Source organism: Pseudomonas sp. CF161 (assembly GCF_000416215.1).
GTDB lineage: Bacteria > Pseudomonadota > Gammaproteobacteria > Pseudomonadales > Pseudomonadaceae > Aquipseudomonas.
This window is the reverse complement of record NZ_ATLP01000097.1, coordinates 1-57,671: the sequence shown is the minus strand read 5'-3', so window position 1 is coordinate 57,671 and position 57,671 is coordinate 1. Positions and strand designations below refer to the sequence as shown.

At 64.4% G+C, this 57,671-nt stretch carries 38 protein-coding genes and 1 pseudogene (1 of these 39 running past the window's edge); 20 read left to right on the top strand and 19 right to left on the bottom strand.

All coding sequences use genetic code 11. From position 1 onward, the window contains the following. Positions 1 to 464, bottom strand: partial view of an MFS transporter gene (locus CF161_RS21905; RefSeq protein ID WP_020298799.1) — the start only. It extends 1,030 nt beyond the left edge of the window; the window shows 464 of its 1,494 coding nt (coding positions 1-464); the start codon lies at positions 462 to 464; its stop codon lies off the left edge, out of view. Positions 465 to 618: 154 nt separating this feature from the next. On the opposite strand from CF161_RS21905, the gene CF161_RS21900 reads away from it, so the two are divergent. From CF161_RS21900 to CF161_RS33720, 4 genes and pseudogenes are all read left to right on the top strand, one after another. Then, positions 619 to 1,251: a TetR/AcrR family transcriptional regulator gene (locus CF161_RS21900; protein ID WP_020298798.1), complete on the top strand. Its 633-nt coding sequence runs from the start codon at positions 619 to 621 to the stop codon at positions 1,249 to 1,251. A 36-nt stretch (positions 1,252 to 1,287) separates the two neighbouring features. Then, entirely contained in the window at positions 1,288 to 1,665 is a 378-nt protein-coding gene (locus CF161_RS21895; protein ID WP_020298797.1) for a hypothetical protein, read from the top strand. Continuing rightward, positions 1,662 to 2,279 carry a hypothetical protein gene (locus CF161_RS21890; protein WP_020298796.1) on the top strand — a complete coding sequence of 206 codons (618 nt, stop codon included), beginning with the start codon at positions 1,662 to 1,664 and terminating at the stop codon, positions 2,277 to 2,279. Before CF161_RS21895 ends, CF161_RS21890 begins: the two co-directional genes overlap by 4 nt. A 950-nt stretch (positions 2,280 to 3,229) precedes the next feature. After that, positions 3,230 to 3,292 (top strand): annotated as a pseudogene (locus CF161_RS33720) (hypothetical protein); the annotation flags it as partial. A gap of 336 nt (positions 3,293 to 3,628) precedes the next feature. On the opposite strand, the gene CF161_RS21880 reads toward CF161_RS33720, so the two are convergent. From CF161_RS21880 to CF161_RS21865, 4 genes are all read right to left on the bottom strand, one after another. Next, the gene (locus tag CF161_RS21880) at positions 3,629 to 5,452 is read right to left on the bottom strand and encodes a monovalent cation:proton antiporter-2 (CPA2) family protein (RefSeq protein ID WP_020298794.1); all 1,824 of its coding nucleotides are present in this window, start codon (positions 5,450 to 5,452) and stop codon (positions 3,629 to 3,631) included. A gap of 100 nt (positions 5,453 to 5,552) precedes the next feature. Continuing rightward, positions 5,553 to 6,083, bottom strand: coding sequence for a hypothetical protein (locus CF161_RS21875; protein ID WP_020298793.1), 531 nt, complete (start codon positions 6,081 to 6,083; stop codon positions 5,553 to 5,555). After that, positions 6,080 to 8,026, bottom strand: coding sequence for a M48 family metallopeptidase (locus CF161_RS21870; protein WP_020298792.1), 1,947 nt, complete (start codon positions 8,024 to 8,026; stop codon positions 6,080 to 6,082). The genes CF161_RS21875 and CF161_RS21870 overlap by 4 nt, the downstream gene beginning before the upstream one ends. 24 nt (positions 8,027 to 8,050) lie before the next feature. Beyond that, positions 8,051 to 8,647 (bottom strand): LemA family protein, encoded by a 597-nt coding sequence (locus tag CF161_RS21865; protein WP_020298791.1) that lies wholly within the window; start codon positions 8,645 to 8,647, stop codon positions 8,051 to 8,053. Between the two features lie 362 nt (positions 8,648 to 9,009). Between CF161_RS21865 and CF161_RS21860 the strand changes: the two genes are divergently transcribed. The 3 genes from CF161_RS21860 to dmeF all read left to right on the top strand — a co-directional run bounded on the left by CF161_RS21860 (position 9,010) and on the right by dmeF (position 10,781). Further along, positions 9,010 to 9,351 (top strand): FKBP-type peptidyl-prolyl cis-trans isomerase, encoded by a 342-nt coding sequence (locus CF161_RS21860; RefSeq protein ID WP_020298790.1) that lies wholly within the window; start codon positions 9,010 to 9,012, stop codon positions 9,349 to 9,351. A 183-nt stretch (positions 9,352 to 9,534) separates the two neighbouring features. Next, positions 9,535 to 9,807: a metal/formaldehyde-sensitive transcriptional repressor gene (locus CF161_RS21855; RefSeq protein ID WP_020298789.1), complete on the top strand. Its 273-nt coding sequence runs from the start codon at positions 9,535 to 9,537 to the stop codon at positions 9,805 to 9,807. A gap of 14 nt (positions 9,808 to 9,821) precedes the next feature. Next, positions 9,822 to 10,781 (top strand): CDF family Co(II)/Ni(II) efflux transporter DmeF, encoded by a 960-nt coding sequence (dmeF, locus tag CF161_RS21850; RefSeq protein WP_020298788.1) that lies wholly within the window; start codon positions 9,822 to 9,824, stop codon positions 10,779 to 10,781. A 15-nt stretch (positions 10,782 to 10,796) separates the two neighbouring features. Here the strand turns inward: dmeF and CF161_RS21845 are convergent, their stop codons facing one another. Next, on the bottom strand, positions 10,797 to 11,444 hold the full coding sequence (locus tag CF161_RS21845) for a LysE family translocator (RefSeq protein WP_020298787.1): 648 nt from the start codon (positions 11,442 to 11,444) through the stop codon (positions 10,797 to 10,799). 143 nt (positions 11,445 to 11,587) lie between these two features. Here CF161_RS21845 and CF161_RS21840 point away from each other — a divergent pair, with 143 nt between their 5' ends. Then, entirely contained in the window at positions 11,588 to 12,514 is a 927-nt protein-coding gene (locus CF161_RS21840; protein WP_020298786.1) for a LysR substrate-binding domain-containing protein, read from the top strand. Positions 12,515 to 12,538: 24 nt separating this feature from the next. Here the strand turns inward: CF161_RS21840 and CF161_RS21835 are convergent, their stop codons facing one another. Next, the gene (locus CF161_RS21835; RefSeq protein ID WP_020298785.1) at positions 12,539 to 13,057 is read right to left on the bottom strand and encodes a GNAT family N-acetyltransferase; all 519 of its coding nucleotides are present in this window, start codon (positions 13,055 to 13,057) and stop codon (positions 12,539 to 12,541) included. A 426-nt stretch (positions 13,058 to 13,483) separates the two neighbouring features. Between CF161_RS21835 and CF161_RS21830 the strand changes: the two genes are divergently transcribed. From CF161_RS21830 to CF161_RS21810, 6 genes are all read left to right on the top strand, one after another. Beyond that, complete coding sequence (locus CF161_RS21830) at positions 13,484 to 14,233, top strand: helix-turn-helix transcriptional regulator (RefSeq protein ID WP_020298784.1); 750 nt, start codon at positions 13,484 to 13,486, stop codon at positions 14,231 to 14,233. Positions 14,234 to 14,243: 10 nt separating this feature from the next. Further along, positions 14,244 to 14,744 carry an ATP-binding protein gene (locus tag CF161_RS21825; RefSeq protein WP_020298783.1) on the top strand — a complete coding sequence of 167 codons (501 nt, stop codon included), beginning with the start codon at positions 14,244 to 14,246 and terminating at the stop codon, positions 14,742 to 14,744. Between the two features lie 94 nt (positions 14,745 to 14,838). Then, on the top strand, positions 14,839 to 15,315 hold the full coding sequence (locus CF161_RS32895; protein ID WP_156882717.1) for a hypothetical protein: 477 nt from the start codon (positions 14,839 to 14,841) through the stop codon (positions 15,313 to 15,315). Positions 15,316 to 15,642: 327 nt separating this feature from the next. Beyond that, complete coding sequence (locus CF161_RS21820; protein WP_020298782.1) at positions 15,643 to 17,052, top strand: circularly permuted type 2 ATP-grasp protein; 1,410 nt, start codon at positions 15,643 to 15,645, stop codon at positions 17,050 to 17,052. Positions 17,053 to 17,055: 3 nt separating this feature from the next. Then, positions 17,056 to 18,006, top strand: a complete 951-nt coding sequence (locus CF161_RS21815) for an alpha-E domain-containing protein (protein ID WP_020298781.1) — start codon at positions 17,056 to 17,058, stop codon at positions 18,004 to 18,006. Next, positions 18,003 to 18,797, top strand: a complete 795-nt coding sequence (locus CF161_RS21810) for a transglutaminase family protein (RefSeq protein WP_020298780.1) — start codon at positions 18,003 to 18,005, stop codon at positions 18,795 to 18,797. The genes CF161_RS21815 and CF161_RS21810 overlap by 4 nt, the downstream gene beginning before the upstream one ends. 26 nt (positions 18,798 to 18,823) lie before the next feature. Here CF161_RS21810 and CF161_RS21805 read toward each other — a convergent pair whose 3' ends face one another. Both CF161_RS21805 and CF161_RS21800 read right to left on the bottom strand, forming a co-directional pair. Continuing rightward, complete coding sequence (locus tag CF161_RS21805; RefSeq protein ID WP_020298779.1) at positions 18,824 to 19,621, bottom strand: hypothetical protein; 798 nt, start codon at positions 19,619 to 19,621, stop codon at positions 18,824 to 18,826. Between the two features lie 59 nt (positions 19,622 to 19,680). Beyond that, positions 19,681 to 20,478: a helix-turn-helix transcriptional regulator gene (locus tag CF161_RS21800; protein ID WP_020298778.1), complete on the bottom strand. Its 798-nt coding sequence runs from the start codon at positions 20,476 to 20,478 to the stop codon at positions 19,681 to 19,683. A 109-nt stretch (positions 20,479 to 20,587) separates the two neighbouring features. On the opposite strand from CF161_RS21800, the gene CF161_RS21795 reads away from it, so the two are divergent. Next, positions 20,588 to 21,526 carry a DMT family transporter gene (locus CF161_RS21795; RefSeq protein ID WP_020298777.1) on the top strand — a complete coding sequence of 313 codons (939 nt, stop codon included), beginning with the start codon at positions 20,588 to 20,590 and terminating at the stop codon, positions 21,524 to 21,526. Between the two features lie 139 nt (positions 21,527 to 21,665). On the opposite strand, the gene CF161_RS21790 is transcribed toward CF161_RS21795, so the two are convergent. Then, on the bottom strand, positions 21,666 to 22,316 hold the full coding sequence (locus CF161_RS21790) for a sel1 repeat family protein (RefSeq protein ID WP_020298776.1): 651 nt from the start codon (positions 22,314 to 22,316) through the stop codon (positions 21,666 to 21,668). A 165-nt stretch (positions 22,317 to 22,481) separates the two neighbouring features. Between CF161_RS21790 and CF161_RS21785 the strand changes: the two genes are divergently transcribed. From CF161_RS21785 to CF161_RS21770, 4 genes are all read left to right on the top strand, one after another. Next, positions 22,482 to 23,702 carry a putative DNA modification/repair radical SAM protein gene (locus CF161_RS21785; protein WP_020298775.1) on the top strand — a complete coding sequence of 407 codons (1,221 nt, stop codon included), beginning with the start codon at positions 22,482 to 22,484 and terminating at the stop codon, positions 23,700 to 23,702. Then, positions 23,699 to 24,559, top strand: coding sequence for a TIGR03915 family putative DNA repair protein (locus tag CF161_RS21780; RefSeq protein WP_020298774.1), 861 nt, complete (start codon positions 23,699 to 23,701; stop codon positions 24,557 to 24,559). The genes CF161_RS21785 and CF161_RS21780 overlap by 4 nt, the downstream gene beginning before the upstream one ends. Before the next feature lie 24 nt (positions 24,560 to 24,583). Beyond that, complete coding sequence (locus CF161_RS21775) at positions 24,584 to 25,273, top strand: hypothetical protein (RefSeq protein ID WP_020298773.1); 690 nt, start codon at positions 24,584 to 24,586, stop codon at positions 25,271 to 25,273. A 418-nt stretch (positions 25,274 to 25,691) separates the two neighbouring features. Continuing rightward, positions 25,692 to 26,402 (top strand): response regulator transcription factor, encoded by a 711-nt coding sequence (locus CF161_RS21770; RefSeq protein WP_020298772.1) that lies wholly within the window; start codon positions 25,692 to 25,694, stop codon positions 26,400 to 26,402. 578 nt (positions 26,403 to 26,980) lie between these two features. On the opposite strand, the gene CF161_RS21765 is transcribed toward CF161_RS21770, so the two are convergent. Genes CF161_RS21765 through CF161_RS21755 form a run of 3 tightly spaced genes read right to left on the bottom strand, consistent with a single transcriptional unit; the run spans position 26,981 to position 31,614 of the window. Continuing rightward, on the bottom strand, positions 26,981 to 28,207 hold the full coding sequence (locus CF161_RS21765; RefSeq protein ID WP_020298771.1) for an HlyD family efflux transporter periplasmic adaptor subunit: 1,227 nt from the start codon (positions 28,205 to 28,207) through the stop codon (positions 26,981 to 26,983). Between the two features lie 48 nt (positions 28,208 to 28,255). Then, the gene (locus CF161_RS21760) at positions 28,256 to 30,367 is read right to left on the bottom strand and encodes a type I secretion system permease/ATPase (RefSeq protein ID WP_020298770.1); all 2,112 of its coding nucleotides are present in this window, start codon (positions 30,365 to 30,367) and stop codon (positions 28,256 to 28,258) included. Continuing rightward, on the bottom strand, positions 30,364 to 31,614 hold the full coding sequence (locus CF161_RS21755; protein ID WP_020298769.1) for a TolC family outer membrane protein: 1,251 nt from the start codon (positions 31,612 to 31,614) through the stop codon (positions 30,364 to 30,366). Before CF161_RS21755 ends, CF161_RS21760 begins: the two co-directional genes overlap by 4 nt. Before the next feature lie 742 nt (positions 31,615 to 32,356). On the opposite strand from CF161_RS21755, the gene CF161_RS32890 reads away from it, so the two are divergent. Continuing rightward, positions 32,357 to 49,801, top strand: a complete 17,445-nt coding sequence (locus tag CF161_RS32890; protein WP_020298768.1) for an Ig-like domain-containing protein — start codon at positions 32,357 to 32,359, stop codon at positions 49,799 to 49,801. Positions 49,802 to 49,898: 97 nt separating this feature from the next. On the opposite strand, the gene CF161_RS21745 is transcribed toward CF161_RS32890, so the two are convergent. The 6 genes from CF161_RS21745 to CF161_RS21720 all read right to left on the bottom strand — a co-directional run. Then, complete coding sequence (locus tag CF161_RS21745) at positions 49,899 to 52,331, bottom strand: TonB-dependent receptor (RefSeq protein WP_020298767.1); 2,433 nt, start codon at positions 52,329 to 52,331, stop codon at positions 49,899 to 49,901. 83 nt (positions 52,332 to 52,414) lie between these two features. Beyond that, positions 52,415 to 53,428 (bottom strand): FecR domain-containing protein, encoded by a 1,014-nt coding sequence (locus CF161_RS21740; protein WP_020298766.1) that lies wholly within the window; start codon positions 53,426 to 53,428, stop codon positions 52,415 to 52,417. Beyond that, positions 53,425 to 53,946: a sigma-70 family RNA polymerase sigma factor gene (locus CF161_RS21735; RefSeq protein ID WP_020298765.1), complete on the bottom strand. Its 522-nt coding sequence runs from the start codon at positions 53,944 to 53,946 to the stop codon at positions 53,425 to 53,427. Before CF161_RS21735 ends, CF161_RS21740 begins: the two co-directional genes overlap by 4 nt. Before the next feature lie 137 nt (positions 53,947 to 54,083). Beyond that, positions 54,084 to 55,103, bottom strand: coding sequence for a branched-chain amino acid aminotransferase (locus CF161_RS21730; RefSeq protein WP_020298764.1), 1,020 nt, complete (start codon positions 55,101 to 55,103; stop codon positions 54,084 to 54,086). Between the two features lie 288 nt (positions 55,104 to 55,391). Then, positions 55,392 to 56,783, bottom strand: a complete 1,392-nt coding sequence (lpdA, locus tag CF161_RS21725; protein ID WP_020298763.1) for a dihydrolipoyl dehydrogenase — start codon at positions 56,781 to 56,783, stop codon at positions 55,392 to 55,394. A gap of 3 nt (positions 56,784 to 56,786) precedes the next feature. Next, positions 56,787 to 57,671, bottom strand: an 885-nt coding sequence (locus CF161_RS21720; RefSeq protein ID WP_020298762.1) for a dihydrolipoamide acetyltransferase family protein, incomplete at its 5' end; no start/stop codon positions are given.

Sequence of the window (57,671 nt, the reverse complement as noted above, 5' to 3'; positions counted from 1 at the left end):
ACGCCACCCGCCAGCGGCCCCAGGATCAGGGCCATGGCAGTGAACGCCGACCAGCCGCCAATTACGTGGGCGCGCTGCTTCGGGTCGGGGAAGGCATGGCTGAGAATCGGCATCGCCCCGGGGATCAGTAGCGCCCCGGCCAGCCCTTGCACCGCGCGCCCGGCCAGCAATTGCGACAGGTCGCCGGCCCAGGCGCAGAGGGCCGAACCAATGCTGAACAACCCCACGCCGATCAGCCAGCAGCGCTTGTGACCGTAGCGATCGCCCAGGGGGCCGGCCGACAGCATGAAGGCCGACAGGCAAATGGCGTAGGCATTGACCACCCACTGCAACCCGGCAAGGTCGGTGTTCAGCGCGTGCTGCAAGGTCGGCAGGGCAACGTTGACGATGCTGATGTCCAGTGTCGCGAGGAAGGTGCCGAGGTAGGCGGCGGCCACCAGCGCCGGGCGGCGATAACGCTGCATGAGAAAACTCCCGGAGGGGGGAAAGGGAAGTGAGTGGCGGCATCATAAGTATTCGACTGACCGTCGGTCAATGGATTGTGAAGTGCGCTGCTGTCGCTAGCGCACGGCGATTCCCCTAAACTGTCGACCTTTGTCTGCCAGGCCGGACCCGCCGATGACCGTGAAACGCACCAGGGATGAACAGCAGGCGCCAGACCTGCCGCGCCCCCGAACCAAACCTGCCGAAGTGCGCCTGGACGAACTGATGGCAGCCGCCGAAAGCCTGTTCCTGAGCCAGGGTGTGGAAGCCACCACCATCAGTGAAATCGTCGAGCGGGCCCAGGTCGCCAAGGGCACCTTCTATCACTACTTCGCTTCGAAGAACGAGATGCTGGTGGCCCTTGGCGAACGCTACACCGCGCATTTTCTCCAGCGCCTGGAGCAGGCGGTCGAGGCCTGCGCCGCCGACGATTGGGTGGCACGCCTGTCGAGCTGGATCCGTGCCAGCGTCGACACGTACCTGGCGACCTACCGGATTCACGACATCGTCTACACCAACCATCACCACCACGACCGCGACAACCCGGACAAGGGCGCGATCCTCATCCAACTGCAGGGCATCCTTGAAGGTGGGCGGCAGGCCGGCACCTGGTCGCTGGCGCATCCCGGCATCGTCGCCTCGCTGATCTACGCCGGGGTGCATGGCGCCACTGACGATGTGATCGCCGCCCGTCAAGGTGACAGCCAGGCCCTGGCCGACGTCATCATCCAATCCTGCCTGCGCATGCTCGGTGTACCCAGGGCTTAGGCCCAGCCATTTTCTGTAAAAGGACTTACCTGCTCGATGAAAAAACGCACCCGCATTCTCTGCGCTGTGGTCGCGGTGTTCCTGGCGTTTCAGGGTTACTACGCCTTCTATTACGGCTACACCTATGAGAAGCCGTACTACAGCCCGAACCAGGCGTTCTACTACCAGAAGTACCGGCTGTTCAGCTGGAGCCGCTGGATTCCCAGCATCGGCATGCCCGGTGATGGCGCGCAGTCGTTGTACAACACCGGTGGCTATGTACGGGTGTTCAGGGCCGACGGGACCCTGGAGGGTCAGTTCTACAACAATTGCGTGGCGATGACCGAGGTGCACTGGACGGGCGACTCGATTGTCGGGTTTGGCTGCGATGAGAGTGGCGACAACCTGGTGGAACTCTCGGCGGATGGCGGATGAGTGGTGGTCCCGGCTTGCCCTATCGCCTTGAGATGGCGTTCGAATCGCTGTTCGCCGGCCTGCTTGAAGGTGCCTTCGACGCGGGCCCAGGGTTGCTGAAGCTTGCCGCGTTGAGCCCGGCACAGCTGCTTGCCCAGGGCTTTGATCGGGTGGGGGAGCCCCTGGCGTTTCATCTTTACGAAAAGCCGGCGGTGCTCGCCCACAAGGGCCGTGAGCTGGGTGTGCTGTTGAAGGTCTACTTTGATGCCGGGCGCCGCCTGGGCCCCGGCCTGGAACTGGGCAAGGGCCTGCGCCTGACTTCGCTGCTGGCGTGCTACCTACGGCTCAGGGGGCTGGAGCAACTGAGCCGGGGCGCCCTGGAGTTTTATTTTGCTGATGCTGAACGCAGGGAAGGCGCGGTGATTATCGAGGGGCACACCGTGGTCCGCTTCAGCCAGTGGGATCGCAGAGCCGGGTACCGGGTTGCAACCCTGGAGCGCAACTTTCCCGAGGCGGGGCCTTACCAGGACCTGGCGACCTCCATGGTCAAGCGCACCCTGCACCCGTTGGCGCTGGAGTCGGTGCCGTCGCGTCGCACCGGCAACCCCGCCTTTGACCGCCTGCGTCATCTGTAGCCGCTGTCGAGCCCGCGAGGCTGCGCTGGCCCTCTGGAGCGCCACAGAGTGTCAGGTGTTCGTAGGTTCTCGCACCGCTCAATCCGCCCCCAACAACTCGAATTGCGTGCTGCCCAGGCATTCGCCATTGACCAGGATGTGCACCCGGTGGCTGCCGGCGTAATGCCGGCGGGTGGTCAGTTCGCGGATGTGCTGGGCGCGGCTCAGGGTCTGGCGAGCGTGGGCGCCGAGGGTCAGCGCCTTGAGCTTGAACACCTTGGCCGACGTGGCGCCCGAGGCCTTGACGTAATCGATGGCGTAGTCGACCACCAGCTTCTGGCTGGCGCCAGCCGTCGAAGCCAGGGTGAACGACAGATTCACCCGCTCTCCCAGGCGAATGCTCGGCGGATCGATCCGCAGGTCCAGCAGCTCGACCTCGGCCCGGGCACCGGCGCCGATGATCGCCAGGGCCCGGCGCTCGCCCTGCTTGATCAGGCTGCGCAGGGCATGCCGGGCAATCCATGCGGTGTGGGGGTTGTCCAGGGGCCAGCCTTCGATCAGGTCCAGGACCCAGCTCGGGTGATCCTTGGTGATGTCATTGAAGTGGTTGGCCACCGATTTGCGCACGTACAGGCTGGGGTCGGCCTTGAGCGCGTCGAGGATCGGTGCGGCCAGGGTCGGGTCGGCCTGGATCTGTTCCAGGCGAAAAGACCAGGGCAGGCGCGGGCGGCTGCCTTCGCTGGCCAGGCGCCGCACATGCTCGTCCGGGTCCAGCGCCCACTGCTGCAGCAACGCCAGGGTGCGCTGCGGGTCGCTGCGCAGAAAAGGCCGTATGGCAAATTCCGAGGAACCGAACCCGGTGAAAAACTTCAGCGCCTGCATCGAGCGCTCGAAGGCATGGGCGCCATGGCTGGCCACGTAGTGCGGCAGGAACATGCACACAAACCGGCTGTCCAGGCGCGGCGCCAGGGCTTCCAGCAACCCCAGGCTGGTTTCGTAGTCCAGCGCCAGCACGCTGTGCAGGCTGTCACTGACCCGGGCCAGGCGCTGCATCACCGACAACTCGGCCAGGCCCTGGCTCGCGTGCTGGAGAAACCCCCGGCGATCGAACCCCGGGTACACCGCCAGCATTTCGTCGGCGATATGTTCCAGGCGTTGCTGGTTGAAGATTTCCTTCAGCGCGGGTGCGCTTTGCTCGGCGGTGGTCATCGGCAGATCCGTTCAGTGGCAAGGCCCTGGCACTGTACAGCAGGGCCCTGACAGTTTGTGTCAGGAGCCGCTGGCCGGAGAGGGGTGGGGAGGGAGCATGCTCCCGTTCGAGGGCGCAGCCCTCGCAAAACCCTGCGGCCCCTGATTCAGCGCCAGGGCGCTTAACGCGGTGGCGGCAACGGGCTTTCGACCTGCTCGTCCAACTGGTCGGCGGCGAACAGCCGTGCCAGTTCATTGCGCGCCTCCTGGGCGGTCTGCAAGACCTTGGCTGCGTCGTCGTACACCACGTGCTGGGCTTGCAGCAGTTGTTCGTCGTGGCGGGTGAAACGCTGGATGCGCGAGTCGGCCTGGGCCTGGCTCAAGCCGAGACCGACCAGGGTCCGCCGGCTCATTTCCAGGCTCGAATAATAGGTTTCGCGCACCGCTTCGGCGCCCAGGTCCACCAGCTTGTGCACGTGCTGGCGGTTACGGGCGCGGGCGATGATTTTCATGTGCGGGTACAGCTTGCGCACCAGGGCGGCGGTCTGGATGTTGGTGTCCGGGTCATCGGTGGCGATCACGAAAAACTCGGCCTCGCCGACCTTGGCCGCATTGAGGATCTCGGGGCGCATCGGGTCGCCGTAGAACACCGGCATGCCGCCGAAACTGCGGGTCAGCTCGATGGTTTCCACCGAGGTGTCGAGGGCCACGAACGGCACTTTCTGCGCCTTGAGAATCCGCGCCACGATCTGCCCCATGCGGCCCATGCCGGCGATCACCACCCGCGGCGCGTCGCTGTCGATGTCCCGCAGGTGCGCCGGCACTTCCACCGGCTTGCTCTTGGGCACCAGCAGGCGCGAGCAGGCCAGCAACAGCAAGGGGGTCATGGCCATCGACAAGGTGATGGTCAGCACCAGCAGGTCATACAGACGCGCCTCGAACAGGCCCTGGTCACGGCCGATCTTGAACACCACGAACGCAAATTCGCCGCCCGCCGCCAGCACCACCCCCAGGCGCACGGCGCTCAAGCGCCCGAGCCCCCCGGCCAGGCGCCCGACCACGTACAGCAGCGGCAGCTTGAGGCCGATCAGCAACAGGGTCAGCCCGAGCACTGCCAGCGGTGCGCTGAACAAGAGGCTGATATTGGCCCCCATGCCGACGCTGATGAAAAACAGCCCCAGCAGCAAGCCTTTGAAGGGTTCGATCTGGGCTTCCAGTTCGTGGCGGTATTCCGAGTCGGCCAGCAGCAGGCCGGCGAGGAACGCGCCCAGGGCCATGGACACCCCGGCCAGGTCCATCAGCCAGGCGGTGCCGATGACCACCAGCAGCGCGGTGGCGGTGGACACCTCGGGCAGCCCGGTGGCGGCCACCACGCGAAACACCGGGCGCAGCAGATAACGCCCGCCGACCACCACGACTGCAATGCTGCCCAGCACCTGCAGGCCGTGGGTGATGTCCTGGGCAGTGCTGGTGTGGTGGTCGCCGCCGGCCAGGGCCGGCACCAGGGCGATCAGCGGGATGGCGGCAATGTCCTGGAACAGCAAAATGGCAAACGCCAGGCGCCCGTGGGGGCTGTTGAGTTCCTTGCGTTCGGCCAGGCTTTGCAGGCCGAAGGCGGTGGAGGACAACGCCAGCCCCAGGCCGAGGACGATGGCGCTGTTCAGGGGTTGGCCGAACACCAGCAGGGCCATGCTGCCGATCACCACCCCGGTCAGCAGCACCTGGGCCAGGCCGACGCCGAACACCGCCTTGCGCATCACCCACAGCCGTCGCGGCGACAGCTCCAGGCCAATGATGAACAGCAGCAGCACCACCCCCAGTTCGGAAATATGGCTGACGCTCTGCGGGTTGCCGATCAGCCCCAGCACCGACGGGCCGATGATCACCCCGGCAAACAGATAGCCCAGGACCGCCCCCAGTTGCAGGCGCTTGGCCAGGGGCACGGTCAGCACCGCCGCGAACAGAAACACGACGGCGGCTTGTAACAGGTTGCCTTCATGGGGCATGGGCTTACTCCGGGGGATGGGCAGCGCTGGTTGACCTTGGCCAGCAGGGCGCGACCCAGGATAGGGGGATAAGGTTACGACCGATCGATGGCCGCTGGCGTCACAACTGGCTGCGCCAGGTACTGGTGAATTCGGCGGCCGCCGGCGGCAGGCGGTTCAGCAGGGCCACCGCGTTGTCGCCCTGGTTGTAATAGACCAGGAAGTCGCCGTGTTCAAAGCAGACCATGAAGCCGCTGAGAATGCTTGTGTCCAGGTGCGGCCATGTATCGAACAGCGCGGCGACATCGGTGATCAGCTGGCCCGCCAGATGGCCGGCGTCGAGGGTTGCCAGCAGGTCTTCGACGCGCCATTCACAGCGTTGCCCATGGTCCAGCTCGAAGGCTGGCGTCAGGTGCAGGGGCTGGTGGTCGGTGCCGACGCTTTCGCCGTCGCTGAGCAGGAACATCGACAGCAGGCTGGCATCGATGCAGCGCCATTGCAGGTCGCCACAGTCATCCATGACCCGCTCTCCGGCAAAAAAATAGCGCCCGTTGTCCAGCCCGGCCAGGCGCTTGCCGATCAGGCTGCGCAGCCGTTGCAGGTCGAGGGCCTGGCGTTCGGCACCGCCGGTGCGGCAGTGGTCGCCGCTCACGCCGTGGCCTGGGTGTCAGCGCCGGCATGGGGCGCAGGCGCCTGGGCCAGCAGGGGTGGCATCGGGCAATCCAGCAGGTCGGCCACCGCGCGCAGCAGCTCGGCTTCGGCGACTGTCACTGCGCCGTCGTAACCGATGCAGCGGGCCATGGCGCCGAGCAGCGTCGGGCGTTGTTCCAGTGTCAGCTGGCGCAGGCGGAGCAGGGCCTGGTCCAAGTGTTCAAGGTCGGTTGCAGCTGCTTGCGGGCGCTCGAACGGCAACTCGCTCCAGGCGCAGGCCAGGGCCAGGCGCGCCTGTTCCGGGTCGGCCTGGCCGGCGTTGGCCAGGGCCCCGAGCACTACCGCCAGTTCGGTGCTGCACTGGGCCAGGGTCCATTTGTACTCGGCGGCGGGCAGGCCTTCGACATTGCGCTGCACGATGCGCAACAGGGTCCACTCCAGCAACTCGACCTCGGCGTCGGCGTCGATCAGGTGCCTGAGGTTGTCCATGAAGACTTGCAGTGTGCCCTTGTCCAGCTGCTTGAGGGCCGGGATGACCAGGTCCAGCAATGGCAGGCGCAGGCCCGGATCAAGCTGCTCCAGGGCCGGGCTCAGGGAGTCGACGGCGCCCCGCAGCGCAGCGTCGGTGCTGCTGGCCAGCTGTTGCAATTGCAGGGTGCGCACCGTTGCGATTGGCGACAGCAGCAGGCCGTAGACCAGGGCCTGGGCCCCAGTGCTGCTGCGGGCGCTGTCCTTGAGCCGTGGGTCGAGGCTGGCCAGGGTCTGTTGCGCCGCGTGCAGGTGGCCCGGTTGCGGCGCGCCGATGGTGGCAATCGAGGCCTGCACGGCGGCCAGGTCAAACACCAGGGCCGCCGGCGCAGGGGCGACGCTGGGCAGGGAGCTGAGCACTTCGGAAAAATCGAGGTCGCTGCTGCCGCTGGCGGCGGGCAGCTCGACCATGGCCACGCTGGGGAAGTTGCCGTCCCAGTTCGGCTCGATCCGGCGAATGCGTTCGCCCAGGGGCGGGTGAGTCGCCGAGCCAGCGCTGGCGGAAAGCGTCGCGCCTTCGCTGAAGTACAGATGGCTGAATTCGGCGGCGTGGGCGGCGTCCAGTTTGGAACTGGCGGAGTACCCGCCGATCTTTTTCAGGGCGCCGAGGATGCCAGTCGGGTTGCGGGTGAACTGCACCGCCGAGGCGTCGGCGAGAAACTCGCGTTCGCGGCTGATGGCGCCCTTGATCCGATTGCCGAAAAACGTGCCCACCGACCCCAGCAGCACCAGGGCCATGCCGATAAACAGTCCCACGGTCCCGGCCTGGTTGCGTCCGGACTTGCTGTTGAGAGCGCTGGAGCCGCTGGCAATCACGTTGCCCACCAGGCCGATCACCAGGATGCCGTGGACGATCGCCACCAGCCGGGTATTGAGGCGCATGTCGCCGTTATAGATGTGGCTGAATTCATGGGCGATGACCCCCTGCAGCTCATCGCGGTTGAGGACCATGATCGCGCCGTGGGTGACCCCGACCACCGCGTCCTGGGGCGTGAGCCCGGCGGCGAAGGCGTTGATCCCGGCATCCGGCAGCACGTACACCTGGGGCACCGCAGTGCCGGAGGCCAGGGCCATTTCTTCGACCACGTTGAGCAGCCGCTGCTCCTCCAGCCCCCGGGGTTCGAGGTTGATCAAGCGGCCGCCGAGCCGCTCGGCCACCACCTTGCCCCCGGCGCGCAATTGCGCGTGCTTGCTCAGGCTGGCACCGATGACCACCACCAGCACCAGGGCGGCGATGCTCGGCACCAGTTGCCAGTCGATGCCTGCCTCGATTTTCATTTCCTGCTGGAGCTGCTGCACACCCACGATCAGCACCACGCTGGTGACGGCGATCAGCGAGATCACCGCCAGGGTCATCAGCAGTACCAGCTGCAGGGTGCGCCGTTTGGCACGGGCCTGGTGTTCAAAGAAATTCATTGGACCGTCCGTGGTGCAAGCGGGTTAGAACGCAACCTTGGGCGCTTGCTGGATCGCCGCGCTGTCGGCGAATTCCAGCAGGCTGGCGTCGCTGCCATGGCCCAGGACCCCGGCCAGCAGCACTGGCGGGAAGCTCTGGCGATAGCTGTTGTAGGCCATGACCGAGTCGTTGTAGGCCTGGCGGGCGAAGGCCAGTTTGTTTTCGGTGCTGCTCAACTCTTCGCTCAATTGCTGCATGTTCTGCGAGGCCTTGAGGTCCGGGTAGGCTTCCATGGTCACGTTCAGGCGGCCCATGGCGCTGGTCAGGGCCCCTTCGGCCTGACCCAGTTGCGCCATGCTCTGGGCGCTGCCCGGTTGCGCCGCGACCGCCTTGAGGCCGGCGAGGGCGGTGTTGCGCGCGGCGATCACCGCTTCAAGGGTTTCACGCTCGTGCTGGAGATAGCCCTTGGCGGTTTCCACCAGGTTGGGGATCAGGTCATAGCGGCGCTTGAGCTGGACTTCGATCTGGGCGAAGGCGTTCTGATAGCGATTGCGGCGGTTGACCAGGGTGTTGTAGATGCTGATGGCACCGATCACCAGCACGGCCAGAATGGCCAGGGCAACGAGGGTGGAAATAGCCATGGTGATGTCCTTATCCAGGTGGTTTTTGTGGGGCGCATGGTAACCGAATTTTTTCTGCTCACGGGCCGCGCTGGTCGCCTGGGGTTCGCTTTGTTGCCGTCGGCCCGCTGGGCCCGAGGTCCGTCGGCAAGGGCTGTGAATGATTTCCCCAGGCCGCGGTCCGCTTGAATTCTGGAGTGCCTCATGATCGTCAAACCACTGATTGCCTGCCTGTCGGCCATGGCGCCGGTCAAGCGCTGAGGCACTGCCGAGCGTCGCCAGCACGTCGCGGGGTTTGCCAAGGGCGAGCAATTCTGCGAAAACCCTGCGCGCATTCCCCGGCGGCGGGGAGCGTTGAACGAGGGGCAATGATGAACGAGCAGATGAGCGACCAATTACAGGTGATCGATACCCGGCTGGGCGACGGCAAGGCCGTGGTCAAGGGGGCGTTGATCACCACCCAGTACCGGGGCTTTCTGGAAGATGGCACGAGCTTCGATTCCTCCTATGAGCGCGGCAAGCCATTTCAGTGCGTGATCGGCACCGGGCGGGTGATCAAGGGCTGGGATCAGGGCCTGATGGGGATGAAAGTCGGCGGCCAGCGCAAGCTGCTGGTGCCGGCGCACCTGGCTTACGGCGAGCGCTCCATGGGGGCCCATATCAAGCCCCATTCCAACCTGATCTTCGAGATCGAGTTGCTGGAAGTGCTGACCCGCGACGACTGATCCGACCCGCAACGACCTCCACTGCGTGGCCCGGGCGGTAATTGCCCGTGGGCCACCCAGCCTTTGCCACGCGGCTCGATGCCGAGCGAGCATTGCCTCCCATCCAAATAGTTGGCGACGCGCTTGCCAGGTTGGCCGGCCATGGGTGAAGATGCTCGCCACATAGGGGTAGGGGGTATAGGTATGTCGCACACGCATGCACAGAAAGACGAACTGCTGAAACGGGTTCGGCGCATTCTCGGGCAGGTCCAGGCCGTGGAACGGGCGCTGGAGTCCGGCGCCGAGTGCGCCAAGACCCTGCACCTGGTGGCCGCGACTCGTGGCGCCATCAATGGGTTGATGGGCGAAATCATCGAGGCCCATGCCCTGGAGCACGTGGCCAACCCCGAACTCAGCGACGCAGAGCGGGCCAAGGGCGTCGACGAGTTGCTCGAAGCCATCCGCCGCTATTCCTGACAGGGGACTCCCGCATGAGCATTGCAGCCCAAGCCCGGCATTTTTCTCATCCTCACCTGTTTCTCGGCGCCGGCCACGACGATAACGCGCGCCGCACCCTGTGGGTGGTGGCGCTGACCCTGGTGATGATGGTCGGCGAAATTGCCGCCGGCTATATCACCGGCTCCATGGCGCTGTTGGCCGATGGCCTGCACATGGCGACCCACGCCGGCGCCCTGGGCATTGCGGCGGCGGCCTACGGCTATGCCCGACGCCATGCCGGCAGCGCACGTTTCAGTTTCGGCACCGGCAAGGTCGGCGACCTGGCGGGCTTTGCTTCGGCGATGATCCTGGGCCTGGTGGCGCTGGGCATTGCTGCCGAGTCGCTGCTGCGCCTGTTCCAGCCGACCCAGGTGGCCTTTACCGAGGCCACGCTGATTGCGGTGGCGGGGCTGGCGGTGAATATCCTCAGCGCCTGGCTGCTGGGCGGCCATCACAACCATCATGGCCATGGGCACCACGCGGAGCATGAACACGGGCATGAACATGCCCATCCCCATGAGCACGCCCACGCCCATCACGACAACAACCTGCGTTCGGCCTATGTGCATGTGCTGGCCGATGCCCTGACTTCGGTGCTGGCGATTGCCGCGTTGCTCGCGGGGCGTTACCTGGGTTGGGTCTGGCTTGATCCGCTGATGGGCCTCGTCGGCGCGGTGGTGATCGCCCGCTGGGCCTACAGCCTGATGAAGACCAGCGCCGCCGTGCTGCTTGACGCCAGCGACGAGCAGGTGGCCGCGCAGATTCGGCAACTGGTGGAGTCGAGCGGGGACGCCAGCATCACCGACCTGCATGTGTGGCAGGTCGGGCCCCAGGCGCGGGCGGCCATTGTCAGCGTCCTGGCCCAGCCGTCGCTGAGTGCCGAGGCGTTGCGCCAGCGCCTGGCGGCGGTGCACGAGTTGGCGCACCTGACCCTGGAGTACCGCAGCCTGTAATCGCGCCCGGCAGGTTCAGGCGTTGTCGGGCGCCAGCAGCCCATGGGCCGAGTAGGCGATCCCGCTCAGCGCCACCACCAGCAACACCAGGCTGGAAGCCCAGGTCACGGCCCGCTGGTACTTGAGCGTGAGGGCGTGGCGCGAAAGCAGGATATAGCCCGCCAGCACTGCGAAATCGATCACCACCCACAGCCCGATCAGCACGCTCACGCTGGTGCTGAACGACGGGCTGACCTGGATGAATCGAGGAAAGAACGAGACAAAGAACAGGATGTCCTTGGGGTTGGAAATCCCCACCAGAAAACCGTGCAGCAGATTCCCGCCAGCCCGCTGTGGCCGTGATCCCTCGGGGCTGGCGGAGCGGTCTGGCGCCCGCAGGCTGCGCAGCCCCTGCCATGCCAGGTAACCGATAAAGCAGCAGCCCAACAGGCTCACCCAGTTGAGCAGGGACGGCGCCAGCGTCAGGCTGCCGCCTAGAATCAGCACCGCCACCAGGGCCAGCAGCAAGGATGCGGCGTTGGTGCCCAGGGCGGTTAGCACGGCGCGCCGTGGACCGGCCCGCAGGCTGGTGTTGACGATCAGCGCCACCACCGGCCCCGGTGTCGCCACCAGTAGCAACACGCTGAATACATAAAGCACAACCAGTGAAAGTTGGAGTTGCACGAACGGCCCGCCTTGAAACGAGTGAGAGGTGCATCGATTGGCCGATGCGTCATGGTCCGGCACAGCTTGACCGGCTGACGGCGGGTTTAAAAACCGATAAAGCTGTAACCTTGCATGAGTATTTATCATTATCGGAGCCGCTGATGGCCGAACGCATTCCTCCGCTTTATGCCCTGCGCGCCTTTGAGGTGGCGGCCCGGACCTGCTCCTTTACCCAGGCCGGCGCCGAGTTGGCCCTGACCCAGAGCGCGATCAGCCGCCATATCCGCACCCTGGAAAGCGCCCTCGATTGCCGCCTGTTCGAACGCAAGGGGCCCAAGGTGGCCCTGACCGATGCCGGCCAGCGCCTGGCCCAGGAACTCAAGGTGGGCTTTCGGATTATCGAAGAGGCCTGCCTGCCGTTTCGCGGCAACGCCCGGCAGTTGCGGCTCAAGGCGCCGTCGACCCTGACCATGCGCTGGCTGTTGCGGGCCCTGGAGACCCTCAGGCAGACCGAGCCCGAACTGGAAGTGCAACTGGCCAGTGTGTGGATGGATGTGGACGCGGTGGATTTCCAGGCCGAACCCTACGATTGCGCGATTTTGCTGGGCAACGGGCAGTTCGGCGCCGGGGTCGAGGGCTGCAAGCTGTTCGATGAATGGCTGATCCCGATCTGCGCCCCCGAAGCCGCGCCGACCACGCCCTGGAGCCTGCAGCGTTTGCAGGAAGCGCAATTGATCCATCCCTCGCCAGACCGCCGCGATTGGCGGCGCTGGCTCGCGGCGCAAGGGTGGCAGGAACAGGTGCGGCTGGATCGGGGCAAGGTGTTCGACACCCTGGACCAGGGCATCAGCGCGGCCATGCGCGGACACGGGGTATCGATCGGTGATCTGCAACTGGTGGCCGACGACATTCGTGACGGCCAGGTCGGCGTGCCATTCGACAGCGCCGTGGCCTCGGGGGACGGTTATTACCTGGTCTGGCCCAAGGCCGGCCCGCGCCGGGAAAAAATCCTCCGCCTGCGGGACTTCCTGATCGGCGACCTGCCGGGTCTCGCCGGCATCGACCTCAATTACCTGCCCCCGGCGTAGGCGCAGTGCGCGCCTGACGGCGGATCAGCCCGTGGCGGGTGGCTGGCGCAGCATGACCCAGTCGCGGTGCAGGTCGGCGCCGCATTGGAAGGTGGTTTCACCGACGTTGATAAAGCCATTGCGCTGGTAGAAACGGATCGCCCGCGCGTTGGCTTCGCTGACCGTCAGCCGAATGGGCTGGCGGAGCGATTCCAGGGTCTGTTGCAACAGGTACTGGGCGCCGCCGCTGCCGTGAAAGTCCGCCGCCAGGTAGCAGCGGGTCAGCTCCGGCACCTGGTCGGCCTCGGCGATACCCAGGGCCTGCGGGCGCAGCTTGATCAGGCTGTAGCCGATAACCTGGCCCTGGTGCAGCAGCACCCGCAGTTGTTGCTCCGGGTCATCCACGGCCGCGTTGAAATGCTCTGCCTGCAGTTGGTCCTGGATAAAGGCCGCAATCTCCGCGGGCGGCGTATTGGCCGGGCAGGCCAGGGCGAAGGTCTGGGCGGCGATCTGGCTGATGCGCGGGCTGTCGGTGTGAAGCGCGTCGCGAACCTGAAAGGGCATGGGGCTTGTCTTCCTTGAGGGTTAGTCGATGGCAGCGGCCTATCTTAAACAGGCCGCCCCGACAGAATGGGCTGAAAGTGCGTTTTTTCAGCCGATTTGTGCACGTCCCAGACCCATGTTCGACAGGATCTGCCGGTAAACCGTGGAGCTTCGGTCCGCCTGGAAGTGCGCTTCGAACAAAGGGTCCAGGGGCAACTCTTCCGGGCGAGTGGAGGCGTTTTTGCAGCATCCTTGGCAACTCGCTCGGGCAAAACCCGTAGCCGCTGCCGAGCCCGCGAGGCTGCGCTGTCCCGTTCAGCCACCCCATGTCGCTGCTTCACCTCGCCACTCTCAAGGGCCAGCGTCCCCACGCGACCCGAGCCTGAGTCGGCGGCCTTGCTACTATCTACCTCCCGATGCAGATCACCCTTCGTTCCGGAGCGAATCATGAGTGCGCACCAACACGACAGCGCGGTATCCCAGGTGGCCGCCGCCATCGCCGAACCGGCCCGCACCAAAATGCTCTGTGCGCTGATGGATGGCCATGCCCGCACCAGCACCGAGTTGGCGGCACTGGCCGATGTCAGCGCCTCCACCGCCAGCGCGCACCTGGGCAAACTCAAGGAGCTGTCGCTGGTGCGCCTGCAGGTGCAGGGCCGCCACCGTTACTACCGCCTGGCCGACCCACGCGTGGCCCAGGCCCTGGAAGCCCTGATGGTGATCGGTCACCACAGCGCTCCGCGCTTCAGCCCGCGCACCCCGGACCGCCTGCAATTTGCCCGCACCTGCTACGACCACATGGCCGGCACCCTGGCCGTGCTGCTGCACGACCGGATGTGCGAAGCCGGCTGGCTGCAGGAGCTGCAAGACAGCGCCCGGGAGTACCACCTGAGCGCGTCCGGCGAGGCGTTCTTTACGGGGCTGGGGATCGAGGTCGAAGGGCTCAAGACCTTGCGCCGACGCTTTGCCTGCCCGTGCCTGGACTGGAGCATGCGCCGCCCGCACCTGGGTGGGGCCCTGGGCGCGGCCTTGCTGCAACACGCACTGCAACGCCAGTGGCTGAATCGGGACCTGGACAGCCGCGCCCTGACCTTGACCGCCAAGGGGCGCAAGGAACTGTCGGCACGTTTCGCCCTGCAACTGCCGGAGGCGACGACGGGCGTGGCAACTCGAACACCGACCTCGGTACTGATCTAGGAGCTGCCCCATGCTTATTGTCTTCAGTGGCCTGCCCGGCACCGGCAAAACCACCATCGCCCGCTTGCTGGCCGTGCGCCTGGGCGCTACTTACCTGCGTATCGACAACATTGAGCAGGCGCTGCGTGACAGCGGTATGCGCGAGGTGGGCAAGACCGGCTATGACATTGCCAATGCCCTGGCCCGCAGCAACCTGGCCCTGGGCAATCAGGTGATCGCCGATTGCGTCAATCCGCTGGCCGAGAGTCGTGAGGCCTGGCGCGCGATTGCCGAAGACCAGGGAGCAGGGCTGCTGGATATCGAGGTGCTGTGTTCCGACCTCGATGAGCACCGGCGCCGGGTGCAAGGCCGGGAGTTGGATGTGCCGGGGCTGGTGCCGGCGAGCTGGCAGTCGGTGTGCGAGCATGACTACCAGCCCTGGGCGGTGCCGCCATTGCGCCTGGACAGCGCCCGGTTGTTACCGGAAGAGGCAGTGCAACTGATCCTCGAGCGGATCGCCGCCGGGCAGTGAAGCGGTATGTTGCAAGCTGTTTCAGCAAGCGCTGTGCAGGGCCAGCCAACAGGGCTTTTTCAGGCTGGAAGGGGTGTTGGCTGGCGCTACGGTCGTGACCCGTTGTCAGCAGATTGCCCGCCGTTTCGCCGATGATCCCCCGGCAAATAACCCATCACCCTGGGTGCTGTGCAGCACTATCAACCACGCTGGCCCCAGCTCAATCAGTGACCGCGCATTTGCCCGGCAGGCGGGCGAAAAGGGCGGTTACTGCCACTTTGCTAGGCTTTTTCGGACGCGGAGGCTGCGTGCAGTACCGCTGTTTTCAGCGCTGGGCACCCAGGGTTACCTCGGGCAGCCAGGCCGGTTGGGTAAAAAAGTCCCGGTTAAGGGGCAAAAAAACCGTCAGCCGGGTTTTCTGCACTTTTTTCGGTCGCTTCAGGGGTGGGCGAGCCTGGGGGACGCTGTGGCCGGCTCAACCGATTCAGTGAAGATCGGCTTTAATGTCTCTAAAGTGAATAAAAATGTCGCTTTTAAGATGATTTTTCAAGCTGTCCCGGCAAAATCCCCAGGGCACGGCATTTGGGCATAGCGATTGCAAAAGCCCTGAAGAGACCGGGGGCATGCCAATGCCTGAGTGCCGGTCCGTTGTCCTCTTTAAATTCCCCTCTTACCCATCAGCAAGATCACGACGTCATTGCCTGTCCTGGCGCTGCCGCCCTTGCCGAAAAAAACTGCACACCCTCCAGCGCAGCGTTCGCGTCACGCGTCGCCGTGCTGCGTGTGCATCATCCCCGGATTGCTGCAACGCACAATGAGGTGCTTTACAACCCAGTACTGACCGCACAGCGCAAGGCCCGATTTATCGAAATAGAGAGCGTCAATAAAAAGCCGTTTAAACCACGGCGAGGAGTGGGGTATGTCCCGGGCTTTTTTTAATGAAATGTATGACGCGAGTGGTGGCTGCCGCCCTCATTATCAGGAGTTTGCCCGCTGGCTGGCGGACACTCCCTTGGAGTTGCTGGACCAGCGTCGGCGCGAAGCCGACCTGTTGTTCCATCGCGCCGGCATTACCTTCACCTTGTACGGGGACGAGCAGGGCACCGAACGGCTGATTCCGTTCGACATCATTCCGCGCAGCATCAAGGCCAGCGAATGGCAGACGGTCGAGCGCGGCTGTATCCAGCGGGTCCAGGCGCTGAACATGTTCCTGGCCGATATCTACCACGGGCAACACATTCTCAAGGAGGGCATCATCCCGGCCGAGCAAGTCCTGGCCAACGAGGGGTACCAGGTGGCGATGCAGGGCCTGGACCTGCACCGCAATATCTATTCGCATATTTCCGGGGTCGACCTGGTGCGCGATGGCGACGGCAGTTACTACGTGCTCGAAGACAACCTGCGCACCCCCAGCGGCGTCAGCTACATGCTTGAAGACCGCAAGATGATGATGCGCCTGTTTCCGGAGCTGTTCGCCGCGCAGCGGGTGGCGCCCATCGACCATTACCCGAACCTGCTGCTCGAAACCCTGAAAAGCTCCTGCCCGCTGGACAACCCCACGGTGGTGGTGCTGACCCCGGGGCGCTTCAACAGTGCCTATTTCGAACATGCGTTCCTGGCCCGCGAGATGGGCGTGGAGCTGGTGGAAGGCGCCGATCTGTTTGTGCGTGACGACCGGGTATTCATGCGCACCACCTCCGGCGCCCAGGCCGTGGATGTGATCTACCGTCGCCTCGACGACGCCTTCCTCGACCCGTTGTCGTTCAACCCCGATTCGATGCTCGGCGTGCCCGGGCTGATCGCCGCCTACCGCTCGGGCAACGTGGTGCTGGCCAATGCCGTGGGCACCGGGGTCGCCGACGACAAGTCGATCTATCCCTATGTCGACGAGATGATCCGGTTCTACCTCAGCGAAGAGCCGGTGCTGAAGAACGTGCCCACCTGGCAATGCCGCAAGCCGGCGGAGCTGTCCCATGTGCTGGCCAACCTGCCGGACCTGGTGGTCAAGGAAACCCAGGGCTCCGGTGGCTACGGCATGCTCGTGGGGCCGGCGGCCACGGCCGCGGAAATCGAGGATTTTCGCGCCCGGCTCAAGGCGCGCCCGCATGCCTATATCGCCCAGCCGACCCTGTGCCTGTCGACCTGCCCGACCTTTGTCGAAAACGGCATCGCGCCGCGGCATATCGACCTGCGTCCCTTTGTGCTGTCGGGCAGCGAAACCCGTCTGGTGCCCGGTGGCCTGACGCGCGTGGCCTTGCGCGAAGGCTCGCTGGTGGTGAACTCGTCCCAGGGCGGCGGCACCAAAGACACCTGGGTAGTGGAGGACTGACACATGCTTTCAAGAACCGCTTCCGATCTGTACTGGATGTCCCGTTACCTGGAGCGCGCGGAGAACCTGGCGCGCATGCTCGAGGTCAGTTACTCGCTGTCGCTGATGCCCCAGGCCGGGCGCAGCGACGGTCACGCCGAACTGGCGATGTCGCTGCTGGCTGCCGGCACCCTGGACGATTACAACGAGCGTTACGGTGAGCTCAATACCGAGCGCATGCTGCATTTCTTCGCCCTCGATGAAACCAATCCCGGCAGCATTTTCAGCTGCCTGCGGGCGGCGCGCAGCAACGCCCATGCGGTGCGCGGGCGGATCACCGCCGACATGTGGGAGAACATCAACGCCACCTGGCTGGAAATGCGCAACATCGCCAGCAATGGCCTGGGCCGCTACGGCATCAGCCATTTCTGCGAGTGGGTCAAGGAACGCTCGCACCTGTTTCGCGGCGCCACCTCGGGCACCATCATGCGCAACGATGCCTACTGCTTTATTCGCCTGGGGACCTTCCTGGAGCGCGCCGACAACACCTTGCGCCTGCTGGACGCACGCTACGAAATGTTCGGCGAAGAGTCCGAGGAGGTCAGCGACAACTCGGCCCGGGGTTATTACCAGTGGAGCGCCCTGTTGCGGGCCCTGTCGTCGTTCGAGGCGTTCAACGAGATCTACCGCAATGCGCCGAATGCCGAACAGGTCTCGGAAATGCTGCTGTTGCGCGCCGATGTGCCGCGTTCGCTGCACGCCTGTATCGAAGAGCTGGACCACATTCTCGCCAGCCTGCCCGGCACCAACGGGCGTCCGGCCCAGCGCCTGGCGGCGGAGCTGAATGCACGCCTGCGCTATACCGGGATCGACGAAATCCTGGCCTCGGGACTGCACCTGTGGCTGAGCGATTTCATCGCCCGGGTTCGCCACCTGGGGCAGACCGTGCACGAGTCTTATCTGGAGGTTGTATGAAACTGTCCATCCGTCACGACACCACCTACAGCTACGCCGACGAGGTCTGCACCAGCATCCAGTTCTTGCGCCTGACGCCCCAGGACAGTCAGCGCCAGCGCATTCTGCAATGGCACCTGGAACTGCCGCGCCTGGTGCGCAGCCAGATCGATCCCTACGGCAACATCCTGCATGTGCTGACCCTGGACGAACCCCACGGCGCCATTGTGCTCACCGCCTATGGCGAGGTGGAAATCGACCGCTCCCGGGAGGTCGAGCCTGATAGCCAGTCGCCGCTGCCGTTTCTGCGCAGCAGCCACCTGACCCAGTGCGACGCCGCCTTGAGTGCCTTTGCCTTGCAGCACTGCGGTGCGCGCCGTGATCGCGCGGCGCTCACCGACCTGATGCACGCCCTGGCCGACCACATGCCTTACAGCCCGGGTGCCACGGCGGTCGACAGCACCGCCGCCGAGTCCTTTGCCGGCGGGGTCGGGGTGTGCCAGGACCACACCCATGCGTTTCTCGCCTGTGCCCGCAGCCTGGGAATCCCGGCGCGCTATGTTTCGGGCTACCTGTGCACCGAGGATGAAAGCCACCTGGCCAGCCACGCCTGGGCCGAGGCCTGGCTCGACGATGGCTGGTACAGCTTCGACGTGACCAACCGCCTGACCCGCCCCGAACGCCATCTGAAACTGGCGCTCGGCCTGGACTACCTCGACGCCTGCCCGGTGCGCGGCATGCGCCGTGGCGGCGGCGCCGAGCGTATGCAGGCGCGGGTCCAGGTCAGCTCGATGGTGCAGGTGCAGCGGTAAGGGCCGCCCGGGCGCGAGCCTGGGCGTCAGCTGGAGCCGGGGTGCTGATAGTCCCGGCACCAGGCGTCGCCGTAGCGGCTGAGCAGGGCCTGGGTCAGTTGCTCGCTGTCGGCGGTTTCGCTGACGCGGAACAGGGTCCAGACCAGGGGGCGCAGCAACTGATCGCGGGTCCTGTAGCCCGGGACATCAGCAATGCTCTCGGCACGCTGGTTGAACCAATGTTCCAGCAGGCGCTGGGAGTCGGCGTCGGCCCCCAGCAGGAACACGAACACCAGGCCGATCAGGTCCAGGTTCCAGCTCAGCATCGGGTTGTCAAAGGCCACCTCGGCCAGGGGCAGGCTGCGTAGCAGGGCGGCGATTTCTCGATGCAGCCAGGGATCGTCGGCGAACTCGGTCTTGAGCTTGGCTTTTTTGCTCAGCATCCCGGGTTGGTGGGAGAAGCGCCGCAGTTGTGTCAGCAGCGCCAGCTTGCGCGAATACCCCGTCAGCGACACTTCGCCGCTAAACAACAGGCGCATGACCCAGCGGTTCAGGCGGCAGCGCGGAAACCCGTGTTGCTCCAGCACCTCGGCGGCCTGTGCGGCGGCCTGGGTCAGCAGTGGCCAATGGGCGTCCTTGCTCACGGGCGGGGTCAGACCGTTGAGCAGCAAGTAGTAATAAAACCCCTGCAGGGTGGCCTCGGGCAGGTCCCGGGGCGGCTTGCGACTGAGTGGCGTGATGGCCGGGTGATGCGAGTTGTAATAGTCGTTGTAGCTCAGTGCCTGATCGAAGCTGTCTTGGCCGGAAGCGATAAAACGCTCCACCGTATCCGTGCTGGAAGTCATGGGCAGTCCTGTGCGTCAAGGGGCGGGCAGTATAAGAAAAACCGTCGCCATGGCGCACCTCAGGAAGGGGGCAGGTAGCTTTTTCGGTACTCGTCCGGGGTGGCGCCCATCATCTTGCGGAACATGCTGATAAAGGCCGAGGCGCTGCTGTAGCCCAGGTCCAGGCCGATGGTTTCCACGGTCTGGCCCTGTTCCAGCAGGGCCAGGGCTTCCACCACTTTCAGGCGCTGGCGCCACTCGATTAGCGACATGCCCAGATCGCGCTGGGCACGGCGCATCAGGGTGCGCTCGGTGGTGTTGGCGGCGCGGGCCAGTTGTGGCAGCGAACGCGGATCGCCAGGGGCGGCTTTCAGCGCACGCAGCACCGGGCCCAGCAGCAGGTCGTCGGAGGATGGCAGGTAGCTGCCGGCGCATGAGGCTCGGGCCAGTTTATCCACCAGCACCTGCAACAGGCGTTGCTGCTCCTCGGTCTGGGGCTGGCTCGGCGGGTCGCGGCGCAGGTCGTTGAGCAGCGCCAGGATCAGCGGGCTCAGGGTCAGCGCGCAGTGGTGGCTGGGCAGGGCGCCGCACAACTCGGCGCTCAGGTACAGCGAGCAATGGCACGCTGCATGGCGGTTGAAGCCGACGTGCTCGACGTTCGGAGGCAGCCAGATGCCGTATTGCGGCGGCGCCAGGTAGTGGTGATCGCCCAGTTCGATTTCCATCACGCCGCTGTAGGAATAGACGAACTCACCCCAGGCATGGCTGTGGCGCGGGTAGGTGGCCTGGGCCGGCATGCACTCGGTGCGAAAGAAGATCGGCGCCGGCAGCGACTCGGTAAAGGGTGGGATGCGCAAATGCTGGGCGGTGTGGCGCATGGAACACCTGCTTGGCGGATAAGTGGTATGGGTTGTCGGATAAAGACTATATCAATCAAATCTGTCAGCCGGACAATGCCAGCTCACTTCCTCCAATCAAGGACGCCCCATGGCCAATCGCCAAGCGCTCGATGCCAATGCCACGCTGCTGATGGTCGGCTTGTGTGCGGTCTGGGGTTTTCAGCAGGTCTCGTTGAAAGCCATGGCGCCCGACATCGCGCCGATCCTGCAGATTGCCCTGCGCTCCGGCCTCGCCGCGCTGCTGGTCGGGGCCTTGATGCGCTGGCGCGGGGAAACCCTGGCCGTGGGCGAGGGCCACTGGCGCCCGGGGCTGCTGGTGGGGGGGCTGTTTGCTCTGGAGTTTCTGCTGGTGGGCGAGGGCCTGCGCTACACCACGGCCTCGCACATGGTGATTTTCCTTTACACCGCGCCGATCTTCGCCGCCCTCGGGCTGCACTGGAAACTCCCGGCCGAGCGGCTCCAGGCCGTGCAATGGCTGGGCATCGGCGTGGCGTTCTCCGGGGTGGTGGTGGCATTCAGCGGACACTCCGGCCCGGCCCAGGGCGCCGACGCCTGGCTCGGGGATTTGCTGGCGGTGCTGGCCGGCGTGGCCTGGGGCGCGACCACGGTGGTGGTGCGCTGCTCGCGCCTGGCGGCCAGCCCCGTGACCCGGACCCTGCAATACCAGTTGCTCGGCGGCTTTGTCTGGCTGTCGCTGGCGGCCCTGTGGACCGGGCAGACCACCCTGCATTTCACGCCCTTGGTGTTTGCCAGCCTGACCTTCCAGGTGCTGCTGGTGTCGTTCGCCAGTTTCCTGGTGTGGTTCAGCCTGTTGCGCCGCTACCTGGCCTCGCGCCTTGGGGTGCTGTCGTTCATGACTCCCCTGTTCGGCGTCGGCTTTGGCGTGTGGCTGCTGGACGAACCCCTGGAGTCGAACTTTATTCTCGGTTCGATGCTGGTGCTGGCGGGGCTCGTGCTGGTCAGCGGTTATGAGTGGCTGCAGCAGCGCCTGGCCCGCCGCGCATTGGCGGGCCAGGGCCCGTTGTAGCGGCCGGGGCTGGGTGGCCGAGCTTGGGCAGAGCCTGCCCCATCAACGACGCGTTTATCGTGAGTGGCGCAACCAGTGCCGAATTCTTCAGCATCGCCTGGCGCAGGCAGTTCCGTTTCAGCCGAGACCCGGCAGCGGTTCAGGATTCGGCGGCGCGCCGGGCCTGGAGAATCTCCTCGCGCAGTTTTTCTGCGCCACTGCAGGCCGGATCCTGCGGGCCGAAGCGGCAGGATTTCTGTAGCACCTTGAGCGCCAGCTCAAGGTCGGCCTTGACCCCGAGCCCGCGACTGAGGTGGAAGCCGTACATGGTGCAGGCCCAGGGATCGTCGAGGTCGCAGGCGCCGGCAAAGGTCTGGACCGCGCATTGGCGAACCTCGGGGCTGTTGGCATCCGCCGCGAGCATGCCGGCGGCGCGGTTGGTGCACCCGGAGACCAAGCCCAGGCTGCACGCCCGCTGGTACAGCGGCTCATAACCCTGGTCGGCGCCGCCGGCCGGTTGCAAGCCATTGGCCAGCCAGTAGCAGGCATTGGCGTCGCCGGTTTCGCAGTGGGCCAGGCAGCTTTCCATACGCCCCGGGCCCTGGCAGGGATCGGCTCGCAGGGGCTGGAGAGCGGTGCGTGCCGGCATGGATTCGGCCGGGCACTTTTTGGCCTGGGCCTGCCAGGCAGCGTTGGCCTGGACCCTGGCCGCAAGGCTGGCGCTGAGCTTGAGCGGATCTTGATCGGCGTTGGCCTGCAAGGCCCAGAGCAGGGTGATAGCCACTAACCAGAGGCGATGGGCGGAGCGCATTGAGGGAATCCTTTCTTGGGGGGCTGGGTATCTTAAGTAAATTCACGGCCGGTTCCAGGGCTTTCCCGGTATCGGCCGCGGTTTATTTCGGGCCAGGCCCACGTGCCACTTGAATGGGACAGGTTCGACTCTGTACTGTATATGCAAACAGTATAGGGTTTAGCCATGCAGCTGATCGACAAGCTGAGCATCCTCGCCGACGCCGCCAAGTACGACGCGTCCTGCGCCAGCAGTGGCGCGCCCAAGCGCAGTTCCGCCGGCAAGGAAGGGCTGGGCTCGACCAATGGCATGGGCATCTGCCACAGCTATACCCCGGACGGGCGCTGCGTTTCGTTGTTGAAGATCCTGCTGACCAATTTCTGCCTCTATGACTGCCAGTACTGCGTCAACCGCCGTTCCAGCGATGTGCCCCGGGCGCGGTTCAGCCCCGAGGAAGTGGTGACCCTGACCCTGGACTTTTATCGGCGCAATTGTGTGAGCGGGCTGTTCCTCAGCTCGGGGATCATTCGCTCGGCGGACTACACCATGGAACAGTTGGTGCGGGTGGCCAAGCTGCTGCGCGAAGAGCACGAGTTTCGCGGTTATATCCATTTGAAAACCATCCCCGAGGCCGACCCGCTGTTGATCGCCGAAGCTGGGCGCTACGCCGATCGTCTCAGCGTGAACATCGAGCTGCCCACCGACCTGAGCCTGCAGACCCTGGCCCCGGAGAAGCAGCTAGGCTCGATCAAGCAGGCCATGCAGACCATCTACACCGGCGAGCAGACGGTGCTCAACGAGCCTCGGGCGCCGCGTTTCGCGCCGGCGGGGCAGAGCACCCAGATGATCGTCGGCGCCGACGATACCGACGACAGCACCATCCTCCACAGCGCCGAAGCGCTGTACGGCAATTTTCGTTTGCGCCGGGTGTATTACTCGGCCTTCAGCCCCATTCCCAACAGCCCGAAAAGCGTGCCCCTGGCCGCGCCGCCACTGATGCGCGAGCACCGTCTGTATCAGGCCGACTTTCTATTGCGCAGTTATGGCTTTCGCGCCGATGAGTTGTTCAAGGGGCCGGGGCACCTGGCGCTGGACATGGACCCGAAACTGGCCTGGGCCCTGGAACACCGCAGTGTGTTCCCTCTGGACCTGAACCGCGCCGAGCCGGCGCTGATCGCCAGGATCCCCGGCATCGGCCTGCGCACCACCCAGCGCCTGGTGGAGTTGCGCCGCGAGCGGCGGATCCGCTACGAGGACCTGGCGCGCATGCGCTGCGTGCTGAGCAAGGCCAAGCCGTTCTTTATCACCAGCGACTATCACCCGCAGCAAGCCGAAAGCAGCAGCGCGCTGCTTTACCAACAGTTGCGGGAGCGCCCGCAACCTCAGCAGATGGGCTTGTGGGGATGATCTGCCTGGATTGCGACGAGCTGTTCGAGACCTGGCGCCAGCAAGCGCGCTGGTTGCTCAGCCACGGCATTGATCCGAGCCGGGTCAGTTGGTGCGGGACCCAAGTGGCCGACCTGTTCGCCACCGACGAAGCGTGTCCGCCGCACATGGGGCCGGTGCAGGCGCGCATCCCCAAGGCCTTGCTCGGCTTGTTGGAACATGCCGCGCGCTACCACGGCGAGCAGCGCTGGAGCCTGCTGTATGAGGTGCTGTGGCGGGTCAGCCACGGCGACCGCACGGCCATGCTCAGCGGAGACCGACTGGGCAGCGAATTGCAGCGGCGGATCAAGCAGGTGGACCGCGAGGCCCATCACCTGCATGCCTTTGTACGATTTGTCGAAGTGCCACCAGGGCCCGAGGGCGCCCTGGGGGCGGCTGCCGAACAGCCGCAGTACGTGGCCTGGCATGAGCCGGCCCATGACATTCTGGCCAGCGCCAGCGAGCACTTTATCGGGCGCATGGGCCGCCATCGCTGGATGATCGCCACGCCCCGGGACGGCGTGTATTACGACGGCCAGGCGCTGATTCACCAGCGCCGCTGCCCCGTGGCCTGGCAGCAATTGGCCCAAGGCGTACAAGACCCCGGCGGTGAAATGTGGCTGGCCTACTACAGCCATATCTTCAATCCTGCGCGGCTCAACCCCAAGGTCATGCAGGGCCACTTGCCCGCGCGGTTCTGGAAGAACCTGCCGGAAGGCCCGCTGATTCCTGCGCTGATCAGCGAAGCGCGCCACGGCAAGCAGCGCGACGGGCAGGCCAGCCAGGTGGCGAATCGTCCGGGCAAACGTATCGGCCCGGCGCAACCAGACACCCTTTGAAGTGGACGAGGAGCAGCATTGACGATGGATGATGGCAAGGGCATTACCGAGGCGTTCTGGTCGCAACAGGTGAGTGACGACGCCAAAATGCTGTGGCGGGTGGGCAGTCGGGGCATCACCTTTCTGGCGGCGCTGTTGCTGCCCAAGACCGGCTTGAAGGCGCTGGATATCAGCGTCGCAGTGCTGACGGCGTTGATTCCGCTGCTGGTGATCGAGACGCACCGCGCCTACTCCAAGTTTTCGCCGGGCTTTCTTGCGGCGGTGATCAGGGTTTGTGTCAACGGCACCAGCCTTGCCGTGGCGTGCCTGGGGTTGCTGATTTACATCGGGGTGGTAGCGCCGGTGGTGTCGGCGATCGGCAGCGTGTTTTTCCTGGAAGGGGTGCGCAGCTTCAATGGCCAGGGGGCTGGGCCCCTTGAACAGGTGTTTCTCGGCGTGTTTGCCGTGGTAGTCCTGTTGGCCGTGGTGGTCGCGGTGTTGAGGAATTTTCGCGAGTTGAACATCTTCGAACTGGTCTATCGCCTGCCACGGGCCAAGGTCGAATGGCTGATGACACAGCGGCCGATGCGGGCCAGCAACTGGGGGATGTTCGTCTGGTTCGAGCTGTGCGTGTTGATCGCCAGTTTCGTCTACACCCTGACGGTATCCAAGGCAGCGGTGTTGCTGGTGGAGGGGTTCAGGCAGGTGCTGGCGTTGTTTCAGGGCAGCGTTTGAGACCGTGATTCGGTGCTCGGGTTCCGATATCTAGGCAGGCTTTAACTCATGAAATAGAACTTTTTACAAGTTGGCTTAGTGCATTTTTTTATGAGTTTTGTAATGGCATGTTAGTCCGTTTTCTTATGTTGATTTTTGTGGTTTTTTAACTTTAAGTTTACGCTTCGACATTGAGTTGGCATGATGAAAACACCCCTCGCCTTGATTGGAAAAGTAATAATTTGATCTTGCGTGGGCTGTCCGTAACCAACTAGCGGATTAAAAATAAGAATTATCCTAGCTCTTGATAAGATAAGTCTTATTGATTAACAAGTGGCATGTTCGGTTTTTAGTTGTCAGTCATTCACCGATTATTAGTGTATTTCTAACTAGGCCGAGCTTGAGTTGGTGCCACTCTGTCGACCCGGAGTATTACGTCATGCGCATTGCCATTCTCGATAATCAACCGCTGGAGCTTGAGCGGTTGCGCGAGGCGCTGAGTTCCTACAATTTGTCTGACGGCAGTTCCCCACTCTGTACCGCGTTTTCCAACAGTCCCGACCTGCTGCGCCGGCTCAAGCGCGAGACCTTTGATCTGGTCATCCTCGACTGGCAGGCCACCGAAGTCAGCGGTTTGCAGGTGCTGCTGTGGATCAAGGAGCATTTGCGGCCCGAGCCCCCGGTGATCATGGTCACCTCACGCAGCGCTGAACGTGATGTAGTCCAGGCCCTGAACGCCGGCGCCGACGAGTACATCAGCAAACCCTTCCGCCAGGCCGAGCTGCTCGCGCGGTTGAATAACGTGTTGCGCCAGCGCCAGGGCGAAAAGGGCCGCGATGAAGGGGCGGTGGTCTTCGGCAACCTGCGCTTCAACGTGCATGAGGGGCAGGTCTGCGTTGGCGGAACCCCCGTGGCCTTGACCCTGCGCGAGTTCAACCTGGCGTTGCTGCTGTTTCGTAATCAGGGCCGGCCCCTGTCGCGCAGCTATCTGTATGAACACTTGTGGATGCGCGATGAAGTGCTGTCGTCTCGGACCCTCGATACCCATATCTACCGCGTGCGCAGCAAACTGAAGCTGACTGCCGAGCACGGCTGGGTGCTGAGTACGGTCTATGGCTACGGCTATCGGCTCGAAGCGCTCAATGCCTGACAGGTCAGGACTCTCCGGGCCTTGGGGTGTGCCGCGCTGCCGGTATGCCAGTTGCCGGCGGCTGGTTCAAGACGCCGCACACCTGTCTTCGGACGTTGAACAGGTTGGCGGCAGCAGGTGAGCGGGCGAGTATCCTGGCGGCTTCCAGCTCACGTGTTATCGGCCCCATTTCCTCACGCCGTGGCGGCCCCATGCGACCGGCATAGCCGGTGATGATCTGGTTGGAATGGGTGCCGCAGCGAGTGGAAAGTAACGGCGCGAGTGTCAGCGGATTGCCTGGGCCCAAAGGGGGAAGCCGCGGTTGCGGCCCAAATTCGGCATCGGTGGCAGGGGGCGGCGAACTGCTAAGCGTGCCGCGCTTGAGAGGGGATAAGGCCTTTCCAAGGTGATGGGTGATATGGGCTGTCTGCAGCATGAATATCTTCAGGACTCGCCAGAACTGACCCTCGGCCAACATTTTTGAGTTCGCTGTATTAAGGGGGAGGTGACTCCATGTTATGTGTTGGTGTTTCAGCTGTTGTGCAAGTTGACAATTGCTCAGAATTACTTGCTGTTAAATGTCAAAAATTTTGAACTTGCTAACGCTCCCTTAGTGCCTCCTGCGCCTTGTTGAACGGTTTGATCAAATAAGAGAGCACGCTTTTTCTGCCGGTGCGAATGTCCACCGTGGCGATCATTCCGGGCACTATGGGTAAGGGAGTACCCGCCTTGTCCAATAAGGAGTCGCTGTCGGTCAATATGTGGACCCGGTAGTAATAGACGTCGCGGTGTACATCGTCCTGCAACGTATCGGGTGAGATAAATATGACCTTTCCCGATAGCCCGCCATAAATCGAATAGTCATAGGCCGAGACTTTCACGCTGGCCACTTGTCCTGGATGGATATACGCGATGTCTCGTGGCGAGATGCGCACTTCAACTTGCAGGCGTTCATCCAGGGGCACGATCCGCATCAACTGGCCATTGGGCGGGACGACCCCGCCGACGGTATTGATCTCGATGTCTTTGATCACCCCGCGCACCGGCGAGGTAAAGGTCAGGCGGGTCAGCGAATCGGTGCGCCCGCGGGTCACCGATTCCTGGGCGTCGATCTCGGCGTTGGCCTTGGCCAGCTCCTCGCGGGCCTTGACCAGGTACTGGCTCTGGGTGTCGGTGTAGTGGTTTTGCAACTCGTTGAGTTGGCGTTTCAGGCGCAGCACCTCCACGGCGCTGGCGGCTCCCTGGGCGACCAGGGGCGCAGTCAATTGCAGTTCGCTGCGAATCAGGTGCATGGCTTCGTCGAGTCCCTCCAGGGATTTGTCCAGGCTTTCGCGGCGCGAGTGATAGAGCGCGGTTTCGGCGGCGACCAGGCTGGGGTCGTCCATGACCTGCGGCGGGAACTGCAAGGGCGTGTCGTTGACCTCGGCCATCAGGCGCGCGGCGGTGGCCTGGGCGGCGCGACCGCGCGAGGCACTTTCTTCCACGGCCGACTCGACCCGGATCGGGTCCAGCCGCGCCAGCACCTGGCCCTTGCTGACGATCTGCCCCTCTTGCACGCTCAAGCTGGCGAGCACACCGCCTTCCAGGGACTGGATCAGTTGCTCCTTGGAGGAGGCGATCACTTTGCCGGTGCCGCTGGACACCTCGTCGATCTCGAAGTACCAGGCCCACAGGCCGAAAGCCAGGACCGCCAGCGCCAGGCAGGCGATCAACCGCGAAGCTCCCGGCAGCTCCTGTTCGGAGCGATTGAAGCCGTCCGCCGGCAGGGTGTCGGTGACGTGGGGGGAAGGTGTGGGGGGATCGACCTGATGCGGTCCGATCGGCATTGAATGAGGCATGGCAGAGGTTCGCTCACACAGAGAAAGTTAGGGCAGTCATTGAGTGCTGAAGTGGGCCAGCACCTGTTCCTTGGTGCCGTCCATGACGATGCGCCCGGCATCGATCACCAGCACCCGATCGACCCACTGCAGCACCGCCAGACGATGGGTGGCCACCACCAGCGTGCGGCCGTCGAGCCAGGGCGTCAGTTGTTCCAGCACCTGGCGTTCGCTGACTTCGTCGAGGGTCGCGGTGGGTTCGTCGAGCAGCAGCGTGTTGGGTTCGCGCAGCAGCGTCCGGGCCAGGAGCAGGGCTTGTTTCTGGCCACCGGAAAGGCCGATGCCCCCTTCGAGGATCAGGTAGTCCAGGCCGCCTTCCTGGGATTGCACCAGCGCCAGGGCGCCACTCAGGGTCAGGGCCTGGAGGATTTCGGCGTCGCTGGCCATGGGCCGGCCGAGGGTCAGGTTGTCGCGGATCGAGCCAAAGAACAGCCGCGAATTCTGGGTCAGCAGGCCGATATCCCGGCGTACGTCCGCCGGGTCGATCTGGGTCAGTTCCAGGCCGTCCAGGACCACGTTCCCCCGTTGCGGCAGGTGCAGGCCGGCGAGCAATTGCAGCAGGCTCGATTTGCCGGCGCCGTTGCGCCCGAGAATCGCCACGCGCTCGCCGGCGTGAATATTCAGGTGCTGGATATCGAGTGCCGGCTGCTTGTCCTTTTCGCTGTAGCGAAACTGCACGTCCTTGAGGGTGAAGCGCCCACGCAGCAAGGGGCGGTGCACGCGCCGCGAACGTTCAGGCTGGTCCACCGGGCGTTTCATCAGTTCGTCCAGGCCCTGGCGGGCGACGCGGGCCTGTTGCCAGCGGGCGAAGATCCCGGAAATCTGCGCCAGGGGCGCCATCATCCGCGAGGCCAGGATCGAGGAGCCGACCAGGGCACCGGTGGTCATTTCGCCGCGCATCACCAGGTAGCAGCCGGCCAGCAGCACCGTGACATAGACCAGGCTTTGCAGCTCCTGGGTCCAGGTCAGCAGCAGGTTGGTCAGGTGCCGTTGCTTGATGGCGATATCCGCCGCGACGGCGTGCATCTGGTTCCACTGATTCTGAAAACGTGGCTCGGCGCGCAGCAGCTTGATGTCTTCGATGCCTTGCACCGCTTCCACCAGCAGCGCGTTGCGCAGCGCCGCCTCGCGCATGCCCTCGGCCGAGAGCCGGGCCAGGGGCTTTTGCACCAGCAGCCCGGGCAGGATCAGCAGCGGCAGGGCGCCCAGGGCCACGTACACCAAGGGCCCGCCGGTGAGGTAGAGGATCACCAGGAACAACAGGACAAAGGGCAGGTCGGTGATGGCGCCGAGGGTGGTCGAGGTGATCAGTTCGCGCACTTGCTCCAGCTCGCGAATCTGCGCGATGAAGGTCCCGGTGGACTTGGAGCGGGCATCGTTGCGCAGGCGCAGGGCGTGGCCGAAGACTTGATCGGTGATTTTCAGGTCGGCGCGCTTGCCGATCATGTCGGCGACTGTCGAGCGGGCCATGCGCAACAGGAACTCGAAGCCGATCGCCAGCAGCACCCCGATAAACAGGACCCACAAGGTCGGTTCCGACTGGGCGGGTACGACGCGGTCGTACACCTGCATGGAAAAGATCACCCCGGCCAGGGCCAGGACGTTGGCCACGGTTGCCGCCAGCAAGACGTCGCCGTAGCGCTTCCAGTCGCGCAGGGCGATGCGCCAGAACCAGTCGGGGCGGTAGGGCTTGATGTAGTCGTCGACCCGCGCGTCGGCCACCGACGACTCCGGGCGCAGGATCGCCACCCGCACGGCGCGCTCGCGCAACTGGCCGAGCCGCAGGTTGATGAACAGACCCTGCTCGCCGCTTTTCAGCACGCTGAGATTGCCCGCGGCGTCGGCCTTGTCGATGATCGCCACCTGCCCGTCGTCGAGTTCCACCGCCAGGGGCAGGCGCCAGGGGTCGAGTGCGGCCTCGGAGAACGCCTCGAACCGCAAAATCAGGCCCATTTGCCCGGCCATGCGCCGCAGCACCGCATCCGGGTCGTTGCCGTGCTCCCAGGCGAGGGAGACGCGCACGGTTTCTTCGGAGACGTCCATGCGATAGAACCGGGCGATGTTGAGCATGGCTTCGAGCCAGGGTTGGTAGGCTGCGGCGTTGTTCATCGTTGGTTTTCGCCCTGTTCGATAGGTGGAGTGTCCAGGCCATAAGCCTGGCGACTGCGGCCAGCCGCGCCGATGTAGGTGATCAGGCCCAGCCAGAAATCATGGCGCGCGGTTTCCTGGTCGGCGGCAGCCTGGTAGACCTCCTGCTCGGCGTTGAGCAGGTCGAGCACCGAGCGCGTGCCGACGCTGTACTGCTCGCGGTACAGCGCGCGGGTTTCACTCATGCTGGCCATGCGTTGCGCGAGGATGCCGAGCCTGGCCCGGGCCCCGATCGCCAGTTCATGGGCGCGCAGCAGGGCGTCTTCGGCGGTCAGGCGGCTTTCGTTGATGGTGGATTCGGCATGCTCGATGGCGGCGTTGGCGCCGCGGACCTGAGCCGAGATCGCGCCCCCTTCGTACAGCGCCATGGAGCCGGTCAGGGTCAGGGTGTTGTAGCTGCCGTGGCGGATCCCGTTGTTCGGGTTGGTGCCACTGAGGGCCTGGTTGGCCGTGGCCTCCAGGGCCAGGGTCGGATAGCGCTGGGCCTTGGCGTTTTGCAGTTGCCCGTAGGCCGAGCGACGATCCGCCTCGGCGGCCAGCACATCGGGCAGCAGGCCGTAGTCGGGTGGGGTTTCGAGTTGGGCCAGGCGCTCCAGGTCCGGCGGCAGGTCGGCGACCCGGGCCGGCAGCGCGGAGCCGATCAGGGTTTTCAGGCGCGCCCGCCATTGATTGAGCGAGGTGCCCACTTGCTGGCTGTTGGCCTGGGCGCTTTGCAGGCGCGTGGTGGCCTGGATGAAGTCCGACTGCGGCGTCAGCCCGGAGTCGGCCCGCAGCTTGACCCGCTGCAGCACATCCTCGACCGCGACCACCTGGTCCTGGGCGATCTGCAACAGGCTCTGTTGCCGATGCACTTCGAGGATGGCCTCGGCGGTCTGCCCGGCGATGCTGTCGACCTGCTTGAGCAGCAGCGCCTGTTGCTTGAACACCTGGCCCTGGGCCTGGGTCACCGAGCCCTCGACCTTGCCGAAGTCATGCAGCATCTGTGACAGCGACACCGTCGCCACCTGGCCATAGCCATAGGTGTTGACGCGCCCGGAGTTCATCCCGGCGTTGATCTTGGGGTAGTAACCGGCCCTGGCCCCATCAACTTGGCCTTGCTGCTGCTCGATGGCACTGACGGCGGAAATAATCGAAGGGTGACGGCTGACGGCGATGGCGACGGCTTCGAACAGGCCCAGGGTCGCCGCTGGCAGCGTGTTGAAGGCCAAGGGTTGGAGGGCAGGGGCGTCTCGCCCCAACTCGGTCGCCAGCGCCTGCGCGCCTGGTGTCTGGACTGGCCTGGAGGGCTCCTGCGACAGCCATGGCAGGTTGGCTTGTACAGCCTGGGCAGGTGTATCGCAGACACTAACGAGTAATAAGCCGAGGGGCCAGTAGTGCAGTCTGGGCATATGCTCCAATGTCCTTGTCGATAACTAACATGCACTTGCGAGTGTCGGTTAATAAGGAGGTAATCGATGCGGCACTGCACGCAATAGATAACTTTCAATAGGTTGTCCGGATATCTACGGTGTTTGTGTCCTGGATAAGCGGCCTATTCAGCGTGATTCGCAAGTGAGCGGTGGGTTTATGTCCCGGACCGAGGCTAGCACCTCGTTTGAGCGTGCATGGGGTTGTGTGTCAATTGTTGACAATTGATCTTGCGGAGCTTTATTGGTTAGATTTGTTTTTGTAAGTAGTTGAATTTTATTTATTTATTTTATGTTTCTGGCGTTTTTAAGAAGGCGTGTCGCGCTGAGGTGTGTCTATTTTAATTTGTTATTGCTCGATAATTTTAACTTATGGTTTTTTGTATAAAAGGGCGGATGTTGTTGAAGTTGCCAAACTTTCATGCTGCCTTCCTGTTTGTGAACAATTGTCACGTGCGTCGTGATAGTGCAGCCGCGGTTGCTACGGTTACCTCAACTTCAAATGCTGTAACGCCCTTATTGCAATGAGGTAGACCCAGTGGACATGTCAATTTCCATTATCGATAAAGCCACTCAAAAACAGCTCTCGGTAGTCGGACAGGAAGTGTCGTTGCACGGACCGTCGGTTGTCCGCCTGACCGGCAAACGCAGCGAGCTGCAACAGGTGGTGCGTGAAGGCGACAGCCTGACCTTGACCCTGGCGTCCGGCGCAGTGATCAAGGTTCACGGGTTTTTCCCGGCCCAGGGGCCCCAGCAAAACCAACTGGTGCTGCAGGACGGCAAACAGTTGTTGCAGATGGAGTCGGTCGACGATGGCCTGGTGAGCGCGCGGTTTGTGCCCATCGACTCGATTGATCCGTTATTGGTCTACGCCCATTTCGATCTGTCGACCCTGGCCTGGATTGTGGGGGGGCTGGCATTGGCCGGTGCCGGTGCAACTGCACTCGCGGGGCGTAACTCCAGCAGCAACAAACACCCGGCAGCGCAGGGCCCGGAGCCCCTTGCGGCGCCTGTGTTCAGCGTGGAAGGCAATGCCGATGGCGGGTTGACCGTGGCCGGTACGGCGCCGGCCGGCAGCACGGTACGGGTGACCTACCCGGATGGCAGCACCAGTAGCGTGCTGGTGGGCAGTGATGGCCACTTCAGCGTGACCTCCGGGCCCAATCAGCCGTCGGGTTCGGTCAGTGCGCAGAGCACGGACAGCAGTGGCCATGGCAGCGCTTCGGCGACCACCGGTTATGTCGATACCTCGGCGCCGCAACCCCCCACTCAAACCGTCAGCGCCAACCCCGATGGCACGCTGACGGTCACGGGCACGGCAGAACCGGGCAGCACGGTGACGGTGACCTACCCCGATGGCAGCTCAAGCAGCGTGGTCGCCGATGCGTCGGGGCATTACAGCACCAGTTCCAGCACGGTACAGGGCAGCGGCAGCGTGAGTGTTATCGCGACGGATGCGGCGGGCAATGCCAGTGCGCCGAGCACCAGTTCCTATACCGATACCCACGCTCCGCAACTGCCAAGCCAGACCCTCACCACCAACCCTGATGGCACGCTGACGGTTGCTGGCACTGCCGAGCCGGGCAGCACGGTGACGGTGACCTATACCGATGGCAGTTCAAGCACCGTGGTTGCCGATGCCACGGGGCACTACAGCACCGGCTCCAGTACCGTGCAGACCAGCGGCACGGTGGGCGTCACCGCGACCGACGCCGCCGGTAATACCAGCGCGGCCGCTGTCAGTACCTATACCGATACCACCGCGCCACAGGCACCGAGCGAGGGTGTCTCCAGCAACCCGGACGGCACGCTGACAGTCAGCGGTACGGCGGAACCTGGCAGCACGCTCAGCATCACCTACCCCGATGGCACTTCGGGTACAGCGCTGGTGGATGCCACCGGGCACTACAGCGCCACCTCGAGCACGGCGCAAAGCAGCGGCACTGTGTCGGTCAGCGCCACCGATGTGGCGGGCAATACCAGCTCGGCGACCACCCGCGCTTATACCGATACCACGGCGCCGCAAGCGCCCAGCCAGACCGTCACCCCCCACCCGGACGGTACGCTCACGGTGGCCGGCAGCGCCGAACCGGGCAGCACGATAAACGTCACCTTCCCCGATGGCACCTCGGGCACGGCGCTGGTCGATGCCTCGGGGCACTACAGCACCAGCTCCAGTACCGTGCAGACCAGCGGCACGGTAAGCGTCACCGCGACCGATGCCGCGGGTAATACCAGTGCAGTGGATGCCAGCAGCTATGTCGATACCACCGCGCCCCAAGCACCGGTCGACAGTGTCTCCAGCAACCCCGACGGTACGCTGACAGTCAGCGGTACAGCGGAACCTGGCAGTACCGTCAACGTCACCTACCCCGATGGCACCTCGGGCACGGCACTGGTCGATGCCACGGGCCACTACAGCGCCACCTCGGGCACGCCGCAAACCAGCGGCAATGTGTCGGTCAGTGCCACCGACGCCACAGGCAATACCAGTGCCTTCACCACCTCCGGCTACACCGACACTGCGCCCCCCCTGGCGCCGAGCCAGAGCGTCAGCGCCAATCCTGACGGCACCTTGAGCGTTTCTGGCACGGCGGAAGCTGGCAGTTCGGTGACCATCACTTACCCCGACGGCAGCACCAGCACCGCGCTGGTGGATGGGACCGGGCATTACACCACCACCTCGGGCACACCGCAGATCAGCGGCAGCCTGAGCGCCATCGCCACCGATGCCGCCGGCAATAGCAGCGCGTCCACCACTACACCCTATGTCGACACCTTGCTGCCGACGGCGACTGCCGCCATCAGTGCCGTGACTTCGGACACCGGCAGCAGCTCCAGCGATTACCTGACCAGCGACTCGAGCCTGGTGGTCAGCGCGACCCTGACTGGCACACTCAGCCCCGGCCTGGGGGACAAGGTGCAGATATCGGTGGACGGCGGCGCCATCTGGCACGACGCCGCGCTGGTCAGCGGCAGCACCTATGCCTTCGACAATACCGCCAGCCCCCTGGCCGACGGCAGCTACCTGTTTGAAGCTCGGGTCATCAACGCCGCGGGCAACACCAGCCCGGCCGGCACCCAGGCCGTGGTGATCGACACTTCCACGCCCAGCGCCAGCGAGACCATCAGCCTCGACGCCATCACCAGCGACAGCGGCGCCAGTAGCAGCGATTTCATTACCGGCGACAACACCCTGGTGTTTAACGGCACCCTGGGCACTGCCCTGGCAGCAGGCGAGGGCGTGCGTATCAGCCTGGACGGCGGGGCTACCTGGCACGTTGCCACGGTCAGCGGCACGGCCTGGGCTTACGACAACAGCGCCAGTGTCATGGCAGACGGCGCCTACAGTGTGCAGGTCCAGGTGATCGACACGTCGGGCAACATTGGCCAGAGCGCCAGCCAGAGTGTGGTCATCGACAGCAGCGCTCCGGCGGCCAGCGAAACCATCAGCATCGCTTCGATTACCAGTGACAGCGGCGCCAGCAGCAGCGACTTCATTACCAGCGATAGCACCCTGGTGTTCACCGGCATTCTGGGCAGCGCCCTGGCGGTGAACGAAGGGGTACGCATCAGCCTGGACGGCGGGACCACTTGGCAGGTCGCGACGGTCAGCGGCACCACCTGGAGCTACGACAACACAGCGAACACCTTGGTCGATGGCACTTACGCAGTGCAGGTCCAGGTCATCGACGCGGCCGGTAATATCGGCCAGAGCGCCAGCCAGAGCGTGGTCATCGACACCCAGGCGCCAGCGGCCAGTGAGACGGTCAGTATCGCCGGCATCTTTCTCGACACCGGGACCAGCGCCAGCGACTACATCACCAGCAGTCATGGCCTGTTCTACTTCGGCAATCTCTCCAGCGTGCTGCCCAGTGGCGAAGGCGTGCAACTGAGCGTCGACGGTGGCGTCACCTGGAATGACGCGACACTCTCCGGCTCCAGTTGGAGCTATGACGGTATCGGCCAGCCGCTGGCTGATGGCACCTATACGATTCAACTGCGGGTGGTCGACAGCGCCGGCAACGTCGGCCAGACCGCCAGCCAGGCGCTGGTGATTGACAGCAGCGCCCCGGCGGCCAGTGAAACCATCGCCATTGCCTCGATCACCAACGACACCGGGAGCAGTAGCAGCGACTTCATCACCGGTGACAACAGCCTGATATTCAGCGGCACCCTGGGCACCAACCTGGCCGTGGATGAAGGCGTGCGCATCAGCCTGGACGGTGGCACCAGCTGGCATTTCGCGGCGGTCAGCGGCACCACCTGGAGCTACGACAACAGCGCAAGCACCCTGGCCGATGGCAGTTACACCGTGCAGGTGCAGGTGGTTGATACGGCGGGCAATATCGGCCAGAGCGCGAGCCAGGCGCTGGTGGTCGACACCACGCCACCGGCCTCCAGCGAAACCGTGACCATCATTTCGATCGTCACGGACACCGGCGCCAGTGCCAGCGACTTCATCACCAGCGACAGCAGCCTGGTATTCAACGGTGGCCTGGGCGCGGCCCTGGCTGCGGGAGAGTCGGTGCGCATCAGCCTTGACGGGGGTGTGAGCTGGAACACGGTCGCCGTCAGCGGCACCAACTGGAGTTTTGACAACAGCGCCAATCCCTTGGCCGACGGCTCCTACAACGTGCAGGTGCAAGTGATCGACACGGCCGGCAATATCGGCCAAAGCGTCAGCCAGACGGTGGTGGTCGACGGCACGCCGCCGGCTGCCAGTGAAACCATCAGCATTGCTTCGATCAGCAGCGACAGCGGCAGCAGTAGCAGCGACTTCATCACCAACGACAGCACCCTGCTGTTCCATGGCACCCTGGGCACCGCCCTGGCGGCGGGCGAGGGTGTGCGCATCAGCCTCGACGGTGGCAGCACCTGGCATGGCGCCACGGTCAGCGGCAGCACCTGGAGCTATGACAATACGGCGAGCAACCTGGCCGATGGCACGTACAACGTGCAGGCCCAGGTCATCGACACGGCCGGCAATATCGGCCAGACGACCAGCCAGAGCGTAGTGGTCGACACCAGCGCGCCGCTCGCCAGTGAAAGCATCAGCATTGCTTCGATCAGCAGCGACAGCGGCACCAGCAGCAGCGACTTCATCACCAGCGACAACACCCTGGTGTTCAGCGGCAACCTGGGCACCAGCCTGGCAGCGGGCGAGGGCGTGCGCATCAGTTTGGATGGCGGTGCTACCTGGCAGGCCGCGACGGTCAGCGGCACTGCCTGGACTTACGACAACACGGCGAACACCCTGGCCGACGGCACCTACACCGCGCAGGTGCAAGTGATCGACACCGCCGGCAACCTAGGGCAAAGCGCCAGCCAGAGCGTGATCATCGACACCACCGCGCCGCTGGCGACGCAGACGGTCAGCATCGACTCGATCACCCGGGACACCGGCAGCAGCACCAGCGACTTCATCACCAGCGATCACACCTTGCTCTATCGCGGCAGCCTGGGTGTGGCGCTGCCCAATGATGAAGGCGTGCAACTGAGCAGCGATGGCGGCCTCACGTGGCACGATGCGCAGGTCGCCGGCACCAGTTGGAGCTATGACGACTCCGCGCGCTCCTTGGCCGACGGTAACTACACGGTGCAGGTCCGGGTGATCGACCTGGCCGGCAACGTCGGCCAGACCGCCAGCCAGGCCGTGGTGATTGACAGCACGGCGCCCAGCGCCAGTGAAACCGTGCAGATCACCTCGATCACGACGGACAGCGGCGCCAGTGCCACGGACTTCAATACCAACGACCCGACCCTGGTGTTCAACGGCACGCTGGGCGCGCCGCTGGCCACTAACGAGTCGGTGCAGATCAGCCTCGACAACGGCGTGACCTGGGTTACCGCCACCGTCAGCGGCACCACCTGGAGTTATGACAACAGCGCCAACACCCTGGCCGATGGCACGTACAGCGTGCAGGTCCAGGTGATCGACACGGCGGGCAATATCGGGCAAATCACCAGCCAGACCCTGGTGGTCGACACCACTGCGCCAGCGGCCAGTGAAACCCTTTCGATTCTGACGATTACCCGCGACAGCGGCGACAACGGCAGCGACTTCATCACCAACGACCACACCTTGTTGTTCAGCGGCGGCTTGGGGGCACCGTTGACGGCGGGAGAGGGGGTGCGGATCAGCCTGGACGGCGGCCTCAGCTGGAACAGCGCGACCGTCAGCGGCACCAGCTGGAATTACGACAACACTTCGCAAAGCCTGGCCGATGGTAGCTACAACGTGCAGGTGCAAGTGGTCGACAGCGCCGGCAACATCGGCCAAAGCGCCAGCCAGCTGGTGCAGATCGACAGCCTGGCACCCAGCGCCACGGCCAGCATCATTTCCATCAACAGCGATACCGGGAGCAGTGCCAGCGACTTCATCACTGCCGACAACACCCTGGTGGTCAGCGTCAACCTCAGTGGCACCCTGGCGAGCAATGAGCAGGTCCAGATCAGCCTGGATGGCGGCACCACCTGGCAGACCGCGAGCCTGGTGAGCGGCAGCACCTACGCCCTGGATAACAGCAGCCAGGTACTGGCCGATGGCAGCTACCCGTTTGCCGCGCGGGTCACCGACAGCGCCGGCAACAGCAGTTCGATGTCCAGCCAGACGGTGGTGGTCGATACCGCCGCGCCCCTGACCGGCAACAGTGTGAGCATCACCAGCTACACCGACGATGTGGCGCCTCAGGTCGGCAATTTCGGTAATGGCAGCAGCACCAACGACGTCGCGCCGCAGCTCAACGGCACGGTCAGCGGCTTGAACAGCGGCGACAGCGTGCAGATCTATCAAGGCGTCACGCTGCTGGGCAATGCCACCATCACCGGCGGCAGTTGGACCTATGCGCTGCCCACCCTGACCCAGGGCAGCTACAGCTATCACGCGTCCATCAGCGACGCGGCGGGTAACGTCGGCACCCAGTCGCCGGCCTTCAGCCTGACCGTGGACACCAGCGCGCCGACCCAGGCAGTGGTGATCGGCAGCATCAGCAGCGACAGCGGGGCCAGTGCCAGCGACTTCATCACCAACGACAACACCCTGCTGGTCAGCGGCACCCTGAGTGCGCCGCTGGGCGCTGGCGAAACGGTGCAGGTGGCACTCAATGGCGGGCTCAACCCGCTCACCGCCACTGTGGTTGGCAACACCTGGACGCTCGACCTGACCGGCACCACCCAGGCTGATGGCACCTACCATGCCCAGGCCTGGGTGGTGGATGCCGCCGGCAACAAAGGCACGATCGCCACCCAGGATGTGGTGATCGACACCAGCGCGCCGACGGCCAGTATCAGCATCGGTGCGATCAACCAGGACACGGGCAGCAGTGCCAGCGATTTCATCACCAATGACTCGACCCTGGTCATCAGCGGGACCTTGGGCGCAGCGTTGGCCAGTGGTGAGTCGGTGCAGATCAGCCTCGATGGCGGTAGCACCTGGCTGGCGGCCAGCACCAGCGGCAGCACCTGGAGCTACGACAACACGGCTAACGTACTGGCCAATGGCAGCTACAGCGTGCAGGCGCGGGTGATTGACCAGGCCGGCAATATTGGCAACCTGGCCAGCCAGACGGTGGTGGTCGATACCGTCGCCCCCCTGACCGGCAACAGTGTTAGCATCACCAGCTACACCGATGACGTGGCGCCGCAGGTCGGCAGTTTCGGTTCCGGCAGAAGCACCAACGACGTCGCTCCGTTGCTCAACGGCACGGTCAGCGGCTTGAACAGCGGCGACAGCGTGCAGGTCTACCAGGGCGCCACCCTGATGGGCACCGCCAGCGTCAGCGGCGGCACCTGGACCTACCCACTGAGCGGCCTCAGCGAGGGCACCGTCACGTATCACGCGGTGATTGTCGACAGCGCCGGCAACCTGGGCACCAGTTCCAGCAACTTCAGCCTGACGCTCGATACCACGGCGCCGAGCGCCAGCGAAACCGTGGTCATTACCGCGATCAACAGCGACACCGGTAGCAGCACCAGTGACTTTGTCACCAGCGATAACACGCTGCTGATCAGCGGCACCCTGGGCACGACGCTGGCCAGCGGTGAAGGTGTGCAGGTGAGCCTGGATGGCGGGGTTACCTGGCACACCGCCAGTGTCAGTGGCAGCACCTGGAGCTACGACAACACCGCGCAGACTTTGGCCGATGGCAGCTACACCCTGCAGGCCCGGGTGGTGGACGCCGCCGGCAACATCGGCCAGAGCAGCAACCACAACCTGGTGGTCGACACCACTGCGCCGACGACGGTGGTCAGCATCGACTCGATCTCCCAGGACACCGGGGTCAGCGGCAGCGACTTCCAGACCAACGACAACACGCTGATTTTCTTCGGCACCCTCAGCACCAACCTGCCCGCCGGCGAGAGCGTGCAGATCAGCCTCGACGGTGGCCTGACCTGGAACACCACCGTGGTCAGCGGTGCCGGCTGGAACTACGACAACACCGCCAATGTGCTGGCTGATGGCACCTACAGCGTGCAGGCGCGTGTCATTGATACGGCTGGCAACGTCGGCAGCGTGGCCCATCAGAACGTGGTCATCGACAGCACTGCGCCCACCGGCAACCTGATCGAGATCCTGAGCATCACCAACGACAGCGGCTTGAGCGCTGAGGACTTTGTCACCAATGACCCGACCCTGATCTTCGCCGGCGACCTGGGTTCGCCGCTGGCGGCCAACGAGCGCGTAGAGGTCAGCCTGGACGGCGGCAGCACCTGGCACACCGGGGTTCACTCGGGTACGACCTGGAGCTACGACAACACCGCGCAAACCTTGGCCGATGGCAGCTATAGCGTGCAGGCCAGGATCATCGACACCTTCGGCAACGTGGTGCAGACCACCACTGAAATCGTGCGCATCGATACCGTTGCCCCGGCCGCCAGCGAAACCATCGCCATCACCGCCGTCAACAGCGACACCGGCAGCAGCGCCAGCGACTTCATCACCAGCGACCATACCCTGGTGTTCAGCGGCACCCTGGGCACCGCCCTGGCGGCGGGCGAGGGCGTGCAACTGAGCCTGGACGGCGGCACGACCTGGGTCAGCGCCAGCGTCAGCGGCACCACCTGGAGTTATGACAACAGCGGCAACACCATGCTGGACGGCACCTATGCCGTGCAGGCCCGGGTCGTGGACATTGCCGGCAATATCGGCCAGATCGCCAGCCAGAGCCTGGTGATCGACAGCGTCGCGCCCGTGGCCACCAGCAGCATCAGCGCCATCACCAACGACAGCGGCTCCAGCGCCGCAGACTTCATCACCAACGACAACACGCTGCTGGTCAACGCCACCTTGAGTGGCTCCCTGGCCAGTGGCGATACGCTGCAGATTTCCATTGATAGCGGCGCTACCTGGCATAACGCGAGCCTGCTGGGCGGCAGTGTCTATCGCTACGACGCCACGGGTACCCCCCTCGCCGATGGCAGCTACACCTTCCAGACGCGGGTGGTCGATGCCGCCGGCAATGCCGGTGCGGTTGGCAGCCAGACGGTGGTGATCGACACCGTGGCGCCAACGGCCACCGCCACCATCAGTGCGATCACCACCGACACCGGTACCAGTGCCAGCGACTACACCACCAGCGACCACACGCTGCTGATCAACGCCAACCTCTCCGGGACCCTGGGCAGCGGCGATCAGTTGCAGATATCCACCGACAACGGCGCGACCTGGCAGACCGCCAGCCTGCTCAGCGGCAGTACCTACCAGTACGACAACACCGGCGTCAGCCTGGCCGACGGCAGCTACACCTTCAAGGCGCGGGTGGTGGACGCCGCGGGCAACCCTGGCACGGCCAGCAACCAAGGGGTGGTGATCGACAGCACGGCGCCTGCCGAGAGCATTACCCTGAGCGCTGTCAGCCCGGATACCGGCGCCAGCAGCAGCGACTTCATTACCTCGGCCAACCGCCTGAGCTTCAGCGGCACCCTGGGGAGCACCCTGGCCAGCGGCGAGGGCGTACAAGTCAGCCTGGATGGCGGCACGACCTGGTCCAGCGCCACGGTCAGCGGCACCACATGGAGCTACGACAACACGGCCAGCGTCATTGCCGATGGCAGTTACACCGTGCAGGCGCGCATCATCGACAGCGCCGGTAACACCGGGACTGCGGTCAGCCATGCGCTGCAAGTCGATACCCTTGCGCCGAGCGCGACGGCCACGGTGACGGCGATCACCAACGACAGCGGCAGCAGCGGCGCCGACTTCATCACCAACGACAACACCCTGCTGGTCAACGCCACCTTGAGCGGCAGCCTGGGCAGTGGCGAGACGCTGCAAATCTCCCTGGACAACGGCAGCACCTGGCACACCGCAAGCCTGGTCAGCGGCAGCACCTACCGCTATGACGCCACGGCGACCGCGCTGGCCGATGGCAGCTATGCCTTCCAGGCCAGGGTGCTGGACACCGCCGGCAATGCCGGCCTGGTCAATACCCAGGCGGTGGTGATCGACACCAGCGCGCCGACCACGGGCAACAGCGTCGCCATCAGTCACTACACCGATAACGTGCTGCAACAGGTCGGCAACTTCGGCAGCGGCACCAGCACCAACGACACCACGCCGCAGCTCAATGGCACCGTCAGCGGTCTGCAGGCCGGCGACCAGGTGCAGATCTACCAAGGCGCCACCCTGATCGGCACCGCCAGCGTCAGCGGCGGCACCTGGTCCTATCAGATCGGCACCCTGGCCGAAGGGGCCTATACCTACACCGCAGCGATTACCGACAGCGCCGGTAACAAGGGCACCACGTCGAGCAGCTTCGCCCTGGTGGTGGACACCACCGCGCCGGTGGGCACTGAAACCATCACCCTCGGCGCCGTCAGCACCGACACCGGCACCAGCGGCGACTTCATTACCAGCGACAACACCCTGGTGCTCAGCGGCACCCTGGGCACCACCTTGGCCGCGGGCGATTTTGCCCAGATCAGCCTGGACGGTGGCACGACCTGGCTTAACACCACGGTGAGCGGCACCACCTGGAGTTATGACAACACCGCCAGCGTGCTGGCCGACGGGGTCTACAACCTCAAGGCGCGGGTGGTGGACGGCGCCGGCAACCAGGGCGCCACCGCCAACCAGATCCTGGTGGTGGACAGCACCGCGCCGACCGAGAGCATCACCGTCGCCAGCATCAACCAGGACACCGGCACCAGCAGCAGCGACTTCAACACCAACGACAACACCCTGGTGTTCAGCGGCAGCCTGAGTTCGGCCCTGGGCAGTGGTGAAAGTGTGCGCGTCAGCCTCAATGGCGGCAGCACCTGGCAAGCCGCGGTGGTCACCGGCACCACCTGGAGCTACGACAACACGGCCAACGCTCTGGCCAGCGGCAGCTACAACGTGATCGCGCAGGTCATCGACAGCGCCGGCAACCTGGGCAACAGCGCCAGCCAGACGGTCATCGTCGACACCGTTGCGCCCACGGCCACCGTCACGATCGGGGCGATTACCAGCGACACCGGTAGCAGTAGCAGTGACTACATCACCGCTGACAACACCCTGCTGTTCCAAGGCACCCTCAGCGCGCCGCTGGGGGCGGGCGAGACGGTGCAGTTCAGCATTGACGGGGGGAACACCTACCTGGTGGCCAGCGTTGCCGGCACCACCTGGAGCTACAACTACACCGGTACCGCCTTGCCGGATGGCAACTACAACATCAAGGTGCGGGTGAGCGACATCGCCGGCAACACCGGCGTGGCCGCCAACCAGACGCTGCTGATCGACACCGCCGCGCCCGCCCAGAGCATCCTGATCACCTCCGTCAGCCCTGACAGCGGCGCCAGCAGCAGCGACTTCATTACCGCCAGCCACAACCTGGTGTTCAGCGGGACCCTGGGCGCGGTCCTGGGTGTCAACGAGAGTGTGCAGATCAGTCTCAACGGCGGCAGCACCTGGCTGACGGCCAGTACCACCGGCAGCACCTGGACCTACAACAACAGCGCCAGCAGCATGGCCGACGGCACCTACAGCGTGCAGGCACGGGTGCTCGACGCCGCGGGCAATATCGGCACCCTGACGACTCAGAGCCTGGTGATCGACAGTGTTGCGCCGACCGCCACCGCGACCATCAGCGGGATCAGCCAGGACGCCGGCACCAGTGCCAGCGACTACATCACCAACGATCAGACCCTGCTGGTCAACGCCACCCTCAGCGGCACCCTGGGCAGCGGCGAGTCGGTGCAGGTTTCGCTCAATGGCGGTTCCACCTGGCAGAACGCAACCCTGGTCAGCGGCACCACCTATCAGTTGGACAACACCGGCAATACCCTGGCGGCCGGCAGCTACACCTTTGAGGCGCGGGTGGTGGACGCCGCAGGTAACGCCAGCGCCCCCGGGACCCAGGCGGTGGTCATTTCCACCACGGGCCCGGCGGTCACCGCGTTGGCGCTGGTCAGCGTCAGTACCGACACCAATTCGGCGCTGGTGGTCGGTACTGGCAGCACCACCAATACCGGCACCAACAGTGACCTGGCCACCCGCGATACCTCGCTCACGGTGTCTGGCACCTACGCCGGCACACTGTTGGGCAGCGACTTGCTGCAAATCAGCAGCGACGGCGGCAGCACCTGGAACAACACCACGTTCAATACCGGCACCCACATCTGGAGTTACCTCGACCCGATCAGCCACAGCAGCGCGGTCACTTACCAGCTGCGCACGTTCAACGTGGCCGGCAATATCGGCAGCGTCACCGCCTCGCAACTGGTCACGGTAGACACCGTCGCGCCCGTGCAAAGCCTACTGGCACCGCAGTTGGCCAGTGCCTACGACAGTGGGGTGCTGGGTGACCATGTGACCACCAACACCGCCATGACCTTCACCAGTGCGCAAAGCCATATCGGCAGCGCGGGCGATACGGTGGTGCTGGTCAATGACGTGAACAACGACGGGGTCTACTCCGAAGGCATCGACAGCGTCCTGGGCAGTGCCACGGTCGCCGCCGACGGCAGCTGGAGCCTGAGCACCAGTGGCATGGCCATCGGTGCTTACCACCTGGCCCTGATGCAGGTGGACGCCGCCGGCAACCGCTCGCGCCTGAGCGCCAGCACGGAAGTGGATGTGGTCAGCGCCAACGACCATGCGCCTCTGGCCAACACCACCTGGGGCGGCGCCAACACCGCCGGCGATACTGAGAACAAAGGCACCGCCTACACCCTGGGCGCCAACGGCCTGTGGCAGTTCTACAGCAACCTGTCGGTGTACAACGCCACCAGCCTGACCAGCTACACCGCCACCAACATGTCCACCGGCACCACGGCCACCTCGGTCAACAACGTGACCTTTGTCGATTACAACCGCGACGGTTTCATGGACGTACTGGGCGTCGACTTGAACTACACCGACGGCCAGCAATCCTGGTTCTTCAACGGCAGCACCTACACCGCGTTCCAGTTCAGCGGTGCCGTCGCCAACGTCTACGTCGGGCACGGTTCGGTGGTGGCCTACGACAAGACCGGCAACGGCTATATCGACCTGGCTTATGGCGACGCTGCTGTCCCGGGCGACGCTTCGCTAGCGGGCGGTATCGACTCGCAACTGCTGGTCAACAATCTGGGGGTGCTGATCAAGGACAGCAACTTCGTGCAGAGCCCGGCCACGGGCGGCGCGTCGTCCACCACCGGGCAGCCCTTCGTGCAGCTGTCCGGGGTCGACATCAACAACAACGGCACGGTCGACCTGGTGTTCCACCAGAACAACCCCGCCTATGCCAGCAACAACACCCTGGCGGTGCTGAGCAACAGTGGGACCGGCAGCCTCAGCGTCACCGCAGTCTTGCCCGGGGTGTTCGCCAACCCGGTGGAGAACAGCCAGGGCATTTCCATGACCTGGGCCGACTTCAATGGCGACGGCTACATGGACCTGTACCTCAACTCGGGCATCATCGGCTCGGACGGCACCACGGCGACCGCCAACGAAAGCCGCCTGTATTTCAACAATCAGGCCGGCAGCCTGAACCTCGCCCCGCTGGCCTTTGGCGATAACCTCAATGGCGGCGCCTCGCTGGCGGTGGACTGGAACCACGACGGCGCCATGGACGTGATCGAGTTGCCCAACATCGGCGCGGCCTCGTCGTCGATCAACCTCTATACCAACAATGGCAACGGTACGGCCTTTGCCACCAGTGCCTTGGCCACCGCCATCGCCAACGTCACCGGTGCGGCTGCGGTCGACTACAACTGGGACGGCTCGGTGGACCTGATCTACTTCAGCACCGGCAACGTCAGCGCCCGCTGGATACAGAACAACAACGTGGTGCAGACCGGCACCAGCCTGCACCTGCGCATCCTCGATGCCAACGGCCTCACCAGTTACTACGGCAACACCGTGCAGTTGTACGACTCCACCGGCAAGCTGGTGAGCACGCAAATGCTCAACCCGCAGTCGGGCAGCAACACCAACGACAGCTCGTCGATCGTCAACTTCTACGGCCTGATCGCCAGCCAGACCTACACCCTGGTGATGTTGCGCAACATCAGCGGCTCGTCCTCCGATGTCGGTGGGCTGGCGACTGAAGGCGGCAACACCATCGAGAACGTCAACGCCAGTTGGACCGGCTTGACCACCGGCGCGGCCACCAATGCCTACGTGCTCTCGGCCGAAGCCGGCAGCAGCAACGCCAATGGCAACTTTGTCGGCACCGGCTACAACGACACCTTTTTTGCCACGGCCGGCACCGACACCTACAACGGCTCCGGCGGCTGGAGCAGTGCGCGCTACGGCACTGCGGTGTGGAGTGCCACGGGCGGCGAGGACGTGGTCGACTTCAAGCTGGCCGGCAGCACCGGCATCACCGTCAACCTCAATACCCTCACCGCGCAAAGCACCGGTTTCAATATCGCGACCTTGGCCGGCATCGAAGGTATTCGCGGCACGTCCGGCAATGACACCCTGACCGCCAGCACCACAGCCCTGGTCAATAACCTGTTCGAGGGCCGCGGTGGCAACGATGTGTTCAACCTGGGCAGCACGGGCGGGCACGTCACGCTGGTCTACAACCTGCTCAACGGCTCCGACCCTACCGGCGGCAATGGCAGCGACACCGCCAACGGCTTTGTGGTCGGCAACCTGGTCAGTACTGCAACGGCCGATGTGATCGACCTCACGAGCCTGCTGTCCGGCTACACCGGCACCGCCTATGTCTACAAAGACGCCATCAGCGGCAAGTTCGTGCTCGATACCGCGTCCCTGGCGCTGAACAACTACCTCAGCGTGAGCAACGACGGGACCAACAGCTATATCGCGGTCGACCTGACCGGCAGCGGCACCTTCACCGCCAGCCATACGTTGTTGACCCTCAGTGGCGTGGTCACCGACCTGGCCACCTTGCTGGGCAACGACCAGTTGCTCCTGGCGTCCTCAAGCGTCGGTGTGGCGGTGGGGGTCAACACCCTGAGCGTTCTCGACAGCACGCCGATCGTCAGTGGCACCATCCCCACTGCGCTGCCCAGCGGCGGGCATATGGAAGTGATGATCAACGGTGTCACCTACAGCTCGGCCACGGGCGCGGTGGTGGTCGACCCGGCTAATAACACCTGGTATGTCCAGGTGCCCAATGCCAATGCGCTGACCAGCGGCAATTACGAAGTGGTCGCGGCCCTGTTCAACAGCGACGGCTCGGTGGCGGTCCAGGACCGCAGCAGCAATGAACTGACGGTGTTGTCGGCGCCCACCGGCACCACCACGGTCGCGGGCGAAACCTCGAGTATCAGTGCCATGGGCATGGCCGTGGGCGACGTCAATAACGACGGCCTGTTCGACTACTTCAATGCCACCAGCATCTACACCCAGCTCAGCACCAATGGCAGCAACGTCAACAACTTCAGGGGCACCCTGCTGTACTCCGAAGGCGCCGGCACCGGGCAATTGGGCAAGGTCAGCAGCGTGCAACTGCTGGATATCAACCGCAGCGGCAACCTGTCGGTGATGACCGAACAGTCCGATACCACCCATGGCAACAATGACTTCATCAACAACGGCAACGGCGCCAGCTACACGCCGCTCAACTACAGCGAGGGGTCGTTGATCTTCTGGGGCGCCCAGGTCGGGATCGACTTGAACAACGACGGCTACATCGACCTGGTCAGTGGCGACAAATTCACCGACAACTCCGGGGTCTACGCGCTCAACAACAAGAACAGCACCTTTACCAGCTACAACCTGGGCGACAACAACGACCCGCTGACCGGGAACTCCAGCAACGGCAATATCAACGAGGACATCGGGGCGTTCGACCTCAATGGCGACGGTCGGGTCGACCTGCTCGGGCAGTTCTGGGGCGGTTTCGGCGGTACGGTGAACAACCTTACGGTGCTGCTGACCAGCAGCACCGGTCTGGTGTCGGCGCTGGCCGCCAGTACGGGAGCCGGGACCCTGAAAACCCTGGCGAACGTGCTCTACCATGTCAATGCCGCGGCCGACTACAGCTACCCGGTCGGAACCCAGAGCATGAACGTCGCCGATTTCAACGGTGACGGCAAACTCGACCTGTTCCTGGGGCAGACCAATACCGCCGGTACCGCCAGCAGCGTCTACACCAGTGACGGCGCGGGCAACTTCACCCTGGCCACGACCTTGGCCAGCAGTACCCTGACCGGCGGCGTCAGCCTCAACACCGACTGGAATGGCGACGGCAAACTCGATGTGTTCGAGTTCCAGGACAACGTCACCGACAGCACCACCCTGACCCTGCAGACCAACTACGAATACTGGCAGAACACCACGGCCACCCTCGGTGCCGCGCCGACCTTCAGCCGCACCTTGATGACCGTGAGCAGCGTGCCCACGGCGACCTCGATCACCGGTGCGGTGGCCGCCGACTTCAACTACGACGGCTCCCAGGACCTGCTGATCAACGCCAATGGCCAGGACGTGCTGGTGGTCAACGCCAACACCATCGCCACGGGCACCAGCCTGCACCTGAAGATCGAAGACCCGGCAGGCCACAACACCTACGTCTCGCAGACCGTCAACCTCTACGACAGCAGCGGTACCCTGGTGGAAACCCGGGTCCTCAATGGCCAATACGGCTACGGCACCACCGACGACCGCGGCATCGTTGACTTCTATGGCCTGAACCCGGCCATGACCTACACCGCGGTGCTGGTCAAGGCGGCGATCACCGGCATCGACGGCGCCGAAGGCAGCATCACCGGGGTCTCCGGGGTGGGGCCTGTGGGGGCTACGGTCAACAGCACCTGGACCGGCCTGACCCCCGGCGCGGCCAGCCACGCCTATGTACTGACCGCCGATGCCACGGCCGACAGCACCACCGGCACCTTTATCGGCACCGGCTACGACGACACCTTTTTCGCCGGGGCCGGGACCAATACCTACAGCGGCTCGGGCGGCTGGGAAACCATCGCCGGCACCCCAGTCTGGAGCAGTACCGGCGGCACCGACATCGTCGACTACAAACTGGCGGGCAGCACCGCGCTGACCGTCGACCTGAGCAACACGGCTGCGCAGAACACCGGCTTCAACAGCGCCACCTTCAAGAACATCGAAGGCCTGGCCGGGGGCTCGGGCAACGACACCTTCACCGACAGCGGCAGCGACAACACCTTCGAGGGCCGAGGGGGCAACGACACCTTCAACCTGACCCACGGCGGCCACGACACCCTGCTGTACAACGTGCTGGCCGGGGCCTCGGCCAATAACACCGGGGGCAATGGCAGTGACATCGTCAACGGCTTCAAGGTCGGCACCTGGGAGGGCACCGCCGGCACCCAGCGCCTGGACGTGCATGCCTTGCTGGTGGGCTACAGCGGCGATGGCAGCGCCAGCTACCAGGGCGGGGTCGCCACCCTGGGCGCCGGTGCCGGCAATATCGGCAACTACCTGCAAGTGACCCAGAGCGGGGCCAATACCGTGATCAGCATCGACCGCGATGGCAGCGCCAGCACCTACAGCAGCGCCACCCTGGTCACTTTGCAGAACGTGCACACCGACCTCGCCACCTTGCTCGCCAACCATCAACTGACCGTGGTCTGAGACCCCACTGCCATTAAAAAACCCGCCGATCGCAGCTGCGAAAGGCGGTTTTTTTCATGACCGGTGGCGCGTTGGGCGCGCTGCCGATCGCTGCGGGTCAGAAGTTGTACTTGAAGCTGGTCATCAGGTTGCGCGGCGCGCCGTAGTTACCGTAGGAGCCGGCGTTGCTGTAGTAGGTGCGATCGAACAGGTTGTTGACGTTAACGGAGGCACTCAGGTTGCGGCTGATGTCATAGCGCGCCATCAGGTTGGTCACCGCGTAGCTGCCCTGGGTGAAGGTGTGCAGGTCGCTGCCGACCTTGCTCTGCCAGTTGACCCCGCCGCCCACGGTCAGCTTGTCCAGCGGGCCTTGCAGGCGATAGCTGGTGAAGGTCTTGAAGCTGTTGCGCGGCAGGCCGGTGACGATCCGCTGGTCATCGGCATCAGTGGTGACCGAGTAGGTGTAGCCCGCGGAAGCCTGCCAGCCTTCGGCCAGTTCGCCGTTGAACTCCAGCTCCACGCCCCTGGAGGTGGTGTCCTGCTCGGCGCTGTAGACGTTGTCGTGCTGCCAGATCGCCAGGTTGTCCTGCTGCAGTTTGTACAGCGCCAGGCTGGAGTTCAGGCGGCCGTCGAAGTGGCTGCCCTTGACGCCGATCTCATACCCCTTGCCCTGCATCGGTTCCAAAGGCTTGTTGTCTTCGCTGCGGACCCACGACGCCTGGGGGTTGAAGATGCTGGTGTAGCTGGCGTACACCGACCAGGTGTCGTCGAGGTCGTAGACCACCCCGGCGTAAGGGATAAACACGCCGTTTTCTTCGCGCTTGACCTTGGTTTCGTCGCCGCCGTATGGGCGGTCGGAGGTGTCGCTGCTCCAATTGATCACCCGGCTGCCGAGGATCAGGCTCAGGTCATCGGTCAGGCGCAGGCGCGAGGTCAGGTAGGCGGCGTACTGGTTTTCATCGATCGACGACTTGCCGCTCACGCTCTGGCTCGGCTTGGGCGAGTGGCCGTCCCAGTCGAACAGGTTGTCGATGGGGCCGGCAGGGGAGCCGGCGTAGTCATAGCGCCAGCCGCCCCAGCTCGGGGTGCTTTCCTTGTACTGGGACAGGGTCACGCCGCCGATCAACTCGTGCTCGCGGCCGAACAGGCTGAAGGGGCCGGTGAGGTACAGGTCGAGGTTGTCCTGGCGCGGGGTGCCGGAGAAACGCACCGGCAGTTGGGTCAGGCCGCTGCCGTCCTTGTTGACCGAGCCCATGGCGAAGTTGAACAGCTCGTCGAACTGGTTCTCGGCGTGGGTGAACTCCACCTTGCCGCTCCAGCCGTTGCCCAGTTGCTGTTCGATGGAGGCGAAGTAGCTGGTCTGCTGGTGGTCGTTGTAGGACCAGGTCGGCGAGGTGTTGGTCGAGCGACTGAAGTCGGTGCGTTCGCCACTGCTGAAGCGCGTCGGCAGGCCGGTGCGCAGCGGCGAATCGACGTCGGTGCGCTGGTAGCTGAAGCCCAGGGTCAGCAGGGTGTCTTCGCTGAGGTCGAACTCGCTGATGCCGTACATCAGTTGGGTCTGCTGCTTGAAGCGGTCGACCCAGGCGCTTTCGGTCTTGTAGTCGGCCACCAGCCGCCCGCGCACATTGCCGCTGTCGGTGAGCGGGCCGGAGACGTCGAGCCCGCCGCCGTAGCGATCCCAGGTCCCGGCCTGGCCGGTGATGCTGGCCTGGGCCACGCTGGTCGGGCGTTTGCGGATCAGGTTGATGGTCGCCGACGGGTTGCCCATGCCACTGATCAGACCGGTGGCGCCGCGCACCACTTCAACCCGGTCGTACATGGCCATGCTCTGGGAGTAGTTGTCGAGGCGGGTGTTGGTCGGCACGCCGTCGATCTCGTAGTTCTGGATCGCAAAACCCCGGGACCAGTAGCTGTCGGTTTCCGCCCCCAGGCCGTCGCGGGTGACGATGATCCCCGGGGTGGCTTCCAGGGTGTCGGTCAGGGTGCTGAGGTTCTGGTCTTCGATGCGCTGGCGGGTCATGACCGTGATCGACTGCGGGGTTTCCCGAGGTGTCAGGTTCAGGCGCGTGGAGCTGCTGGAGGAGTAGGTGGTGTACTCGCCGGTGCCTTCGGTGGTCGACCCCGGCGCCTTGCCGGAAATCGACACCGCGCTCAGCTCCAGGCTGTCGCCGCCGGTTTTGCGCGCTTGCAGCGAGTAGTTGCCGGTGGCGTCGCGGGTCGCTTGCAGGCCGGTGCCGGCGAGCAGCAGGACCAGCCCCGAGTCGACGTCAAAACGCCCTTTGAGGCCGGCGCTCTGCTGGCCGTCGGTCAGGGTCGTGGGGTACGACAGCAGGATGTGGGCGGTCTGGCCAAAGCGGGTCAGGGCGCTGGCCAGGCTGCCGGCGGGGATGTCGAAATCCTGTTGCGCCTGTTCGGCGGCCTGGACCCAGGTCGGTGCCAGCAGCACCACGCTGGCGCTGGTCATGCAGGCCAGGCCCTGGGCGACCGCGCCCGCCAGGTTCTGCTTGAGTGAAACGTGCCAGCCCCGGCCCTTGCGTACGACGAGTTGCATGTGTGACTCCCCATGAATGTCTGTGTTCTGGGGGTTAAGTCTCGCGAGCGAGCAAATCGGACCACCCTTGAGCAAAATAAATGTCAGCCGGCCAGGGTGCGGGGCTTGAGGGTCACCCAATAGCGGGTGAAGGGACGCACTTCCAGGTGCAGGGTCTCGGCCACCGCGTTCAGGACACGGTCGGTATCGGCCAGGGGAAAGGTGCCCGAGACCGGTAGGTCGGCCAGGCTCGAATCGCACCCCAGGTGTCCTGGACGATAGCGCCCCAGTTCTTCGAGAAAATCCGCCAGGCGTTGGCCCTGGGCCGCCAGCATGCCCTGGCTCCAGGCCGGCTGCGACGCGCCCTGGGGTTGCCGCGAGAGCAGGCCCTGGCGATCGAAACGCAGCTGCTCGCCCGCGTTCAGGGTCAGGGCCGGCTGCCCCGGGTTGCGCGGTTGCACCTGCACGCTGCCCTCATAGACCCCGAGCAGGGTGACGCCGGCGGTCTGGCGCACATCGAAGCGTGCGGCCACGGTTTCGATGCGGCCCTCGGCGGTGTCCACGCTGAGGGGCGGCAGGCCGGACTGGCGCTCGAGGGTCACCAGCATCTCCCCACGCAGCAGGCTGATGCGGCGCAGGTCCTGGTCGAAGCGCAGCTTGATGGCGCTGTCGGTGTTGAGCTGGACCCGGGTCTGGTCCACCAGCGTCAGGCGGCGCTGCTGGCCGACGCGGGTACTGTAGTCGGCGCTCCAGTCCTGCACCAGCGCCAGGTCCCGGGCGTTCCAGGCCCCGGCTCCGACGGTCAGTAGCACCGCCAATTGCTTGAGCGCGGTGCGGCGGCTGAGGGTGGGGCGCAGGCTCGGGCCCAGGGTGGCACTGGCCAGGGCGCTGTGGCCTTGCTGGCGCACCTGGTCCATGCGCTGGGCAAAGGCTTCGGCCCGCAGCCAGGCTTTTTCGTGCAGCGGATGGGCCTGGCGCCAGTTGCGCCAGGCGGTCAGGGTGGCCTCGCTGATGGGCGGCTGCTGCAGATCGAGCTGCCATTGCATCGCCTGTTCCGCGATGGCCGCGGTAATCGGCTGGGCGTCGGCGCCGGCGCGGGTGGGCAGCGGCGGGCTCAAACCAGGTCCAGGCTGTCGTCGAGCATGATGCACAGGGCGCCTGCCTTGACGATGTAGCGTTTTACCGTGGTCACGGAAACCTCCAGGCGCTCGGCGATTTCCCCCAGGCTCAGGCCATCGAGCTGGCACCAGAGGAACGCCTTGCGCACCGGCAGCTCCAGGCGTTCGAGCACGGCGTCCAGTTCTATCAGGGTTTCCAGGAGGATGGCCTGGGTTTCCAGGTCGGGGACCCATTGTTCCGGGACCGCCTGCAAGGCTTGCAGGTAGGCGCGTTCCAGCTTCTGCCGCCGGTAGTGATTGCTCAGCACGCTTTTCGCGACCTTGGTCAGGAAGCTGCGCGGGGCCTGGATCTCTACCGGCTCGGGTTTGTTCAACAGGCGCAGGAAGGTGTCCTGGGCCAGGTCCGCCGCGCTGTGGGAGCAGTTCAACCGCAGGCGTAGCCAGTTTTTCAACCATTGGTGCTGTTGCCGATACAGCTCGGTCACATCGCAGGCACTGGCTTGGGCGCTTGAAGGCATGGCGGGGAGATACCGGGGCAGGGGAGGTCATGAATGATAATGCTTATCATATAGATCGTTGCCATTACCCCGCAACAAAAACCAAAAAGGCCCGCCGTTCAGTGATGAAGGGCGGGCCTGTTGGATGCAGCGTCAGATCAGACTTTGACGATCCAGCCTTCTGGCGCTTCAACGTCGCCGGTCTGCACGCCGGTCAGCTCTTTGTAGAGCTTCTGGGTCACAGGGCCGACTTCGCTTTCGCTGTAGAACACGTGCAACTGGTCTTTGTACTCGATGCCACCGATCGGCGTGATCACCGCGGCGGTCCCGCAGGCACCGGCTTCCTTGAAGTCAGCCAGTTTGTCGATCAGCACGTCGCCCTCGACCACTTCCAGGCCCAGACGGCTCTTGGCCAGTTCGATCAGCGACAGGCGGGTGATGCCTGGCAGCACCGAAGGCGACTTCGGTGTGACGAACTTGTTGTCGTGGGTGATCCCGAAGAAGTTGGCCGAGCCGACTTCTTCGATCTTGGAGTGGGTCATCGGGTCCAGGTAGATGCAGTCGGCGAAGCTTTTCTTCTTGGCTTCCGAACCAGGCATCAGGCTGGCGGCGTAGTTGCCACCGACCTTGGCCGCGCCAGTGCCCTGAGGCGCCGCACGGTCGAAGCTGGAGATCAGGAAGTTGTGCGGGGTCAGGCCGCCCTTGAAGTAGGCGCCAACCGGAATGGCGAAGATCGAGAAGATGAACTCGGGCGCGGTGCGCACGCCGATGTTGTCACCCACGCCGATCACGAACGGGCGCAGGTACAGCGCGCCGCCGGTGCCGTAAGGCGGAATGAAGCGCTCGTTGGCCTTGACCACGGCCTTGCAGGCTTCGACGAACTGTTCGGTGGAAACATGCGGCATCAGCAGACGGGCGCAGCTGCGCTGCATGCGCAGGGCGTTCTGGTCGGGACGGAACAGGTTGATCGAACCGTCCTTGCAGCGGTAGGCCTTCAGGCCTTCGAAGCATTGCTGGCCATAGTGAAGGGCTGTGGAGCCTTCGCTGATGTGCAGCACGTTATCTTCGGTCAGGGTGCCTGCGTCCCACTCGCCATTACGCCAGTGCGACAGATAGCGCTTGTCTGTCTTGATGTAGTCAAAACCCAGCTTGTCCCAATTGATGCTTTCGTTACCCATGACACCCTCTATCACTTGACGACCGTCGGAACGGCTCAAGGTTTCTGACGTTTTTTTGGATGGGCACAACAATACTGCATTCCGGGGGTGTACCGCATCCCGGACGATGGGAGGGGAGCAAAAAAACGTAGCTTGCTCATGAATCGTTTCGCCATCATCCGAAATACGGGACCAAATTCCCGCCCTGGGCCCATCCCGACCCGTAGCCGCTGCCGCTAGGCTGCGCTGGCCGGGATAGGCGCCGTAGAAGGTGCAGATTAATGTGCGGTATTCATTAAGGACCGCGCATCACATATGCAGCGCATGTCCCAAAGCCCGCAGCGCTGCTTCCTGCACCGCCTCGCCCAGGGTCGGGTGGGCGTGGATGGTGCCGGCGATGTCTTCCAGGCGCGCGCCCATTTCCAGGGACTGGCCGAAGGCCGTGGACAGCTCGGACACGCCGACGCCCACCGCTTGCCAGCCGAGAATCAGGTGATTGTCGCGCCGCGCCACCACCCGCACGAAGCCGCTTTTCGATTCCAGGGTCATGGCCCGGCCGTTGGCCGCAAACGGGAAGCTCGAGACGATGCAATCCAGGCCAGCGGCCTTGGCTTCGTCCGGAGTCTTGCCGACCACCACCAGTTCCGGGTCGGTGAAGCACACTGCCGGGATCGCGGCCGGGTTGAATTCCCGGTGTTCACCGGCAATCAGCTCGGCGACCATTTCGCCCTGGGCCATGGCGCGGTGGGCCAGCATCGGCTCGCCGCTGAGGTCGCCGATGGCCCAGACGTTGCGCATGCTGGTCTGGCAGCGGTTGTCGATCTTGACCGCCGAGCCGTTCATCTCCAGGTTCAGCGCCTCCAGGTTCCAGCCCAGGGTGTTGGGCTTGCGGCCGACTGCCACCAGCACCTGGTCGGTGTCCAGGTGCAGGGTATCGCCACTCGGGTCGCGCACTTGCAGGGTGTTTTTCGCGGCATCGAAGCCTTCGACGCTGTGCTTGAGGTACAGCTTGAGCCCCAGCTTTTTCAGGGATTCGGCCACCGGTTGGGTCAGTTCCGTGTCATAGGCCGGCAGGATCCGATCCTGGGCTTCGACCACGCTGACTTCGGCGCCCAGCTTGCGGTAGGCGATCCCCAGCTCCAGGCCGATATAGCCACCGCCGACCACGATCAGGTGCTTGGGCACTGCCTTGGGCGCCAGGGCTTCGGTGGAGGAAATGATCGGCCCGCCGATCGGCAGCATCGGCAGATTGACGCTTTTCGAGCCGGTGGCCAGCAGCAGGTGCTCGCACTGGATACGGGTATTGGCGCCTTCGATCTCCACGGTCTTGCCGTCGATCACCTTGGCCCAGCCCTGGATCACTTGCACCTTGTGCTTTTTCAGCAGGGCGGCGACGCCGGTGGTCAGGCGATCGACGATGCCGTCTTTCCATTCCACGCTCTGGCCGATGTCCAGGGTCGGCGTTGCGACCTTGATCCCCAGGGCCGAGCCCTGGCTGTGGTGCAGGGTTTGGTGGAACTGTTCGGCGACGTGAATCAGCGCCTTGGACGGGATGCAACCGATGTTCAGGCAGGTGCCGCCAAGGGCCTGGCCTTCGACCAGAATGGTCGAGATGCCCAGCTGCCCGGCACGAATCGCCGCCACATAACCGCCAGGGCCGCCGCCGATAATCAGCAGCCGGGTGTTTAGAGTCTGTTGCATTCCTTACTCCACAAACAGGGTGGCGGGTTGTTCGAGCAGGCCGCGAATGGCCTGGATGAATTGCGCCGCGTCCATGCCATCGACCACCCGGTGATCGAACGAGCTGGAGAGGTTCATCATCTTGCGAATCACCACCTGGCCCTTGATGACCATGGGCCGCTCAACGATTTTATTGACCCCGACAATCGCCACTTCCGGCAGGTTCAGCACCGGTGTGCTCACAATCCCGCCCAACGCGCCGAGGCTGGTCAGGGTGATGGTCGAACCGGACAACTCGTCGCGGGCGGCCTTGCCGGTGCGCGCGGCGTTGGCCAGGCGCGCGATTTCCGCGGCGCTGTCCCACAGGCTGCGAGCCTCGGCATGCTTGACCACCGGCACCATCAAGCCGATGTCGCTCTGGGTGGCGACCCCGACATGCACCGCGCCGAGGCGGGTGATGACCTGGGCTTCGTCGTCGTAGCGCGCATTGATCTGCGGGAAGTCACGCAGGGCCACGACCATGGCGCGCACCAGGAACGGCAACAAGGTCAGCTTGCCGCGGCTGGCGCCGTGTTTCTCATTGAGGTGGGCGCGCAGCTCTTCCACGGCGGTGACGTCGATTTCCTCGACATAACTGAAGTGGGCGGCGCGCTGAGTGGCGTCCTGCATGCGCTGGGCGATCTTGCGGCGCATGCCGATCACCGGAATCTGCTCTTCATCGTGGCGCTGGGCATACGCCGCCGGCGTCGAGGCCCCACGGGAACCCTGGGCCACATAGGCGTCCAGGTCTTCATGCAGGATGCGCCCGGCAGGGCCGCTGCCCTGCACCAGGCGCAGCTGGATCCCGGCATCGAGCGCGTGTTTGCGCACCGCCGGCGACGCCAGCGGACGCTCGTCGGCATCCCGGGC

What these genes read in the sequence shown, in the direction of transcription:
- CF161_RS21900 (WP_020298798.1), top strand. Translation starts at nt 619, where the DNA reads ATGACCGTGAAACGCACCAGGGATGAACAGCAGGCGCCAGACCTGCCG.
- CF161_RS21895 (WP_020298797.1), top strand. Translation starts at nt 1,288, where the DNA reads ATGAAAAAACGCACCCGCATTCTCTGCGCTGTGGTCGCGGTGTTCCTG.
- CF161_RS21890 (WP_020298796.1), top strand. Translation starts at nt 1,662, where the DNA reads ATGAGTGGTGGTCCCGGCTTGCCCTATCGCCTTGAGATGGCGTTCGAA.
- CF161_RS21880 (WP_020298794.1), bottom strand. Translation starts at nt 5,452, where the DNA reads ATGCCCCATGAAGGCAACCTGTTACAAGCCGCCGTCGTGTTTCTGTTC.
- CF161_RS21870 (WP_020298792.1), bottom strand. Translation starts at nt 8,026, where the DNA reads ATGAATTTCTTTGAACACCAGGCCCGTGCCAAACGGCGCACCCTGCAG.
- CF161_RS21865 (WP_020298791.1), bottom strand. Translation starts at nt 8,647, where the DNA reads ATGGCTATTTCCACCCTCGTTGCCCTGGCCATTCTGGCCGTGCTGGTG.
- CF161_RS21860 (WP_020298790.1), top strand. Translation starts at nt 9,010, where the DNA reads ATGAGCGACCAATTACAGGTGATCGATACCCGGCTGGGCGACGGCAAG.
- CF161_RS21855 (WP_020298789.1), top strand. Translation starts at nt 9,535, where the DNA reads ATGTCGCACACGCATGCACAGAAAGACGAACTGCTGAAACGGGTTCGG.
- dmeF (WP_020298788.1), top strand. Translation starts at nt 9,822, where the DNA reads ATGAGCATTGCAGCCCAAGCCCGGCATTTTTCTCATCCTCACCTGTTT.
- CF161_RS21840 (WP_020298786.1), top strand. Translation starts at nt 11,588, where the DNA reads ATGGCCGAACGCATTCCTCCGCTTTATGCCCTGCGCGCCTTTGAGGTG.
- CF161_RS21835 (WP_020298785.1), bottom strand. Translation starts at nt 13,057, where the DNA reads ATGCCCTTTCAGGTTCGCGACGCGCTTCACACCGACAGCCCGCGCATC.
- CF161_RS21830 (WP_020298784.1), top strand. Translation starts at nt 13,484, where the DNA reads ATGAGTGCGCACCAACACGACAGCGCGGTATCCCAGGTGGCCGCCGCC.
- CF161_RS21825 (WP_020298783.1), top strand. Translation starts at nt 14,244, where the DNA reads ATGCTTATTGTCTTCAGTGGCCTGCCCGGCACCGGCAAAACCACCATC.
- CF161_RS21820 (WP_020298782.1), top strand. Translation starts at nt 15,643, where the DNA reads ATGTCCCGGGCTTTTTTTAATGAAATGTATGACGCGAGTGGTGGCTGC.
- CF161_RS21815 (WP_020298781.1), top strand. Translation starts at nt 17,056, where the DNA reads ATGCTTTCAAGAACCGCTTCCGATCTGTACTGGATGTCCCGTTACCTG.
- CF161_RS21810 (WP_020298780.1), top strand. Translation starts at nt 18,003, where the DNA reads ATGAAACTGTCCATCCGTCACGACACCACCTACAGCTACGCCGACGAG.
- CF161_RS21805 (WP_020298779.1), bottom strand. Translation starts at nt 19,621, where the DNA reads ATGACTTCCAGCACGGATACGGTGGAGCGTTTTATCGCTTCCGGCCAA.
- CF161_RS21800 (WP_020298778.1), bottom strand. Translation starts at nt 20,478, where the DNA reads ATGCGCCACACCGCCCAGCATTTGCGCATCCCACCCTTTACCGAGTCG.
- CF161_RS21795 (WP_020298777.1), top strand. Translation starts at nt 20,588, where the DNA reads ATGGCCAATCGCCAAGCGCTCGATGCCAATGCCACGCTGCTGATGGTC.
- CF161_RS21790 (WP_020298776.1), bottom strand. Translation starts at nt 22,316, where the DNA reads ATGCGCTCCGCCCATCGCCTCTGGTTAGTGGCTATCACCCTGCTCTGG.
- CF161_RS21785 (WP_020298775.1), top strand. Translation starts at nt 22,482, where the DNA reads ATGCAGCTGATCGACAAGCTGAGCATCCTCGCCGACGCCGCCAAGTAC.
- CF161_RS21780 (WP_020298774.1), top strand. Translation starts at nt 23,699, where the DNA reads ATGATCTGCCTGGATTGCGACGAGCTGTTCGAGACCTGGCGCCAGCAA.
- CF161_RS21775 (WP_020298773.1), top strand. Translation starts at nt 24,584, where the DNA reads ATGGATGATGGCAAGGGCATTACCGAGGCGTTCTGGTCGCAACAGGTG.
- CF161_RS21770 (WP_020298772.1), top strand. Translation starts at nt 25,692, where the DNA reads ATGCGCATTGCCATTCTCGATAATCAACCGCTGGAGCTTGAGCGGTTG.
- CF161_RS21765 (WP_020298771.1), bottom strand. Translation starts at nt 28,207, where the DNA reads ATGCCGATCGGACCGCATCAGGTCGATCCCCCCACACCTTCCCCCCAC.
- CF161_RS21760 (WP_020298770.1), bottom strand. Translation starts at nt 30,367, where the DNA reads ATGAACAACGCCGCAGCCTACCAACCCTGGCTCGAAGCCATGCTCAAC.
- CF161_RS32890 (WP_020298768.1), top strand. Translation starts at nt 32,357, where the DNA reads ATGTCAATTTCCATTATCGATAAAGCCACTCAAAAACAGCTCTCGGTA.
- CF161_RS21745 (WP_020298767.1), bottom strand. Translation starts at nt 52,331, where the DNA reads ATGCAACTCGTCGTACGCAAGGGCCGGGGCTGGCACGTTTCACTCAAG.
- CF161_RS21735 (WP_020298765.1), bottom strand. Translation starts at nt 53,946, where the DNA reads ATGCCTTCAAGCGCCCAAGCCAGTGCCTGCGATGTGACCGAGCTGTAT.
- CF161_RS21730 (WP_020298764.1), bottom strand. Translation starts at nt 55,103, where the DNA reads ATGGGTAACGAAAGCATCAATTGGGACAAGCTGGGTTTTGACTACATC.
- lpdA (WP_020298763.1), bottom strand. Translation starts at nt 56,783, where the DNA reads ATGCAACAGACTCTAAACACCCGGCTGCTGATTATCGGCGGCGGCCCT.